This window comes from Clostridium nigeriense, from assembly GCF_050585245.1.
Classification (GTDB): domain Bacteria; phylum Bacillota; class Clostridia; order Clostridiales; family Clostridiaceae; genus Clostridium; species Clostridium nigeriense_A.
In genome coordinates this window covers 1-57,671 of the sequence record NZ_JBNOOF010000012.1, presented here as the reverse complement: position 1 = coordinate 57,671, position 57,671 = coordinate 1, and the positions used below count along the sequence as shown (strand labels likewise).

General features: G+C 25.9%; 47 protein-coding genes and 2 pseudogenes. 24 read left to right on the top strand and 25 right to left on the bottom strand.

What is annotated here, in order from left to right; translation table 11 throughout:
• Positions 1–154 precede the first annotated feature (154 nt).
• The 15 genes and pseudogenes from ACQPUY_RS15665 to dprA all read left to right on the top strand — a co-directional run bounded on the left by ACQPUY_RS15665 (position 155) and on the right by dprA (position 17,321).
• Positions 155–337, top strand: coding sequence for a hypothetical protein (locus ACQPUY_RS15665; protein WP_430842639.1), 183 nt, complete (start codon positions 155–157; stop codon positions 335–337).
• Between the two features lie 107 nt (positions 338–444).
• The gene (locus ACQPUY_RS15660; RefSeq protein WP_430842637.1) at positions 445–1,383 is read left to right on the top strand and encodes a lysozyme inhibitor LprI family protein; all 939 of its coding nucleotides are present in this window, start codon (positions 445–447) and stop codon (positions 1,381–1,383) included.
• A 69-nt stretch (positions 1,384–1,452) separates the two neighbouring features.
• The gene (locus ACQPUY_RS15655; RefSeq protein ID WP_430842635.1) at positions 1,453–2,319 is read left to right on the top strand and encodes a hypothetical protein; all 867 of its coding nucleotides are present in this window, start codon (positions 1,453–1,455) and stop codon (positions 2,317–2,319) included.
• A gap of 151 nt (positions 2,320–2,470) precedes the next feature.
• Complete coding sequence (locus ACQPUY_RS15650) at positions 2,471–3,226, top strand: toll/interleukin-1 receptor domain-containing protein (RefSeq protein ID WP_430842633.1); 756 nt, start codon at positions 2,471–2,473, stop codon at positions 3,224–3,226.
• 230 nt (positions 3,227–3,456) lie between these two features.
• A pseudogene (locus ACQPUY_RS15645) lies at positions 3,457–3,726 on the top strand (recombinase family protein); the annotation flags it as partial.
• A gap of 71 nt (positions 3,727–3,797) precedes the next feature.
• Positions 3,798–5,216: a hypothetical protein gene (locus ACQPUY_RS15640; protein WP_430842631.1), complete on the top strand. Its 1,419-nt coding sequence runs from the start codon at positions 3,798–3,800 to the stop codon at positions 5,214–5,216.
• A 332-nt stretch (positions 5,217–5,548) separates the two neighbouring features.
• Complete coding sequence (locus ACQPUY_RS15635) at positions 5,549–5,737, top strand: hypothetical protein (protein WP_430842629.1); 189 nt, start codon at positions 5,549–5,551, stop codon at positions 5,735–5,737.
• A 337-nt stretch (positions 5,738–6,074) separates the two neighbouring features.
• Entirely contained in the window at positions 6,075–7,163 is a 1,089-nt protein-coding gene (locus tag ACQPUY_RS15630) for a hypothetical protein (RefSeq protein WP_430842628.1), read from the top strand.
• Between the two features lie 666 nt (positions 7,164–7,829).
• Positions 7,830–9,476 carry a hypothetical protein gene (locus ACQPUY_RS15625; protein WP_430842626.1) on the top strand — a complete coding sequence of 549 codons (1,647 nt, stop codon included), beginning with the start codon at positions 7,830–7,832 and terminating at the stop codon, positions 9,474–9,476.
• A gap of 2 nt (positions 9,477–9,478) precedes the next feature.
• Positions 9,479–9,763 (top strand): hypothetical protein, encoded by a 285-nt coding sequence (locus ACQPUY_RS15620; RefSeq protein WP_430842624.1) that lies wholly within the window; start codon positions 9,479–9,481, stop codon positions 9,761–9,763.
• Positions 9,764–9,782: 19 nt separating this feature from the next.
• Positions 9,783–10,793, top strand: coding sequence for a hypothetical protein (locus tag ACQPUY_RS15615; protein ID WP_430842622.1), 1,011 nt, complete (start codon positions 9,783–9,785; stop codon positions 10,791–10,793).
• A 180-nt stretch (positions 10,794–10,973) separates the two neighbouring features.
• Complete coding sequence (locus ACQPUY_RS15610) at positions 10,974–13,466, top strand: SpaA isopeptide-forming pilin-related protein (protein WP_430842620.1); 2,493 nt, start codon at positions 10,974–10,976, stop codon at positions 13,464–13,466.
• A gap of 134 nt (positions 13,467–13,600) precedes the next feature.
• The gene (locus tag ACQPUY_RS15605) at positions 13,601–14,227 is read left to right on the top strand and encodes a hypothetical protein (RefSeq protein ID WP_430842619.1); all 627 of its coding nucleotides are present in this window, start codon (positions 13,601–13,603) and stop codon (positions 14,225–14,227) included.
• Positions 14,228–14,359: 132 nt separating this feature from the next.
• Positions 14,360–16,126 (top strand): phosphoribosyltransferase family protein, encoded by a 1,767-nt coding sequence (locus tag ACQPUY_RS15600; RefSeq protein ID WP_430842617.1) that lies wholly within the window; start codon positions 14,360–14,362, stop codon positions 16,124–16,126.
• 235 nt (positions 16,127–16,361) lie between these two features.
• Complete coding sequence (gene dprA / locus ACQPUY_RS15595; protein WP_430842615.1) at positions 16,362–17,321, top strand: DNA-processing protein DprA; 960 nt, start codon at positions 16,362–16,364, stop codon at positions 17,319–17,321.
• Positions 17,322–17,618: 297 nt separating this feature from the next.
• Here dprA and ACQPUY_RS15590 read toward each other — a convergent pair whose 3' ends face one another.
• Positions 17,619–18,461, bottom strand: a complete 843-nt coding sequence (locus ACQPUY_RS15590; RefSeq protein ID WP_430842613.1) for a tyrosine-type recombinase/integrase — start codon at positions 18,459–18,461, stop codon at positions 17,619–17,621.
• Between the two features lie 859 nt (positions 18,462–19,320).
• On the opposite strand from ACQPUY_RS15590, the gene ACQPUY_RS15585 reads away from it, so the two are divergent.
• Positions 19,321–19,923, top strand: a complete 603-nt coding sequence (locus ACQPUY_RS15585; protein ID WP_430842611.1) for a hypothetical protein — start codon at positions 19,321–19,323, stop codon at positions 19,921–19,923.
• A 171-nt stretch (positions 19,924–20,094) separates the two neighbouring features.
• Here ACQPUY_RS15585 and ACQPUY_RS15580 read toward each other — a convergent pair whose 3' ends face one another.
• From ACQPUY_RS15580 to ACQPUY_RS15550, 7 genes are all read right to left on the bottom strand, one after another.
• Positions 20,095–21,024 carry a DNA/RNA non-specific endonuclease gene (locus ACQPUY_RS15580; RefSeq protein WP_430842609.1) on the bottom strand — a complete coding sequence of 310 codons (930 nt, stop codon included), beginning with the start codon at positions 21,022–21,024 and terminating at the stop codon, positions 20,095–20,097.
• A gap of 46 nt (positions 21,025–21,070) precedes the next feature.
• The gene (locus ACQPUY_RS15575) at positions 21,071–21,805 is read right to left on the bottom strand and encodes a competence protein CoiA (RefSeq protein ID WP_430842607.1); all 735 of its coding nucleotides are present in this window, start codon (positions 21,803–21,805) and stop codon (positions 21,071–21,073) included.
• Positions 21,806–21,934: 129 nt separating this feature from the next.
• Entirely contained in the window at positions 21,935–22,912 is a 978-nt protein-coding gene (locus ACQPUY_RS15570) for an MmcB family DNA repair protein (RefSeq protein WP_430842605.1), read from the bottom strand.
• A 467-nt stretch (positions 22,913–23,379) separates the two neighbouring features.
• A complete protein-coding gene (locus tag ACQPUY_RS15565; RefSeq protein ID WP_430842603.1) occupies positions 23,380–23,553 on the bottom strand; it encodes a DpnD/PcfM family protein in 174 nt (57 codons plus the stop codon).
• 25 nt (positions 23,554–23,578) lie between these two features.
• Positions 23,579–24,010 (bottom strand): hypothetical protein, encoded by a 432-nt coding sequence (locus ACQPUY_RS15560; RefSeq protein WP_430842601.1) that lies wholly within the window; start codon positions 24,008–24,010, stop codon positions 23,579–23,581.
• 11 nt (positions 24,011–24,021) lie between these two features.
• Positions 24,022–24,453, bottom strand: a complete 432-nt coding sequence (locus ACQPUY_RS15555; protein WP_430842599.1) for a hypothetical protein — start codon at positions 24,451–24,453, stop codon at positions 24,022–24,024.
• 72 nt (positions 24,454–24,525) lie between these two features.
• A complete protein-coding gene (locus tag ACQPUY_RS15550) occupies positions 24,526–25,155 on the bottom strand; it encodes a JAB domain-containing protein (protein WP_430842597.1) in 630 nt (209 codons plus the stop codon).
• A 557-nt stretch (positions 25,156–25,712) separates the two neighbouring features.
• On the opposite strand from ACQPUY_RS15550, the gene ACQPUY_RS15545 reads away from it, so the two are divergent.
• Together ACQPUY_RS15545 and ACQPUY_RS15540 are read left to right on the top strand one after the other, a co-directional pair.
• Positions 25,713–26,105 carry a hypothetical protein gene (locus ACQPUY_RS15545; RefSeq protein ID WP_430842595.1) on the top strand — a complete coding sequence of 131 codons (393 nt, stop codon included), beginning with the start codon at positions 25,713–25,715 and terminating at the stop codon, positions 26,103–26,105.
• A 33-nt stretch (positions 26,106–26,138) separates the two neighbouring features.
• The gene (locus tag ACQPUY_RS15540; RefSeq protein WP_430842593.1) at positions 26,139–26,522 is read left to right on the top strand and encodes a hypothetical protein; all 384 of its coding nucleotides are present in this window, start codon (positions 26,139–26,141) and stop codon (positions 26,520–26,522) included.
• 218 nt (positions 26,523–26,740) lie between these two features.
• Here ACQPUY_RS15540 and ACQPUY_RS15535 read toward each other — a convergent pair whose 3' ends face one another.
• The 12 genes and pseudogenes from ACQPUY_RS15535 to ACQPUY_RS15480 all read right to left on the bottom strand — a co-directional run bounded on the left by ACQPUY_RS15535 (position 26,741) and on the right by ACQPUY_RS15480 (position 40,265).
• Positions 26,741–26,953: a hypothetical protein gene (locus ACQPUY_RS15535; RefSeq protein WP_430842591.1), complete on the bottom strand. Its 213-nt coding sequence runs from the start codon at positions 26,951–26,953 to the stop codon at positions 26,741–26,743.
• A 392-nt stretch (positions 26,954–27,345) separates the two neighbouring features.
• Positions 27,346–28,962: a type I restriction-modification system subunit M gene (locus tag ACQPUY_RS15530; RefSeq protein WP_430842589.1), complete on the bottom strand. Its 1,617-nt coding sequence runs from the start codon at positions 28,960–28,962 to the stop codon at positions 27,346–27,348.
• Positions 28,963–28,980: 18 nt separating this feature from the next.
• Complete coding sequence (locus ACQPUY_RS15525; protein ID WP_430842587.1) at positions 28,981–30,222, bottom strand: restriction endonuclease subunit S; 1,242 nt, start codon at positions 30,220–30,222, stop codon at positions 28,981–28,983.
• Positions 30,223–30,264: 42 nt separating this feature from the next.
• Entirely contained in the window at positions 30,265–33,321 is a 3,057-nt protein-coding gene (locus ACQPUY_RS15520; protein ID WP_430842585.1) for a type I restriction endonuclease subunit R, read from the bottom strand.
• Positions 33,322–33,912, bottom strand: coding sequence for a restriction endonuclease subunit S (locus tag ACQPUY_RS15515; RefSeq protein ID WP_430842583.1), 591 nt, complete (start codon positions 33,910–33,912; stop codon positions 33,322–33,324).
• 482 nt (positions 33,913–34,394) lie between these two features.
• Positions 34,395–35,318 (bottom strand): hypothetical protein, encoded by a 924-nt coding sequence (locus ACQPUY_RS15510; protein WP_430842581.1) that lies wholly within the window; start codon positions 35,316–35,318, stop codon positions 34,395–34,397.
• Between the two features lie 12 nt (positions 35,319–35,330).
• Positions 35,331–35,951: a hypothetical protein gene (locus ACQPUY_RS15505; RefSeq protein ID WP_430842579.1), complete on the bottom strand. Its 621-nt coding sequence runs from the start codon at positions 35,949–35,951 to the stop codon at positions 35,331–35,333.
• Positions 35,939–36,427 carry a hypothetical protein gene (locus ACQPUY_RS15500; RefSeq protein ID WP_430842577.1) on the bottom strand — a complete coding sequence of 163 codons (489 nt, stop codon included), beginning with the start codon at positions 36,425–36,427 and terminating at the stop codon, positions 35,939–35,941. Before ACQPUY_RS15500 ends, ACQPUY_RS15505 begins: the two co-directional genes overlap by 13 nt.
• Positions 36,428–36,561: 134 nt before the next feature.
• Positions 36,562–37,737: pseudogene (locus ACQPUY_RS15495) on the bottom strand (IS701 family transposase).
• A gap of 201 nt (positions 37,738–37,938) precedes the next feature.
• Complete coding sequence (locus tag ACQPUY_RS15490; RefSeq protein ID WP_430842575.1) at positions 37,939–39,186, bottom strand: Y-family DNA polymerase; 1,248 nt, start codon at positions 39,184–39,186, stop codon at positions 37,939–37,941.
• A 68-nt stretch (positions 39,187–39,254) separates the two neighbouring features.
• A complete protein-coding gene (locus ACQPUY_RS15485) occupies positions 39,255–39,473 on the bottom strand; it encodes a hypothetical protein (protein ID WP_430842573.1) in 219 nt (72 codons plus the stop codon).
• A 288-nt stretch (positions 39,474–39,761) separates the two neighbouring features.
• Positions 39,762–40,265, bottom strand: coding sequence for a hypothetical protein (locus ACQPUY_RS15480; protein ID WP_430842571.1), 504 nt, complete (start codon positions 40,263–40,265; stop codon positions 39,762–39,764).
• Positions 40,266–40,517: 252 nt separating this feature from the next.
• Between ACQPUY_RS15480 and srtB the strand changes: the two genes are divergently transcribed.
• The 4 genes from srtB to ACQPUY_RS15460 all read left to right on the top strand — a co-directional run bounded on the left by srtB (position 40,518) and on the right by ACQPUY_RS15460 (position 44,374).
• Positions 40,518–41,228 carry a class B sortase gene (srtB, locus tag ACQPUY_RS15475; protein ID WP_430842569.1) on the top strand — a complete coding sequence of 237 codons (711 nt, stop codon included), beginning with the start codon at positions 40,518–40,520 and terminating at the stop codon, positions 41,226–41,228.
• A 162-nt stretch (positions 41,229–41,390) separates the two neighbouring features.
• Positions 41,391–43,151, top strand: a complete 1,761-nt coding sequence (locus tag ACQPUY_RS15470) for a DUF262 domain-containing protein (protein ID WP_430842567.1) — start codon at positions 41,391–41,393, stop codon at positions 43,149–43,151.
• Positions 43,152–43,680: 529 nt separating this feature from the next.
• Positions 43,681–44,064 carry a hypothetical protein gene (locus ACQPUY_RS15465; RefSeq protein WP_430842565.1) on the top strand — a complete coding sequence of 128 codons (384 nt, stop codon included), beginning with the start codon at positions 43,681–43,683 and terminating at the stop codon, positions 44,062–44,064.
• 178 nt (positions 44,065–44,242) lie between these two features.
• Positions 44,243–44,374 carry a hypothetical protein gene (locus tag ACQPUY_RS15460; RefSeq protein ID WP_430842563.1) on the top strand — a complete coding sequence of 44 codons (132 nt, stop codon included), beginning with the start codon at positions 44,243–44,245 and terminating at the stop codon, positions 44,372–44,374.
• A 37-nt stretch (positions 44,375–44,411) separates the two neighbouring features.
• On the opposite strand, the gene ACQPUY_RS15455 is transcribed toward ACQPUY_RS15460, so the two are convergent.
• The 5 genes from ACQPUY_RS15455 to ACQPUY_RS15435 form a co-directional block, all read right to left on the bottom strand.
• Complete coding sequence (locus ACQPUY_RS15455; protein ID WP_430842561.1) at positions 44,412–46,139, bottom strand: hypothetical protein; 1,728 nt, start codon at positions 46,137–46,139, stop codon at positions 44,412–44,414.
• A 103-nt stretch (positions 46,140–46,242) separates the two neighbouring features.
• Positions 46,243–47,208 carry a Rad52/Rad22 family DNA repair protein gene (locus ACQPUY_RS15450; RefSeq protein ID WP_430842559.1) on the bottom strand — a complete coding sequence of 322 codons (966 nt, stop codon included), beginning with the start codon at positions 47,206–47,208 and terminating at the stop codon, positions 46,243–46,245.
• Between the two features lie 464 nt (positions 47,209–47,672).
• Positions 47,673–50,042: a dynamin family protein gene (locus ACQPUY_RS15445; protein ID WP_430842557.1), complete on the bottom strand. Its 2,370-nt coding sequence runs from the start codon at positions 50,040–50,042 to the stop codon at positions 47,673–47,675.
• Positions 50,042–52,171, bottom strand: a complete 2,130-nt coding sequence (locus ACQPUY_RS15440) for a dynamin family protein (protein WP_430842555.1) — start codon at positions 52,169–52,171, stop codon at positions 50,042–50,044. Before ACQPUY_RS15440 ends, ACQPUY_RS15445 begins: the two co-directional genes overlap by 1 nt.
• Positions 52,172–52,933: 762 nt before the next feature.
• The gene (locus ACQPUY_RS15435; RefSeq protein WP_430842553.1) at positions 52,934–54,409 is read right to left on the bottom strand and encodes a hypothetical protein; all 1,476 of its coding nucleotides are present in this window, start codon (positions 54,407–54,409) and stop codon (positions 52,934–52,936) included.
• 684 nt (positions 54,410–55,093) lie between these two features.
• On the opposite strand from ACQPUY_RS15435, the gene ACQPUY_RS15430 reads away from it, so the two are divergent.
• Complete coding sequence (locus tag ACQPUY_RS15430) at positions 55,094–56,194, top strand: hypothetical protein (RefSeq protein ID WP_430842551.1); 1,101 nt, start codon at positions 55,094–55,096, stop codon at positions 56,192–56,194.
• A 596-nt stretch (positions 56,195–56,790) separates the two neighbouring features.
• The gene (locus ACQPUY_RS15425) at positions 56,791–57,075 is read left to right on the top strand and encodes a hypothetical protein (RefSeq protein ID WP_430842549.1); all 285 of its coding nucleotides are present in this window, start codon (positions 56,791–56,793) and stop codon (positions 57,073–57,075) included.
• Positions 57,076–57,671: the final 596 nt, after the last annotated feature.

Here is a 57,671-nt window from a genome sequence, read left to right as displayed (position 1 = left end):
AAACATTCAAGAGGAAAAAGAACCATTGCTAGTTACACTTTGAGATGATGTAAGTGAAGAAATACCGTATGATTCCATAAAGAGTATACTAGAGAATTTCAGCAAGGTTCTAACAGAAAGTGCAACTAGAGAGCAACAGACGAAATTGCTTCATATGATAATATCAGAAATAACTATAAATGAAGCAAGAGAAATAAATTCAATAAAATTAAAAATAAATGATAGTTTGGTTGACTATATAAGTAAAGAAGAAGGAGTATCTATGAAGGGTACTCCTTCTTCTTTTATATTAAGAAATATTGGGGTAAATACTTTGAATTTAGATATTGCTATATAAGTTATTTTCAGTTAAAAAATAAACCTTTCAAGACAGAATTAGACAAAATTTTCAATTTTAAAATGGTAATATTAGATAGGGAATATAAATAATAATGGAGGATAATTATGAAAAAGAAATTAATAGCATTTATTATGGTGATATTAGCTTTAGGACTTGTAGGATGTGGAAATGGTATTGTAAAGAAGTCTATTGAGCAGGCGAAAGCATCTATAGAGATTAAGGAATATGATAAAGCATTGCTTTCATTAGAAATGGCATTAGATGAAGACAATGATAATGAAGAAGCCAATAAACTATATAGTATAGTTGATAAATATCAAAAAGCTAAAAAATTATTAGAGGAAAATAATGCTGATAAAGCTAAAAATTTATTAGATGAAATGGATAGTGAATATGTAAATTATAAAATTAAAGATGATATTGATTCATTAAAACAACAAGTTGAAGATAAGATTAAAGAAATTGAATTAGTAAATAGTAATTTGAATGATTTATTAAGCTTAATCGATGAAAAGAAATATGATGAAGCAAATGCTTTGTTTGAAGAAATAAATAAAAGCTCGTTAAATGAAGAGCAAACAACAAAATTAAATGCATTAAAAACAAGAATAGATACTGAATTAGCAGAAATTGAAGCTCAAAAAAAGGCAGAAGAAGAAGCTAATAAGAAAAAACAATACGAAGGTACTAAGGATAAATATATAGAAAAATTAAATGCACTAGACGCTGAATTAGCTTATGCGAAGGATTCGTATGAAAAAGGAACAACTGCTGATTTAGTATCAGGGGAAGGTACTGCTTTTAGTAGATGGGATGGTATGTTAAATGAAATTTATAATTTATTAAAAATTCAACTTTCAGCATCAGAAATGGAAGAGCTTACAAATAAACAAATTAGTTGGATAGAATATAGAGATAAAACAGCTGAGAATGAATCAGCTACTTTTGGTATGGGTTCTTTGGCTACAGTACAATATAATTCAACATTGGCTAGAGTTACAAAAGAAAGATGTTATGAGTTAGTTAATACTTATATGAAGTAACTTAATTGAAAATATATGATAATTTTATTTTATAAAAATTATTATGAATAATAGTGAGGTGATAAAATTATGAAAAATAAATTGATATCAATTATATTAGTATATGCATTAAGTTTGGGATTAATTGGATGTGGAAATAATTTAGTTGATAAATCAATTGAAAATGCAAAAGTATCTATGGAAAATAAAGAATATGATAAAGCTTTAATTTCTTTAGAGTTAGCATTAGATGAAGATCCAGAAAATGGTCAAGCTAATAAGTTATATAGAATATTAGAAAAATATATAGAATCAAAAGAGTTAGTAGATAATGATAAATTTCATGAAGCAGAAGAGATAATTAGTAAATTAGATAATTCGTTATTTACAGGACTTTCAATAGAAGAAGATATTAATAGTTTAAAAGAAAAAATAGATAAACATAATAAGGAAGAAGTTGCAATATCAGAAGAAAAGAAAAAGCAAGAAGAGGAATCAAGTAAAACACAAGAAGAAAATAAAGAAGAAGTTCAAATACAAGAATCTAATGTAGAACAGCAATCAGTGGCAGAAGAAAAGAAAGACATATGTTTTATATGTAAACAAGAAGATTATATTAGTAATTTGCAAGAGTTACATGGGTTTGGAGTAGTGCATAATTATTGTTATGAATCAGCTCCAATATGCTCTATATGTCATCAAACCAAACTTATAGGAAATGAGGATTTGGATAAGAACGGAATATGTGATTATAAATGTGATAAACTATGTACTAATTGTTGGACAAAACCTAAAAATAGTGAAGTTAGTGGATTATGTAATGAGTGTGAGTGGAATAAATATTATTCAAATAAAGCTACATGTGGAGGTTGTACAGGAAATATAGTAGATGGAAGTCTAGCAGGAACTATATGTCCTGATTGTGGAACTAAATTCAAAATAATTCCTGTGAATTAGAGATATATAAAACCTCACTTACTACCGATACGGAGAACCGTATCATAAGTAAATGAGGTTTTTACTAAAATTGTATAAATAAAAATTTCTCTGGTTATGTAGAATATAGTATAATTATTGTGGAAAATAATTCAGTATAAGGGGTATTATTATGAGTAAACCAATAGTATTTATTTCTCACGTAACGGAAGAGAAGGATATTGCATTAGAGTTAAAAGTGTTATTAGAAGAAAGCTTTTTAGGAATGATGGATATATTTGTTTCATCAGATGATACATCTATATCAGCGGGAACAAGATGGTTAGATAATATATCTAATTCTTTAGGAAATTGTGCAATAGAGTTAATATTATGTAGTCCAAAGTCGGTTAAAAGACCTTGGATAAATTTTGAAGCAGGTGCAGGGTGGGTTAGGAATATACCAGTAGTGCCTTTATGTCATTCTGGAATGGAGCCAACTAACTTACCAATACCATTAAATTTATTACAAGCTATAAAACTTTCTGAAGTATCAGGACTAAAACTTTTATTGCCTTTACTATCAAGTTCAATAGGTTCAAAAGAGCCTAAGGTTGACTTCAATGACTTTGTAAATAAGGTTAAAGATTTTGAAGAAAATTATACATTTTGGGATGATTGTAATAAATACTTTGAAAAGTTATTAAAAATTAATCCTAATATAGTTAATGCATTAAAGCAGGGGCAAAATATACAAATAGAGTTAATGGAAGGTCAAATAAATTACTTAGAACAACTTATAGAAGAGTTTTTTTATAAGCATGAATTAATTAAATTTGTAAGAACAGGTAATACTTCTATTACGCCGAGTGGTATGTATTTTACATGTTTAATAGAGCATACAAATAAATTAAGGAATATATTAAGAGACCCTAAATTTAAACTTTAGAACTCTTATAATGCAATTAGTCATTGGAAAGTGTTATTTAAAATAGTTGTAAATATATATTATTAATAGGAATAAAGCTAGATAAGATAGTAATCTATTTTATCTAGCTAATTTTATATTTAGAAGGGAGAAATTAATAATGAAAAGAGTTTATAAAGAAATTCAAATAATTCAATTAAATAATTTACCGGTAGGAACTGTTGAAAGTATAAGAGTAACAATAGTTACATTATGAGTTGATTAAGAGCGTTTTAGAAAACTTTAGTAAGGTACTAACTGAAAGCTCAACAAGAGAGCAACAGAAGAAGTTACTACACATGATAATATCTGAAATAACAGTAAATGAGCTAAGAGAAATTGATTCAATCAAGATTAATTTAGATGATAACTTAATAAACTATTTAAGTAATGAAGAAGGTGTATCATTAAAAGGTACATCTTCTTCTTTTATATTAAGGGATGCTAGAATAAATAAGTTGAATTTATATATTACCATATAAAGTATATAATATTGTTATAAAAAAATATATGTAATATAATAACAATAATAAGCATTTATGGAGGGGGATATATGATAGATAAATTTTTGTTACCTGATAGGTATGAAGGGTTAGAAAAGTGTATAGATAAAAGTGACATTCCTAAGCTAATAATACCAGTGCAATCAGGAATGGATAAGGTAGAAGAATTATATGAGGAAATGTTTAGTAGTGGGAGAGGTTCATTTTTAATATTGAAGGGAAGTTCAGGGTGTGGAAAAACTACTTTCTTAAAAACATTAAATATATTTCTAGAAAATATAGAAATAGAAACAATTACAAACGATATGGACTTGGTCTCTAGTATAAATAATTTAAGTTATAGTAGTAAAGATATGAGAATAGTAATTATTGAGGGTAGAGAATCTATTATTGATTATAGCAATATAGAAATTAATACTGCAATTCATACTATAAATAGGTTTATAAGGTCAGAAGAAGGAAGTAGAACATTAATTGTATGGCCTTGTAATAATGATGATATAGTGGAAATATTAGTTGATACATCAAAAACTATTGGTGGGACATCGTTATTAGGATTAGAAGATACATATTTCCAGTTTTCTGGACCGGAAAAAGATGAGTATGTAAAAATTGCTAAGCAAACAATAGAATTACTTAATAAGGGTAAGACTTTATTAGATTTTGGTATAGATGATAGTGAGGCTGAAAGATTAAAAGAAGAAGTATCAACTATAGGCGAGTATTTAAAGAAGGTAAATAAAATAATTATAAGAAACAAGAAATTTGTAAAGAATTTAACTAAGAAAGAACACTGTAAAATGTGGGTAGTCGTGTTAGCCGCAAATGAGCCATCTAAAGATGTAGAAGCTTTAACAAAAGGAGAATTTTTGGATGCTGATATTCAAAGATTAATGGTTTCAACAAATGCAAATATAGTTGAGGATTTAAAGAAATACCCTCAGCATATAGGATTGATAGCTAACTATTTAGATTGTAAGATAATATATGTTCCAATAGTTACAGCATTAGCTATAGTTAGAACATATGCGGATGACAACCTTATTGAAATAATGAAAAAGAGGAACATGTCAGTTAAGAAAGACTCTGATATTAAGGTAAGAATTCTTAATACAGAATTAGTAAGAATGATTAAACTAGATAGTAAATTAAAAGGAATAGGTGGAAAAACAGGCCCTAATAGCATAAAGGCATTTGAGAAGTTAACTGACATTGCATCAAGTAATGACAGAATATTAAATAAGACATTTGGTAAAGCTTTAATGGATATAGGAATAATAGATAATTTTAAATTGGAGCAAAATTTTGGAAAAGGCCTAACAAGAAGAACGGACTTAGTATGTACAATAGGAGCAGAAACTTTGCGATTAGAGTTTATGTGGAGAAAGAGAACTTCTAAGGCAGATATATCTAATTACACTCTTACTAAAATATATAACTATGGGAAAGCTTTAGGATTTTTAGAATAAAAAACCTCACTTATTACCGATACGGAGACCCGTACCATAAATAAGTGATGAAAGTATTCTTAAGCTAGTGATTTCAATGGCTAAGAGCATTTTTGTTAGTGAAAACACAGTATCATAAGTAAGATAAATTCATATAAGCCTATAGAATAAATAAAAGAATAACTAAACAAAATAGCAAAAAGTATTCAAGAGGAAAAAGAACCAGTGTTAGTTACACTTTTAGATGATGTAAGTGAAGAAGTAATGTATAAGTTCACAAAGAGCATACTAGAGAGTTGTGGAAAATATTAATATAAAGTGAAACTGGAGAGCAACAGACGAAATTGCTTCATATGATAATATCAGAAATAACTATAAATGAAGCAAGAGAAATAAATTCAATAAAATTAAAAATAAATGATAGTTTGGTTGACTATATAAGTAAGGAAGAAGGAGTATCTATAAAGGATTCTCCTTTTTCTTTTATGTTAATAAGTATTGGAATGAGTGTATTGAATTTAGAAATTGTTATAAAAGGTTAAAAATATTCGAATAATATATGATAAATTAAAGAAAATTGTAGAATGAAAGGAATGTGAATGATATAATATATTTACAGATAATTTTGGAAATTTAAGGGATTATAAAAATAAAAAATGGTAATTGAAGTTAATGATATCATACTAGTGTATACAAACTTTAATTACTTAGATATACGATTGTATATTTAATAAATAGTGATAATATATTAAATAACTCTTAGGTTCATAGTAATAAATAAGAGAGAATTTGATTTCTGAGTATTATGCTAAAAAATATACAAAAGTAGAAAGCAATATATTGTTTTTGGGACTAGCTAAATATTAGGAGGGGTATAAAATGTCAAAGAAATTACAAAAAAAGCAAAAAATAAAAGAAATTAAATTAAAACAAAAATTGAATAGAGAAAAAAATAAAGAAATTTTAAAAGAAAAACTAGAAGATTTTAATTTTAATAATATAACAAAGTTTAGTGGAATTAGAGCGTATGTTTTAATTAATTTAGAAGAGATAATTAACTCAATGAAAGAAGGGAAGAATGATGATAGTGAAATATTACTTATGGCAAGAAAGCTTATGAATTTTTCGGTTGAGCCTAGAAAGAAATATAATGAGTTTTTAAGAGAAAATAAAAATAAAATAACTGAAGAAAATAAAATCTTATTGAATTTACTAAAAAGAGAAGCAAAATATATGTTAAATACTACTGAAAGAGCTTTATTAAAGGTTCAAATGCAAGGAATAATATTAGAATTTGCAACTAAAAATAATAATTATGAAGCTATTGATTATGGAGCGATAAGGATTTGTTTTGAAACTGTTTATTTTGCAATTTTACAGGGGTTAGAAGAGAAAAGAATACAATTATTAAATATTTATGTTGGATATGGAGATGTATTAGCAGATATTGAAGTTGAGTATGAAGAAGACAGTTCTAAATATAATTTAAATGAACATATAATAATATTTCCTATTTGGAATTCACTAGATGATTTGTATAATGAATATACTAAATATAAAACAAAATATATTAATTTTAATGAAAGTAGTTTATATGAACTAGCTACTGCTTATGCAACGGAAAAACAATATAATGATAGAGAGAATGGAAAAGAATTAATATCTTATAATGGTATTACATTAAATTATGTAGGTGTCTTAGAAGTAGAACTAAAAAAGCTTATATCAAAAAAGACAGGTAAAAATAGTAGAAAAATAAGATTAGTAGATGCTATAAATTCTTTGGAAAAATTAAATTTAGATATTTTATCAAGAAGTGAGGTTATAGAAGAATTACATAATATAAGAGAAATTAGAAATAAAGTAGCTCATGGATTTACTATTAGTTATGAGGAATTAAAATATATTCAAGAAATTTTATTAGATAGAGAAATACTTAAATATATTTCTTGGGAACTAAATAATTAAATTAAAATTAAATAATCCTAAGTTAGTAAAGAATAAGGAGTATATATAAAGGCAACGGGTTTCGTTTCTAGGTGCAAAAGTTGCTAATTAAGTTAAAGTCTCAACTTGTGTAAATGGTGAAAATACAAGATAGGAAAAATAGAAATAAAAGATTTTTAATAATCATGGAGTAGATTTACTTCATAATTTTATACAAGAAACTTCTATGTGTAATTAGATTGCATATAGAAGTTTCTTGTATTTTGAGGAGAATTAATAATCAAGAAGATTTATAAAGAGAGCCAATTACTAAAAGTGAATAATATACTATCAGAAGTAATTGAAAGTATAAAAATAATAATACATATAAAATTAAAAATGTATAGATCTAAATATGAATTTAATTTCTGAATGCTCATAAAACAATTAAGATAGTGGTATTATATTGTATATGAGATCATCGTAAATAATGATAAAATTAAGATTAAATTGAATATATTCCAAAATAGCAATAGATTTTAAAAGTTTATATAAATATATAATTAGCTTTCAAGTACAATATAATCATTGGAATATAGTAGCTATAAAACCAGATAAAATCACATTTTATTATAATAAATTACATGATATAATTTCATTCATGGCTAATCATAAATGATTAGATTATAGCATTTAAGGGGGAAGATCGTGAGAGTTTTATTTGCTATAAATTACATAAACTCAAGTAAACAAATTAGTAAATTATATAAGAAGAATTTTAAAGAAAGCCTAGACTTTGATGTAACAAGTAATAAGAAAGACACTTTTAAATTGCTAAAGGAAAATCAATATGATGTTTTGATTATTAATAGTTCATTAGATGGTCAGGCTATTTTATTTTCTGAAATAGAGTACATATTTAATAATAAGTTAAGTGAAAAAATTATATTAATTATAGATAATGATAAAAAAGATACCGATTTTTCTCAAAGACTTTATAATTTAGGATTATATAATGGTATTTACGAAGGTGATTCTACTAATATAAATATATGTGAATTAATTAATAAAGATAGAAGTTCGTTAGAAGCTAAAAGCTATTATAATGCATCTGATGATGTTGATTTACTTGCTAAAGATGACATAGAACTTATTGAAAGAACGGAGCTATTAATCCTACTTGAGAAAATGAAAAACTTAAATTCTAATGAATTAGTTGAATTTTTAATAAAGTTAAAAGAGATTTATTCAGATGAACAAATTAAATATCTACTAGATAATACTAATCTGGATATTAGAAGTAAGTTAATAGATAAAGAAATATATAATGATTTATTAAATGTTAATTATGATGATATAAATGGCAATATTAATACTTCTGAATATGAATTTAATGAAGTAAATATAGATAGTTCTAATAATAATTTTATTATTGAAGATGATTTTAGTGATTTAGATCTCGATAATTTATTTACTTTACCTACTGAAAATGAAGTTAATAGTAAAGCAAGTAGTAATGCTGATTACTTAAATTTAGATTTACCTAATAATCATACTTCTATTAAAACTTCTAAAAATAATACTTCTAAAGAAGCACCAAATGAAAGAGAAAACTATAAAGATCAAGAACAGAATGTAATTGAAAAAATAGTTGAAGTTGAAAAAATAGTAGAAAAGGTTATAGAAATAGAGAAAGTAGTGGAAGTTGAAAAAGTTGTTGAGAAAATTATCGAGGTAGAAAAGAGTAAATTCAATAGAATTATTATTGGGGTTATGGGAGTAAAAAAAGGAATTGGAACAACTTATAACAGTATTTCATTAGCAAAATATTTATCTAAAAATTATAAAGTTGCAGTTGTTGAACTTAAAAAAGATTTTTTAGATATAGCTGATGCATATGAAATTAATGTAAATAACAATATGTTTACTTTAGAAAATATAGATTATTACTCAACTAATATAGATGAATTTTATAAAAGGATACTTAGCCTAGATTATCAATATATAATTATTGATTTTGGTTCCTATAATAATGAGATTATTAAAGATTTTTATAGAACTGATATTAAATTAATGCTATGTGGAACTCAGGTATGGGAAGATAAGTATTTATCTAAATTCCTTACAGAGCAAGATGTAGTTAAAAGAGTTAAGTATCTTTTTAATATGTCTAAATATAGAGAAGATATTATTAGTAATATGCCTGGATTAGATGTTTTGTTTATAGATTACTTTGAAGATATAAGCACAATAAAAGATGTTTATGAAAGCATATTAAATGACTATGAAGTATCTTATGTTGAATCAGTTAATAAAAAGAAAGGCTTTATTTCAAGTATTTTTAGGAGGAGCTAGCCTTGAAAAGAAATTTATATAGTAGTGTAATTCAACAACGTAATAATAAAGAGGAGCAAGAAAGAAAAGCTAATAAGGTAAGAAAACAATATACGCTTGATAATGATAAAGAAGTTATAGTTATTAATGAAAATAAATGGACAAGACTTCTTAAAATCATATCATATAAATTTGAGGGATTAGTTAGAATAGTATTTTGGCTAATTCTAATGGGGGTTATGTCTATTGGAGCCACTGTATTATTAAATCCATCCCTTAGAGAACAATTTTTTAATATTTTTAAATAGTAAAGAAAGGAGGAAAAATATGAAAAGGAAATGTTTTTTATCAGCAACACTAATTGCTATATTTACTACATTTAGTTCTATAGCCACTTATGCACACACAAATTATATTGAACAAAAATTTGATGTTAAAGCAGATGAGATTGATAAAGAAATTAAAGTTGAAAATGAAGGAAAAACATACCTATTAAAGCTACAAAATATAGTAAGTGAAAATGAAGTAGTTGCCTCAAAAAAAGATTATATTGAGGAAGTTAAAGAAGTTATAGTTGATACAAATAACGCTACAGATATACTTACTAAATACCCTGTTATAGAGTTTACAGATAATAGTGGTAATGTTTCAACTTTAAATGCTACTGAAATAATATCAGTTGAAGTTGCAGGTGAGGATGAATCTTATTGGGAAACCTTAGAGACAATATCTAAAACTTTAACATTAACAGCAGCACAAGTTAATGCAATGGGTGAAGATGTTACAAAGTTAGTTGAAAATAATAAAACTTATGAACTAACTAATGCTGAATTTACACCTATCGAATTTGAAAATAATGAACCAACATTATATAGTGCTAAAGTTGAGTACACAACAGTAATTCCTCATCATGAGAAAATAGTAAATAGCTATAAGGCTAAGATTAAATATGTTGGTGAAATAGAGAAAAAAAACGTTATAGGATATGAAACTATAGCAAATTATTCAGTAGAAGAAATTCAAAATTCAAATCTACCAGCTATTTTAGGAACAACAGCAGGTATTGGTGTTTTTGTAGTAATTGGTTGGATATTTATAAATAATGTTACTCTATTTAGTGGAAATAAAAAGTTAAGAAGTTATAGAAAGAATAAAAATATAATTGAAATTGATATAACAAAAGAATATGACTTATATGAAAATCTTAATCTATTAATTAAGAAAAGATTAGCTAAAAGATTAGATAATACATTATTAGTTATTAAGGCTAATGGCAAAGAAATACATAGAACTGTTTTAAATTCAGTTAATGAAGATATGAAAATAATAATAAATTAATATAGATAACAATAAGAGATACATAACAGAAAGTAGGATATATAAATGAATAAATTTGAAATAATTATTCTAAGTACTATATGCACAGTATTGCTAATAGATGATAAGAATGCCGATGTAAATAGTATAAGTAGCAATATGTGTAGATATGGATAAATACTTCGGCTAGAAAGGATTAATATGTCATTTAAAAATAGAATAAAAAATAGATTTAAATTTATAAGTTTATTTCTAGTAGCGATTATTGTTACAACAAATTTAATACCAGCTACAACTATAGAAGCTTCTACATCTCATATAGTTGAAGTTGGTGGATTATCAGCACAAGAGTGGAACTCAATGTCAGAGTCAGAAATTGATACTTACTTTAATATGGAGCTTTATGCAAATGGAGTAACAGGATCAGGCGTAAATGTAGGAGGATGGACAAATGGAGCATCTTCTATCATGATACCTCCAATTAGAATAGATGGACAAATAGGATACTGTATGCAACCATTATTAGCATTTCCTATTAATGTGTATTATGGAGATCCATCAATATCAACTAATATAAAAGTAAGAAGTGTTGCATATCATGGATATCCTAATAACGGTAGTAAATTAAAAGAAAAGCATAATTTATCAAATATTCAAGCTGAGCAATATACTCAATTTGCAGTATGGAAGATTCTTGGGTATGTTGGTCCTGGATTAGCTATAGCTGAAAGAACACATCCTTACGTTGATGAGTTAGTTTCTTTAGCTAATAAAGGTGATATTGGTCCATACTCTTCAATGGAATTTAGATTAAGTAAAAGTACATTAGAAGCAATAAGATATGATGGATATCAAGAAACTGAAGCTATAGGAACAAGTGGAACTCCTGGTACTTTTACATTTCCATCTACAAATGAAGTATGGTCAGTAGATTTAAATGGAGATAAGAAAAATACTTTTAATATAGGAGAATCTTTTAAAATAAGGTCTACAAGTAATTTTAATGGTATTAAAAGCTTATCTATTAAAGCAAGTTTAGGTAACCCAAATGCTCTTGTTTATAGTGGTAATGGTACTTATCAAGACATATTAAAATTCTCATGGGGAAATCCAGTTGAGAAACTTGCAACAGTTAATGTGAAATTTACTGCTTTAGGAAATATAAATCTTCATAAAACTAATGATAAGGGATTAAATCTTGAAGGTGTTAAATTTGGTTTATATTCAGATAAAGAAGCTACAAATCTAATTAAAGAAAGTACTACTAATTCAGATGGTAATATCATATTTTCTGATTTAAATGAAGGTACTTACTATGTAAAAGAATTAGCTACTTTAGAAGGACATATTTTATCAAATGATGTAAAGGAAGTTAAAGTAGTAGCAGGTGAAACTAATAAATTTGAATGGATTAATGATACTATTAAATCTAAAGTTAAGTTCTTTAAATATGATGAAGATACAAATAAACCAATGGCAAATGTAGAGTTTAAAATTGAAGCTATAACTGGACTTGATAAGGGCAAAGTATGGTCAGTTATAACAGATGAAACAGGATTTTTTGAAGAAGAATTAGCTTATGGTGAATATCAAATTACTGAAGTTAAAACTCTTGAAGGATATATTCTAAATACTGAACCAATTAAATTTGAAGTTAAGGAATCTGGTCAAGTTATTGAACTTTCAATGTCTAATAAAAGAATTAAGTCAGAGGTGAAATTACTTAAACTAGATAGTGAAGCTGGATTACCAATGCCTAATGTTAAATTTAATATAAAGGCATTAAGTGGCTTAGAGCAAGGACAAACTTGGGAAGTATTTTCAGATGAATTAGGTTATATATCAATAGAATTACCTTATGGAGATTATGAAATAACAGAAGTTGAAACTCTAGAAGGATATGTATTAAATTCAACTCCAATAGAATTTAGTATTACTGAAAATGGTCAAGTTATTGAATTATCTATGGAAAATGACAGAGTTAAAGGAAATGCTGAACTATTAAAAATTGATTCAGAAACTAAAGAGCCTTTAGCAAATGTAGTATTTGAACTTGAATGCTTAGAAGGATTCAATCAAGGATCTAAAGTTGAATTAATTTCGGATTCAACTGGAATAATCAGAATGTCTAATTTACAATATGGTAAATATAGATTAACAGAGATTAAAACAGTTGAAGGATATGTATTAGATAATACTCCTATTGAATTTGAGATAAGAAATCATGGAGAAACAGTCAACTTAGTTATGGAAAATAGAAAAATAAAAGGTAAACTTGAGATAATTAAGATTGATGCTAACTCTAGCAAAAGACTTCAAGGAGCAGAGTTTGGAATATATGATAAAGATAAAAATTTAATTGAAGTAATAACTACAGATGAAAATGGAAGTGCAACTTCATCTGAATTAACTTATGGCCAATATTATTATAGAGAATTAAAGTCGCCAGAAGGATATGTAGTTGATGGAAACTTCTATGAATTTAAAATTGAAGAAGATAACATTGTGCAAGCAGTTAAATTTAAAAACTATCCTGTAATTACTTATAATAAAACTATTAAACCTAATAAGTGGAATAAAACTTATAATTCAACTATACCTAATACTGGTGATAGTATGAATGTAGGATTATCATTATTAGTACTTTTAGTTAGTGGTTGTGTAATCATAACTACACTAAGAAAAAGAAAATAGCTTAAAATAAGAACACTTAGATATTGATCTAGGTGTTTTTATATATTTTCAACTAAAAAAGATAGTAGTTGAAATTGAATTAATTTACATAATATGGTAATATATAATAAAATACTTTTAAGGGAGAGATAGTTATGACGGGTTATTCCATTAAAGAAGCAGCATTTGAACTAAATATATCAGATAAAGCTCTTTATAAAAGAATATCTAATGAAAAATTTAATACTGATTTTTTAACTAAAATAGATGGAAAAACTATTATAACTGAAGATGGCTTAAAACATTTAAAAAGTGTTATTAAGAATAGAAAAACACCAAAGAATGAAGCTGAAAGTGAAGTAGCTTTAACTATAGATACTTGTGAAAAAGAAGTATATAAACTAGATAAAAACTTAGATGAAACAAGAATAAAGGTATATACTCAAAATGAAATAGATATTATACTCATGCTTAAAGATCAGATTAAATTTTTAAAAGAACAACTTGAAAAACAAAATACTAATTTTCAAGAGCAATTAAATTTACAAACTCAAAGTTATCAAGAGAACTTAAAAATTTTACTTGAAACTATAAAATCTAAAGAAGCTATTATATTAAATATGCAAGATATAATTAAATATGAACAAGAAAATACAAAGAAACTTATTGAATATGATGAAAGATCAAGAGAAGTAGATGAAAAACTATCTCAAATCAGAAGGGAATTAGTTAATAGAAAAACTAAAAAAAATAAAGGCTTATTTTACTTTTTAAGAAAATAACTAGACTATCGATAAAATACTATTAGTCTTTAATATTATATAAATATATAATATAATCTAAATATATACTATAAAATTTTACAAGAAAAAAATTATTTAACAATATATGATTTATTCTAAAGAGGTAACGATATGAATTTATGGAAAGAAAAGGGTATATATTTTATAGATGAGTATTATCCTTATTGGATTACTGACTCTAATAATCAAAAAATTAAAAATACTTATTTTGAAAAAGGTAAAGGTAAATATATTTTAAGTTTAAAAAACAATAAAAAAGATGGTATTGAATATTATACAAATAAATTAATATCTATTTTATTATATAAAATAAAAAATATAAATGAATTTGATGTTATAACTTATGTTCCATCAAGTAAAAAAGATAAAAATAATTTAGGACTTGAAAAAGTATTAAAAAATATTTGCGATAATTATAATCATTTAGAATTTAAAAGGTGCTTGAATAGAATAGAAAGTATAGAAAAGCTAGCGACAGGTGGTAATAGAAATAAAGAAATACATGTTAAAACAATCGATATAAATGATTCAAAAGAAATTAAAGATAAAAATATAATAATAATTGATGATGTTACTTCGACAGGTAACTCAATGATAGCTTGCAAACAAAAATTAAAAGATGCAGGAGCAAATAAAGTGGCTTGTTTATCTTTAAGTAAAACATATAATAATTTAGAGGAAGCATGTAATGATAATAAATCTTTGAAAGCATTAAATGAACTTGATAATACTATACAAAACTACATTAATAACCTAAATATAGATAAAAGAAATGGTAATTATGAGAAAATAATCAATTCTATTATAGAAAAATTTCTTTTTTTTAGAGAATCTTTTAAGATATATGATAAAAATATAAAAGATAAATACGAAATAATGATAAGAAAAAGAGAGCTTTATCTATATTTAATTAATCAAATTAATATTTTAGAAAATCTTGAATATACGTTGGTAGAATATCTAGATATATCTAAAACTCTATTAGTTAAGATAATAATTTATAATTCTCTTATAGAAGAAAATAATAATTTAGATTTATTATCAAATTATTTTGAAGAAGTAAGATTATTTCGAAAAAATTATGGATATGAATGTGATTTGGAAAATCTCCTAGGTAATTACAGAGGTCTAATTAATATTTATTTAAGAGAATATGAAACTGATGGATATAGTTTAAATTTAAATTTAAATAGTACCAAACTAAATTATATTGCAAAAGCATTATATGAAAGTAATACTGAACTTTCATTAAGAAATGCACTTAATCTAATAGATAAAGCAATTGAATTAGATAAAACCGAAATGGAGTTATATTTAAATAGAGCTATAATATATATAAAACTAAATAAATTCGAAAAAGTTATAAATGATATCAAATCTGCTTTAAATTTAGAAAAAAAAGTTTATTCTAATATAATACCATTTAAGTCAAATAAAAGTAACATATTAGAATGGTTAAAAGAATTAAATAAAATAAGTAATTCATCAGATATAAGTTATTTATTAGCAATGTATATGTATAAAATATATTCACCTGAAGAAGGGCTTATTACATTGAAAAATCAGACATTAACTAAAAATGAAATGAAAATATTAGAATTAATAGCTATTGCTAATGAAAAAAGTAAAGGTGAATATAGCACTATTACTAAAATTGATATATTTAAACAAAGAAAAATTAAAAATTTAGATAGCTATAAACATTTAAATAAAAATAACAAACAATATATTTATTATTTCCCTGAAACTATAGTGGATATATTAAATGAACAAGAAAATGAAGTTTTAAGAAGTTTTGATGATTATTATTCAGAAGATATTGGTCCAGATTGGTTAGGTGGTTGTGAAAGTGAAGCAGAATTCTGGGAACATACATAAAATAGAAATATAAATTTAAAATTAAAATAGTAATATATCAATATGAGGATTTTCGATTCAGAGAATATAGTAATATCGAAAAAGTTAAATTGATTAATATTAAAATTATTTTTTAAAACATTAGTATTTTCAACATATAACTAGTTCTAAACTATGGTTTGAAAGTATAGTTATAAATTTTATTATTAATTAATATAAAAACTTATAAAAATTTATTTTATAAGGAGAAAAAAATTTGAATACTAGACTTATAATTACTTTACTCAATATACCAAGAGTAGGTAAAAAAACTACTAATAAATTATTAAAGTTTGAATTACCAAAACAATTAAATATTTTACAAATCAAGGAATTATTTATTAGAGCAAAACATTTAAATAAAGAAATTAATATTCCTAGTAATGAATCAATTGAAGAAGGAATTAAAAAAGCAGAAAAAATAATTGAAAAATCTAATAAATTAAATATAGGATATATTACTATACTAGATAAAGAATTTCCACAAAAATTAAAATTTATAAAGAATCCACCTCCTATTATATATTATAAAGGTAATAAAGAATGTATATTCAATGATAAAAGTATAGCTATAATAGGATCAAGAAAAGCAAATGAACACAGCTTAAAAGTATCATATAGATTAGCAGAAATATTTACAAGTGATGAATTTATCATAATAAGTGGTCTTGCTAAAGGATGCGATGAATTTGCACATAAAGGATGTATAAATTCTAAAGGAAAAACAATAGCAGTTTTACCTTGTGGACTAGATACAATATATCCTAAAAGTAATGAATTTTTAGCAGATGAAATATTAAAATATGATGGATGCTTAATAAGTGAATATCAAGTTGATACAGAAGTACAAAAAAATAATTTAATTGAGAGAGACAGAATTCAAAGTGCATTAAGCCAATGTGTATTAATAGTAGAAGCATCCATCGATAGTGGAACAATGCATACAGCTAATTACGCAATTGAACAAAATAAAATATTAGCTTGTTATCAAAATCCGAATATTTTAAATATAAATATGGGTGGAAATGAGAAATTAATTAAAGAAAATAAAGCAATAATAATAAGTAATAAAAATGAAATAAATGATTTGAAATATAAAATAAATGCAAACATAAATATTAAAGTAGATAATAATATAAATACTTCAAATGATATATTACAATTAAGTTTTCTATAAAAAATCTCCCTTTCAAATCAAAAGAAAGGGAGATTAATATTATGCGACTAATCTTACAGGGAGAACTAAATATTGATAATGTTCATTATTTAATAAACTTGGAGTTACAGATGAATTTAAATGATAATTTAAACTCTTTAATATATCTAAAATAAATTTCGTATTAAAAGCTATTTTAACATTACCACTTACAACAGTACCTTTAATTTCTCCATTATATCAAAATATATAATAGGTAATTTTATAATAATATAATTAAATTGTAAATTGCTAGACTACCTAAGATGGGCAGTTAATTTAACCTTTCCATACTCCTGTGAAATCGATAGATTCACTAACTTCATCTATAGCCTTCTGACTAACCTTTATATACCTTTGAGTAGTAGAAATATTACTATGATTGAATAACTCTTTTAATAATTCAATATTACCATTTGTTTGATTATATACTGTAACACCAAATAATTTTCTAAAGCTATGACTTGATATATTACTCAAACCAAGGTAATTTACTATTATATCTAATTGCTTCTGAATAGCTCGTACTGTTACTTTAATTAAATAATCATTACTCTTTATGTTGTTTTCCATGGCATACTCATATATCAGCTCTTTTAAATTCTTGTTTATTGTTCTATATTGCAATTTCCCTGTTTTCTTTTCTATAATTTCTAATTTATCATTTTTAAATGTAATTGGCTTCAACTTCATTACATCAGCTATTCTCAACCCTAGGTTTGCCTGAAGAATAAAAGTCATACCTAGCTGTTTATTTGGCCTAAATACATGAGGTACTCCATATTCATCTGTATATGTAAATCCTGTTTTACATAAATTTATTATTTTCTCGTACTCTTCTCTTTCTAGTGGTCTTGAAGCTCTTCTAGGTTTAGAATTTCTGCTTTTAGTTGAAGTTTCTTTTTCTACAATATTATATGAATTCTTCTCTTCATCACTAATTAACTTTTTTATCATTTCTACTGCACTTGAAGTTTTTAATTTTCCTTCACTTACTAAAGTTAATATAGTTTGTCCTTTTTTTATATGCTTTTCATTTATGTAAACTAAAAGTAAATCTAATGCTGAATCAACATCAATTATTTTACTTTCAACTGACTCTACTAATTCTAATATTTCCATCTAAAATAAATCTCCAATTTCTAATTAATTAAAACAATAAGTTTTTTATAAATTTTACTCTATAATATATTTTATCATAAAAGTTCGTAAAAATTAATATAAAAGTTCGTATTTATGAAAATATATAAAATTTAATATTTTTATATTTGACTTTTAAAATATTGATATATCTAGCTTTAGAGATTATTTAAAATAAAAAGTTCGTAAACTAGCAATTTTACGAACTTTTTATTTTTATATAAAATTTGATACTTTTAATTAAAAAATATAGTGAAAATAGAAAAATCAATTTTTAAAGTATTTTTAATTTCAAGTTTTCTTGCAAACCTACAAATACACTTTAAAAATATTTTCAAATTCTAAATTTTAATAGAATTGAATTTTATTAAAATTTCGTATAGTGGTTATATATGGTTTTGCATGAATCAATATCCTATTGTTTCTTAGATTATATTCTATATATAATTATATTGTAATTTAATATTTTATTTAACAGGTAATCACGCCATATATATGGTGCTGATGGTATTTAACAGATTGAAGTAGATAATCCTTATGAGGTTCAGTAATTGAACTTTATAGGGATTTTTTTATTTCTAAGAAATATATAAGAAAGCGAGGTATTTACTAAAGAGTAATTTATTTAACAAAAAACAAAAATATAACAGAGAGAATTAGATAACAGGAGTAGAGTAGAGTGAGTTTAAAAATTTTATGTAATTATATTGATTATTGCAGGAAGAATAAAATTAATCCAACCTTTGAAGGATTAAATCTTTGGCATAGATCAAATAAATAACTAATTTATAAACAAAGATATAACAATAATAAAAAATTAATAGAAAAGAGGAATTTAATAATGGGAGCAACTAATTTTGTAGAAGAAGTAACTACTACTGGAACAGTAAGAAATGCTTTTGATAGTCTTATTTCAGAATATGAAAGAGAGTACGGTCAGAGAAGATATAATGGAACTATCTCAACCTGTAGCTTAGGAAGTTGTAAATTATCATTTGATAAATATTCAGAAGGTAATTATAAGAAAGCTCAAAAGTATATTATAGACAACCATCATGGAAGCAAATGGATAGCTGATTATATTGATCTTGGAGTAGTGGGGTATAAGGTGATTACAGTTAAGAAAGAGTTTCTTAAAAATAAACCTGACTATAAATTAAGATTTGTAGTATCAAAGTATACATACTTTGAAAAGATTAAAACTAACTTTAATTATTTAACTAAAAAAGAAGCAGATGAGAAGGCCCTTTCCTTAACATTAGATAGTGGAGTAGAGCATATAGTCTCTAAAGAATATGTTTTAGTTAACAATAGTAAAAGTGATTGCTCAAGATTTTATGTAGATAACAAAATATATAAAAATAAACCTAATCTGAAACCTATGAAAAATAGAAAAATACTTCCTATAAAAAAGTATCTTTTCTTTGGATGGGCTTCATGTTAATAGAAGAAGATGGACAACCATCTTCTTTTTTAATAAATTCCAGACATTTATCTTGTTATAACTCTAATCACGCATAGAGTAGAATAAATTTAAAATAAGCAGTAATATCACATCTAATTAATGTGTGAATACTACTGTTTATTAACTAGTTATTTAAGTTTTAATTTTAAATTAGTGACATTTATCACACGGATCACTTTTACCACTCTCTTCTAATGAACCTTCTAAAATAGTCTTACTTCTAGATAATGTAGGACAATTCTTTGTAGTATGATAGCTCTTCCCATTAGGTGTCCAATACACTTTGCTACTATTAACTGTACTACCTGAATTATTATTTATTGTATCATTTTCATTAGATGAACTATTAAATGATGTATCTTCATTTAAATCAGCATTATATTCATCTGGATTTATATTATCAAATTCATCTTTAATAACATTGCCATTAATAGTGTAAGTATAACTATAATGACTTGGTATTTGTGTTGTAGTATCTGGATATGTTATTATTGCAACAAAGTCAGTGCATCCACCAGCATCTCTTATAACCTTTTCCATATACGCTTGATCACCGTGTCTATTAAGTGTACTGTTTTGCGGAGTTATATTATATGCATTACTTACCCCACCAAGTGAATCAGCTATAACATGTCCTTCATCTAAATCTTTACTTTCAGTTCCAGGAACCTTAGCTTCATCATTATAATATCTACCGTTAGATTTAACAGGCTCTGTAGAATCATCTTGTAATATAATTTGTTTAGCTACTACTTTAACTAATTGACTATATTCATTAGTAAATGCCCAGTACTCCCTATCTCCAAAACCTATATCAACTACAACATTGGCTTCTCTATGTCCAGATAAATCTCCACCATCTACCTCTATAAGTCTATATCCAGCAAATATATCTTCTGTTGTATTATCTTTCTCTTCTTCTACTAACTCTTGATTAGAAGGTTCTTCAATCTCTTTATTTTCTTCCGTTTCAACTATATTTATATCAGAGTTAGTCTCCTTCTTTTGCTCTGGCTCACATGCAACTAAATTAAAAGCAATTAATACCACGGATAATATTGCTAAAATTTCCTTTTTCATAAATATATCCTCCTAGTTAATAATCTGAATTTTATATACTAATAAATTATAATTGTCTAGCTTTTATCTTCTCCATTAATTCTGTAAAATTACTTGGATAATACGAAGTAAAAAATTTTTTAAAGTTTGTATCTTCAGCATTATTACTATTAATAGCCCATATTACTCTTTCAAAATAACACTGCTCAATATCTTTTTCTTCATTATTTACCTCAGTAACCTGAAATATTAATATTACATCCTTATCATAAGAATCATAATTAATAAAAGTTTTACTTGCATACTTCCATAAATATTTTCCTCCATTATCACTTTTATTACTCCAATCCCCAATAGATTCAATTTTTTCATTATATTCTTCTATCATATTAAATATCCAAACTACTTTTTTTCCCAATGAATTATAAAACCATGTTCTTTCATCAAATTCCTTGCTAGTAATTGGACTGTTTTGAAATTCTATTACATATCCATAGCATAACACATCTGCTCTACGCTCTGTTTTTTCAAATTTTCGCCGTATACTATTATCTATTTTTAAAGGAACTTCTCTATTCTTAATTGGAAACTTTTTTTGCCAATATCTATGCCATTCAGACATATTTTCATGATAATCATTACACTCGCATTTATTTTTATGTGCAAAATGATTTATTCTAACATTACCTTTTTTTATAATTAATTCTCCTTTACAAGAGCGACAATAGTATTTATTATTGGCGTTTTTTACCGCAAAATCAATATCTATTAGATTTTCATTTATATCTAATGCTGAAAACATACTTTTATTTCTCCTAATTAACTATATAAATAAAATAAAAATTAATTAAATTTATAAATATATTATTTATTAAATAAAAATTTACATTTAGGATAATTTTCTCTTCTGTAAATTAACATATTTATTTAATTATAACAATCTTAAACTCAAAGTAGTTAAACTCTCATTTAAATTTAAAGGATTTAATCTTTCTGATTCTCTTTGTATTATCATTTTATCATTTTTATAAATTAAAATTCCTATATTTTTAGGGACTACTATTTCAGCAACCCCTAATAAATCTGACGGAATGGCTAACCATAAATAATTTACAAACTCAGCATATTCAGCATACTTCATATCATTAACTAAATCACTCTTTGAAACTTTAATTTCAATTCCATGTAAGTTCAAATTAAAATGTTCTTTAACTCTTAAATTTTCTGCTACTAACACATCTATTCTTCTTGATTTGGTAGTAGTTCCAGTATACACAGGAAATTCAGTTAAAGTTTTATATTTATCTTGTTCATATGCTCCTTTAAAAGCTTTTCTACTACATTCTTCACCTAACCATCTTGGTTTAGATAGCGCAGCTACAATCTTAGATGCTGCAATAGTTTCTTTAATTTTTATTATACTTTCCTCAGCCTTTTCACTTAAAGTTACTATCTTTTTATCATTTACTTTGTTTTTTTGAAGATCTCCTCTAACAGTTTTATATGCATTACGTAAATCTTCCCTACTTATTTCCTTCTGAATTGCTTTCTCAGTAAGTTCTGCCCCTAGATTCTTATCTCTTTTAGAAATCTTATCTAGTAACACTAAAGAATCTACACCTATTTTAGCCTTTTCTAATGGAGCTACTTCTATACCTTTATCCTTTTGAACTAAAACATAATTTTCATAAACTTTTCCTGCCTTTTTTCTATTCCATATTACACTCTCATGTATTTTATTTTTAATGCTAAAACTCTTAACCCAAGCAGTAAAACTATTAAGATTTAATTCTCTATAAAGTTGTTTTTCTTCTATTTCTTTCATAAGTAAATAAAATTTAGTCCAATTATTTTTATCAGCATTCAAGATAGTAATCAATTCATTCTCATACTCTTTCATTTGCTTCATTAATATCACATCCAATATTGTTTTTCTCATATTTACTCTAAGCAAGATTAGAGTAGTATATTATAATAATAGATTATATAATCTTTAATATCAAGTAGATGATAATATTTTCAATGATATAATTTTACTCTATAGGCACATAACAGAAATAAGATAATAAGCTAAATATATTTTTACTTTTATAATAAAAAACTGCCCCTTTGGGGACAGTTTCAATTTATTTATTAGATGCTTCTAATTCAATTATTAGTTTATTTACCTTATCTATTGTTAATTTATACTTTTGAACACTTATTTCATAATTTAAAATATCCATAAGTTAAATTTAACTAAGATAGCGTAATAAATAAGATATTTTTTACTATTCATAATACTCCTTTCTTATAATAAGAAAGGAACCCCATAAGGGATTCCTCCCTTATGGGCTATGATAATTTAAATATTTATCTATATATATTTATTATTATCTATTCTTCACCTTCATATTTAATAAAATGACCACTAAAGTCATCAGCTGTAAGAACTATTTCAGAGTTTCTATACATCTCTTCAATTATTACTTCTGCTGATTCTTTATCTTCTGCTTCTATTGTAACTAATCTCTCTAAAGTTTCTTCAATTAAAAAATTATATTTTTTCATATTTTATTCTCCTGTTCTTTCTATTTTAAAACCATTCAGTCCAGTAAGTTTCAGTATTTCCATCTCCATAAGCTTGTTTAAATTTCTCTAGTGTCATATCATATTCTAGGCATTTATCACTACAATAGTAAGCAAATCCACCTTCTATAACATAACCCTCAATCATAATCTTTAAACAAGATGTACATACTCTAACTTCTAGTCCAAATTCCTCTAACTCTTCTTTAATAGATAATGAAAAATTGTATCTTTCATCTCTATCAATTTTACCTAGAGCATTATTTAACGTCTGAATAAAACTAATATAGTCTTTTAATTCAATTTCAACTTTAGTTTTATTAGTTGAAAGCATATTGAATTTAATCCATTCAATAATAGCTTGTACATTTTCATTATTAATATTAAGGTATTTATTAAGTTTTTCTATTAATATTTGTTCTCTAACTGTTTCTATCATTTATCTTTCTCCTAAGCTGTTAATCTTAATTTACTAGAATCTATTAGGTTAATATCTAAATTTATAGCTATTGAAAATTCTTCATTAACTATCCAACCATAACTATTTAAATATATTTGTACAGATAATTCTTGTTTATCAGTTGGATTATAGATATTTTTTTCAACTAAGATATTACTTAAAAGGTATTTAAGCTCCCTAATAAAATAATCTTCATATTTCATCTTTTCTGCATTATAAACTAAAGTATCAGCTAGTTCTATATAAGAATCTATATGTTCTATATAGCTGTTGTAATTTTTATTAGCTACAATTTCACTAGCAGTATATATGCATTCAGTTGCTTCTATACAGGCATAAAATAGATTGATTTCCGTTTCTGAAAATCTATTTTCCTCTATTTCATCAATAATAAATGACTTAATTATATTTGATTTTTTCACTGTTAAATTCCTCTTTCTGTTACATTTTTGATTACTGTTATCTAATATTATCGTTAAATTAATGTTTTTAAATTAAACTAATCCTTTTTCCTTTAGACTTGTATACTTGCCATTTGAACCAATTATTATATGGTCCACTACCGTTACCCCTAATATCCTTCCACACTCCTTTAGACGAGTTGTTAGGGATATATCTTCCTTACTCGGTGTTGGATCTCCTGAAGGGTGATTATGACAAATAATTATAGTTGCAGAATTACACTTTAATGCTTCCTTGAATAGAATTCTTGGATCAACTATTGAAGTATTAATTCCACCTTTAAACAAGTTTAATTTCTTAACTATTAAATTTTTTGTGTTTAAACAATATAATCTAAGTACTTCTTGCTCCAAATACTCCATATCAGCTGCAACTTCAACAATATCCTTAGGTGAGCTAATGCTATCTACTGAAGTTAAGCTTGTCTTTCTTACTGATAATTCGAATAATGCTTTTACCTTACTAAGTGTTATATCCGTAATACCTAGTAATTGCTTTATTTCCTTATCTGAATGTTGTACTAGAGCATATAACGAATAAATATCATTATCCTTAATTTTTTTAGCAATTTTTTCACCTAAAATAAGTGATATTAACTCTAATTCACTTAAAGTTTCTGCACTGTACTTAGTTAATGTCTCTCTTAAAATTTCATTCTTCATTTGTTAATTACCTCTTTCTTATTATCTTTTTGTACTATTATCTTTTTCTTAAAAATAAAAAAACCTCATAAAGCTATAAAAAGCCTTACAAGGTTATCTATCTCATTTGTTAATTACCACCATAGCCATATATATGACTTGGTTATTTGTTAAATATATTAAATTATACTTCTATATTTTATTTTATTATTTTTTTATCTTCAATGATAAATTTATTCCATAAAAGTCAATTTAAAGTCTCTGCTATAATTATTAGAAAAATGAAAAATTAGAAAATACCGTAATATTTAAATAACAACACTTTCATAAAGTTATATCATAATTCAGATACCTCTAAAATAGTATCTGATTAAATTAAATAAATAATAATTGCTAAAGAAACAGTTTCTATTCCTACAAATGAAACCAATCTAATATCATCAATAATTATAAATTATAGTATTAATAAATAAAAATATACTAGCAAGATATCTAAAAAAGTAATAAAATTACATTCAATTGACCAAGACGTATATTGCTGTTAAAATTAAAATTAAAATGCAAAAGAGGTGATTAGATTGACAGAATTAGAGTTAACATTTAAGGAGTTTATGAACTCTACTGATGCTTTTTTAGAAAGCACACTTAATAATATTAATAAAGCCATAGAAGAAACTGATACTGAAAATTTATATGCAGTTTGCAGTGTACTAGTAGATCAAAATGAAACACTAGATAATAGTATTAATACATTTAAAGAATTGATAAGTATGGTCAGGGAATGTAAATCAACAATTAATAGTTTAGATTTATTTTTATACCAAATAGATTTAGAGGTAACTATATCAGCATTAAAAAACTTTGTTGTTGCAATAGTAAAAGAAGATTTTTCAGAAGATATAGATACGATGAAAAATAGATTGAATACTGCATACAATAATTATTTAAAAGCAAAGAAAAAATTATTTTAGATAAAATAATTGAATACGAAAGGTTAAAAAGTAATGGGATATCAAGAATTATGCAAAAAGTACTTTAGGTCAGTGGATGAGACCATTAATAATGCGGTTTTAGGAATAAAAGTACAGCTTTCTGAAGGAAATAACGAAGAATTTTTTAATTTATGTTCTGCTATAAAGGATACAGAAGAAGATTTAAATAATATGGCTAAAGAAATAGGAAAGTTATCTAAAAGGCTTATGGACGTAGGCGAGTTTGACTATGTGATAGCTTATCAAGAAATTCAATACAAATTAGAAGATTTAATCTTTGAATTAGTTTTTTTTGCAGAAACATCGTTAAAATATAACGATACTGAAGTAGATATAACTGATTTAAATGAAAAATTCAATCTATATGTAGAGATAAAAGAAAAGTATAATTTATAATTAGATTATTAAGCATTCATAAGCTAAAAAGTTTTATGGATGCTTTTATTACAAAATTATTGAAAATCTATTTGGCTTAGATTCAATCTATAGAGACGGTTTTGACAGTTTAATGTTTTACCCAATTACCATTCCAGATACGTTGGCATGAAAAATAAAGACTACTTATTATGATAGTAATATCCTTTCTTCATATATATTGATAATTTTCTTTATTATTATTTAAAGATAAAATTTTTTATAGGAATGGATTTCTCATCTACTATAAAATTACCATCCCTAAAAGCAGTTATAATTATCAAAGAGCTTTGATCGAGCAAGTTTCTATTTTTATCTTCAAGTAATTGATTAATTTGCTCCATAATTTCTTTAGTTGTAATATTTTCAAGTTCTTTTTGCATTTCATAACGTAACTCTTGATTTTTTTCCATTATCTCTAACAAGCATATTTGAAAGCATTCTTATACAAGTTACTAATGTTATAGCACTATTTCTCATAGTATTGATAATCGCCTGATTTTCCACGTAACTTTAAAATACATGACAACACCTCCATAATAGAGTATTGACACCCCTTTTAATTTATATCCTATAATGTTTTTATACTAAACCTAATTTAAGTTGAAACAACTATTTTTTTAATAGTTCTTAACTATATTAAATTTATAAATATTTAAATGCTGATTTACAATTAAACCATATCCTCTCTCCTAAGTTACAGATTAATTGCATTATACTCAAAAACACCCTATAAAGTAAGATTTTTTTAATTGTCTACTCTATAGGGTATATTTTAAATCCTAATTAGCTCATTTCTAACACATTATTTACCTAATAAGCTCATAAATTTGCTCAATTCATCTTGGGCCTCATCTGTTGTACCATTCAATTCATTTAAAAGTGCAAATAAGCTCTTATATGAATTTTCGATTTCTTCTTTGACGTCTGTTAACTCTTGGGCCACTTGTGAAAGTGGAATAACTTCTTCTTCTTCAAAAGTATCAACATAACGCGGAATGTTCAAATTATAATCATTTTCTTTGATTTCATCTAAAGATGCTACATGAGAATATTTTTCAATGTCTTCACGGTTACGGTAAGTATCGATAATTTTATTGATATTCTCAACTGTTAGTTTATTTTGATTCTTGCCTTTTTCGAACTCATTTGAAGCATCAATAAATAAAACATCTTTATTCGCGCGTGCTTCACGACCTTTGAATACCAACACACATGTTGGAATACTTGTTCCATAGAACAGGTTAGCTGGTAATCCAATAACTGTATCTAACAGATTATTGTCAATTATGTTCTTACGGATTTTCCCTTCAGATGCACCACGGAATAGTACCCCATGTGGTAGTACAATAGCCATTGTTCCTGCTTTATCTAAATGGTAAAGTCCATGAAGAACAAAAGCATAATCTGCTTTTGATGCTGGTGCTACACCATAACCCTTGAAGCGTGTATCTTTTTCACGGTCAATATCTTTTGTGTTCCAATTTTGAGAATATGGAGGGTTTCCTACCACCGCATCAAACTTTAATGGAATTTGTGTACCATCTTTTTCAGCGAATGGCCAGTCAGCATCAAGTGTATCAGCACGTTTCAATTCCATGTTGCGATAATTTACGCCATGCATCATCAAGTTCATGCGAGCTAAGTTATAAGTCGTTGTATTCAACTCTTGACCATAAAATTCAACGCTTCCTTCTTCATCTCCGTATGGTAATTCTTTTTGAACCGTTAAAAGAAGCGAACCTGATCCCATTGTAGGGTCATATACACGAAATTGATTATCAGTCCTGTGAGCATCAACCGTAACAATTTTTGCTAAAACCTGACTTACTTCATGAGGCGTATAGAATTCCCCACCTTTTTTCCCAGCATTAGCAGCAAACTGACCAATTAAATACTCGTAAACATCACCTAAAATATCACGTCCTGAATCATCTTTGAAATTGAATTCGTTAATCATTACAACAATATCATTCAAAGCCTTTGCACGTTCATTTGTGCTTGAACCTAGGCGTGTGTCCCCAAGGTTAACATCTGAGAATACGTTAGCAAAGTCTTCTGCTGCGATTGCGTTACGTTTTGCATTAGTATTGAATGAATCAAACATATCTTGGAAATCACTAGCTTTGATTTTGTGATTCTCAATTTTTGATACGATTTTGTTCCATGTATAAGCTGGCTCAATCGCATATCCAATCCCTTTACTGATTTCTTCAAGATAATCTTCTTTTTCATTGTCATCTGTCACTTCATAAAAGTCTTCCAGACCATTCATTTTTAAATATTCGTCTTGATTTTCTGATAAGTAGCGATAGAACATAAATGGTAAAATATAGTTTTTATACTCGCTTGCATCCATTGTTCCACGCAATTTGTTAGCCATTTCCCATAACTTTGAGGTAATATCTTTTGCATTGTTCATTTATTTAATCTCCTTTTCTTATATAAACATTTGTTTAAGCATTGATTTCTTTAAATCTTTAAGTAAATCTAACTCACGCTGATGAAGGGTAATAAGGTCGTCAAGATTTCTAAAGAAAGTACCAACTTTACGTTGTTCATTAAGTTCTGGTACTGGAACGTTCATCTCCATTACTTTGTTCTTAGATATGTTATATCGTGAAATACCCTGTGCCAAGAACATAAATTTCTTTCGAATTTCTGGTGAACGTAACATAAATGCTAGATAATATACGTCAAATTCTACTGTTGGTCTGTAACCAAAACAGAAGCTGTTTAGGTACACATTCTCAGTGTTTTCAAGCCACACAGACGCCATTCCAACTTCTTCAGGCGTTTCAGATGAAGTTGTAAAGAATACATCACCATATTTAACTTGATTTTGTTTATTATCAATTTCAATACTTTCCACACCTTTTGGATCAGAAATCACATTACCAAAGACATTAATGTAAGTGACGAATTTAGCATCACCATGGCCAAAATCTTCTTTTGTTTTACCTGATAATCCGGTGAAAGTATCCCCCATTTTACCCAACTCACGCTGTTCCCAAGCATCAGTAAACCCTGCAAATCGAATTTCAGGAACACTTTCACCATCTTTTGGAAACATTTTTTGAAGCATACTCTTTTTAGTAACCTTCAACAATTCTAACTTAAGCTGATGAAGGGTGATAAGGTTGTCGAGGTTACGGAAATACGCCCCAATGACTTGCTGTTCTGCCATAGTTTTAGGCATCATCAAATCCATATTTGCCATCTGCTTACCTGATACCTCGACAAAGGTTGAACCTGCACCAATGGTTTCGCCATATCTTTTCAGTTCTTCAGTTCGTGAGAAAATGAAGTAGGAATCAAGCTCGTCATTGTGTGGAACAATGGACTGAAAGCCTTGATTTGTACAGCCTTTATTGGCTAAAATAGCAGTTTTTCCAATGCCAGCACGAGATGTAAACAACACCGTTCCAGCCGGAAGAACCTTTGCAGAACTATTGTTAAATCCCTGCTCAGTAATCTTCCTTTGACTTGATTTTACATAAATTTGGTCTGCAATTTCAGCAGGAGTATACCAATCAATATCGCCGTCCCAATATTCAGAAATGCTTGTGTTTGGTGTCCCACCACCTATAATTTCAGCGACCTCTCCCAACTTACGCGGTTCCCAAGCATCTGTAAATCCTGCTAATCTAATATGAGGTGATTTTGTTATTTTATCTCCCATTTTGGTTCCCCTCCTTGTAGCCTACATAATTTTATCACTTGACTATTCTCCCTTCTTAATTTCATCAGCCATTTTGTAAAACGCCTTACGAAATTCAATACGATATCGTACCCATGTTAATTTTGCAAATTCTTCAACTGCAAGTTGTTTATAATCAACTTTTGCATCATTCATAATTGCAGTTAATTCACCTTGTTTATCCATATCCTCTTGACCTAAGCGATGTTTTTTAATTAAGTTTTCAAGTTCCTTAGGTTTAGTGCTATTATCAAGTCCCCAAGTACGTATAAAATTAGTTATAAGTTGAATATTACTTTCTATTTGCACTTTATCCATTGCTCGATTCATTTTTTCAACATCTCGAGGAGCTGGATAACTATCAAACTTAAATTCTTTTGAGAAAATCTTAGATACAAAGCTTCGTATCTTTGATTTTTCTTTTTCATTGTCTGACTTAGCAATTTCAATATGGATTTCATCACGTGTTTTTTCAGCTTTATCCATATCGTTCACATGCACTTCATCAGCCATACGAGCGATTAACTCAATCAGATAATCATAGTTGATTGTAACATCGTGGATATGAATCATAGATAGATTAACTTGTGAGATATCTATGTCTTCTCGCTTAGCTCGGCGTTCTTTCAACTCGCCAGCAATTACAGTTGTAAGAATAACTTCTTGTTCTTCTGTAATACCTAGTCGTTCATAAAACTCTTCAGGTTCGTCATATGCAGATATAGGATTTTTATCATCATCTTCCGTATATTGTTTTAGCTGACTAAGCAAGCGATTATATTCTTTTAAATTTTCAAAAACCTCATCTTGTGCTTTTTCACTCGGTGGCAATTGTACAAAATCATCTGTGAGCATTGATAGTTTCTTAATAACTTCTTGCATTTCACCTTGTACCTTACTGAATGGTTTAGAAATAATACCCGCTTCTTCATTACCTTCCTTCAGATCTCCTAGTGAGAGCTGTTCGTCTGCAGATGCACGATTTGAATAAATGGCAAAAGCCTTATTCATTTCATACTCATTTTGCTCTGGCCAACGATAATTAACAACATTCCCCCAAGGTTTATCAATAAGGTTATGCATTCGGTTAGTTCGTGAGTATGCCTGAATTAAATTTCCTCCCTTAAGCGTTCGATCAATGTAGAGCGTATTCATCTCAGGAGCGTCGAAGCCTGTTAAAAGTTGGTCAACAACGATAACTAAATCTAAATACTTACCATCATCAGATGTCTTATTTAAACGTCGTGCTAAGTCTTCTGTGTAGGCTTTAACAGTAGTCATATCAAAAGCTGTCCCAAACATCTCATTATAGGCCTTAATGGCTCTATGCAAGTTCTCGTTCGTTTTAAGTTGATTAATACCGTTAGAAGTATCTGCTGAGAAACTCACTGCAACTTTTAATCGTTGATCTGCTGGTCGCTTCGCATTTTCTTCTGAAAACTTATCAAAGTATTCCATTGCTCTTGGTGTACTTGCTTTGTTACCACCAACATGGACAGTAAACAAGGCATTATACTTGCCGTTATTTGAACGTTTTTTCCAGTTTTCGAAAATGTCCTTAACTACTAAATCAACATGTTCTAGACTATTGTCATAAACACTACCACGAATATTATCGTCTATATCATCTTCCGTTGGATCTTCCGGGGCCTCAATGGTTTCCTTAAATTCCACATTAAATCCTAGGACATTTTTATCGGCTATAGCTTCTTTGATCGTATAGGCATGTAATATTTCTCCAAATATTTCTCGTGTTTCAGGGAATTTAGGTGTCCCAGTATAGCCAACCCAAGCTGAATTAGGAATGGCTTTTCGGATTGATTCAAGCATTCCTTCATTTTCAGTACCATCACCAGTTGAACGGTGTGCTTCATCCACGATAAAAAGAATATTTTCATTAAGTGGCTTAAAGCTTTCTCTCGTTACATAACGTGACATCTTTTGAATACTTGTAACGATAATGTTCTTATCGCTCTTTTTAGTTAATTTGAGATGAAGATCTGATATATTTGCTGTGTCACTTACTACACCTGTTTTCCCTTCAAATCCCGCAACAGGATCATAAGCTTTATAGGCATCAGCAGTTTGGTTTGTAAGTGCAATACGGTCAACCAAGAAGACAACTTTATCTACATTAGATAGACGGCTAGCAAGCCAAGCTGTCTTAAAACTTGTGATTGTCTTTCCTGAACCTGTGGTGTGCCAAATATATCCTAGTTTACCATCATCATATTTGAAGTCAAATTTTCTAACTTTATCTAGCACACGCTTTGTTGCATAAACTTGATATGGACGCATGACTTTAATACTTTCTTTATTTTTAGTTCCATCAAGTATCATGTAGCGAGTTGCCATATCATGAGCCATTGGAATTGATAATACTTTATCTGCAAACGTCTTCCATGAACGAACAGGTCGAGCATCATCTTCATTTTGCCAGTTAAATGCAAAAGCACGATTAAAACTTTTGAGTGGAGTATTTGCCATATAACGAATATCAAATGGAGTCATAGCAATTAATATCTGTAAGGTTGAAAATATACCGCTGTATTGTTTTTCAGCAATGTATTGCTCCATTTGGTTCAAGGATTCTGTTGTGCTATGGAGTGCTTTCTTTAATTCAATTTGAATAATTGGTAAACCATTAATCAGTAACGTCACATCAAATCTACGATTAGACTTCCCATCAATAACTTTTGGTCGTTCAATTTGATTTACCACTTGATAAACAGTGTTTCCACCTCCTACTTGTGCTTGATCAAATACTGTCAAAAATACATGGTTACCATTATCAAGATCAACTTCAATTTCAGAAACACCATTAACACCGTACAAAAATTGCCCTGCTTTGTAAGGCGAGTCGATACTAGTGATAATTTTCTTCACCTGATTAAATTCAGTGACAGACAAAGGTCCCTCTAAACGAGCACGATTATTTTGCTCTAAGATTGTTTTGAAATTCTCCCATAGCTGATCGGTTGTTTTGATATCCTTTTTGTATTCCCATTGTTTGACTCCACCAATTTTAGTTAAATAATCAATAACTTCCAATTCAAATGCTAATTCAGATTGATTTTTCATTTAATCATCCTCCTTTAATGTTTCTTCTATAACTGAGTTCGTAAATTGTTCAATTAAGTCGGAATATTTGTTCAACTTACTTTGTAGTTTCATTGTTTCAATATAAATTTTTCCTATCTTCTTCTGTTCCTCAAGCGGAACTACAGGAATAGTAATTTCACCAAGAGCACGAAGTGGAATTTTAAGAATTGGTCCCGTCCCTTGTAACTCCCTTTCCTTTTGGCGTTTCACATCTTTATACACGTTAAACATGAAAAGAAAGTACCTCTTATCAAGTTGTTTATTATCAATTTCTACCTTTGTAAAATTGAGAGATAATACTTTTCCAACATTATTTTTACCGACCATTGTTGCTAGCTGTAATGAGTTATTTATAACAACATCACCTTCATTTAATGATAAATTATTTATAGATAAAGATTTCATCTGATTTTCAACAAATACTTCTACGTGCTTATAATCAGCTTCGAAAGACTGCTGATCATAATAATTCACAGCTTCAATTCCAAACTGTTTTTGTGCTCTTGTCTGATTTATACCAGGAACGAATGTTACAAATTCTTTTATTACTCTTCTCTTCAAGTTAATCACCTCCTAAGCTCTAATTGAATTTTTTGAAATATTTCTATATTTCATATTAAACCATTTCCATCACCTATTGTCAAATGTTTTTCCAAATATTTTTTGAAATATTTTTTTATTTCGTAATATAATTTTATTATACGCTATTCTTCTATATTTATTCTTACTACACTCCTCCATCTGTTTATTTACGCCACATCATAACCACTAGCTTAAGCGAAAACATTATCTAGTCTTTTCTTCAGTACCCTATTAAGTTAAAAACTCATTATTCTCAAAGACTCAGGAAGTCTAAAAATAAAAAAATCCCCTAAAACAGTAGTCTTAGGGAACATATAAACACATTCTACATTTTATTAAAATTCTGTAATCCTTTGATATCAGGCTATTTCTTCACTATCTTTACAACTACCTCAATATGTGGTGTATTAGGTAGTATTAATTATTCATTTAAACAATTGCTATACCAAACATATAATAAACACTATTTATTATTTATTTTTTATTTTTTCTAGCATACTTATTCTTGTTTCAACTTTTTTCGATAAATCTGTTGCAACCATTTTTAAGAACTCAATATTTTTTTCCGAGTTCCATTTATCATTATCTATGTCAGCTTTATAGGCTTGTACTAACATCGGAAGAATTTCAATATATATTAATAGATACAACTTAGATATTACTTCATCCACATCAAGTTCCTCATACTCACCTTGATACTTTTCTAAAGCCGTACTTACAGTCCCATTGTTGGTTAGTACTAACTCTATATTTTCATGATTTCTATATTCTAAATCAAGCTTTATTTGGTTTAAATTTTTGCTTTCTAATAAAAATGATAATGTACTTATTATATTTATGACTGATTCTCCAGTTGCAGAAACCTTATTTAATAAATCTTCTGTATCACCTTTAAATCCTTTTATTGTATCAAGAGATATATTTCCTAAAGTCTCATTTTCAGTCTCAATAATATTTTCACTCGTGTATACTTTACTAATCAACCATACAAAGAAATCACTTTCTATATCAAAACTATTTTTAGAGATTTCGTTTCTACCTGAATACTTTAACATTTTTCTTAATAATTTCATTCCGTCTGAATTTCTGCTAATTATGTAACCTATCCCTACACCATTAGAATACACAACTATAAACCCATTTTTAGGTATTGTTCTATCCTCTATCGGTTGATTTCCTGATGATATTTGATTATATGAATATTTTATTAGATTATACTGAATCTCTCTATTGTTAAGTCTAATTTTAAGATTAGCATCAAATTTCTTATTAATTTTCCAGTCAGCATATGCTATAGATTCTCCTACTTCATCATCTTCCGGAATTTGCAATAATCTTTCAATAACATTGTCTAAAATGTAATTCTCACTATCTGACCATCTCGTAGTAACCATTTTACCTCCATATTAATTTAAATTAAATTTATTACATGTAAAATTATAGCCAAACTTTTTTTCTAGGATAGGCTGGATAATTGTTGAGTACTCTTGATTTGAGGAATAATTCTTTATCAATCCGATCTTAAATTTAACACTTGTACTTTCTATAGTATCTCCTCTTAAATTGATAATTTTATCAATTTTAATTTTACAAACATTATTCTCTATCACAATTAAATCATCACAATCATCTATTTGAATATCTACCCAATTAGGCATTGTTATTAAAACATTATTTTTGCACAGCTTCTTTACTTTTCCTGAAACATTAATTTTACCATTAATATAAGCAACTTCATTTCTAAATTGAATAGCTGGATTACTTTCAATACTTTCTTGCTGCCCACTACAGTAAAATAAACATTCAATCTTAGCTTCATTTTCTTTAATTTTACATACTAGTCCAGCATATAACCCCTCCAGAAAACCTAAATACGTAGCTAGTCCAAATTCAAATGCATAATCATCAGGTATAAAAGTAATACTTTCAAACACATTCCATTTATCTACTAAAAATACTGCAATTATAGGAGCAAGCACACATTTTACAATTATAAAGAATAAAGATGCCTCCATTAACTTAGACACCTCTCAATCTTTTTAATAAGAATTTCTGATTCTTCTTCAAAACATTTTTCATTTATTCCAATTATCCCATTAACTTGTAATGAAATATTAACTGCTTCTTTCTTATCATTTCTACCTCTTAGCTCAATACTTCTAATATCAATAGCTGATTCTTCTGATAAAAAATTAATTTTTTCTAATAATAACCCAAAATACGCTCTCTCTAATATTAGGTTACTTAAAATTGAATCAATTTCATTTTTTAACGTTACATCATCTTCCATAAACTCTATAGACGTAATTTTATATGAGTTTGTATAAAAATACGCCTCAATAATAGATGTCATAATCTTTGAGGTAATAATTATCTGCCTATAGCCTTTGGTACAATTTTCTTTTACAATACTATAATAATCATCATGCTCTGGAGAATATTTTACTTTTACAATTTTATTATCTAACTTATTTATAAATAATTTTGCATAATCGTTCCTCAAAATAACTCTCCTCCTGATTAATATAATACTATATATTATATATTATTTTTGTATTTTTTTCCACAACTTTATTATATTCTATAATAGTGCATTTTCACTTGAATAATTTTACAGTTGAATAACCAAACAGATTCTTAAGCTATTTTTAATAACTCAAAAATAGTTTCTATAGGCGTACCGCTTGCGGCAGCTATAACTTTAGATTTTTCTAAATCTTTCTTTGCTGATTTATATCCAGTATTAAAGTGATATGAATTATTAGAATATAATTTGCAATAAGTATAATTTATTATCATTATTGCAAGATATCTATTGATACTTTTTTCACTTCTTACTTGATATCCATCTAACCCTAAGTAAGTTTTACAATCTCTAAAGAACGGCTCAATCGCCCAGCGATCAGTATATTGAGTTAATATATCTAAATGAGTTAATGATTTATCTAAGGAAATAAAAGTTTTTAATGCTCCATCCTTTTGAAAAGATTCTTTAGGATAACTTAAAATAATAGAAATATTTCTTCTATCTTTTAAATCTCCAGTATAATTATAAATATAGTATTGTTTATCTTTAACGGTGACAAGGTCAAAGTCATCTATATTTAATGATGTCGCAAACTTATGTAGTTTTATCCCTAATCTTTCATGACCTTTTGGATAAATAACTCTATTAGTTTTTAGAGCTCCTATATAGCTGTAGCCAGCTTTTTCGGAACTATTGAAGACAGCTTTACAACTATACCAACTATCACACAAAACATAACCTTTATTCTCAGGTTTAGGAAGTGATTCAATTAAATTTTTAGTTAATTCTATTTTGCTCATAGATTCTTTATCGTAGATATCTATAGAATATGGAAGAACTAATCCGTCACAAGAAAGTAATGAAACTAAAATTTGATGACCATATACATTCTTACCTTTTAGATGAGAATTATGAAAAGAACATTTTTCAATAGTATTTTTAGCCTTTGACGAGGGCTTAGTTTTTTCTGAAATTGTATCATCAACAATAAAATATATTGGTTTTTTAGTTTCTCTAGATTTATTCCAAATTAATTCTACAACTAATGCTTTTAATGATTTAATCAAAAGCTTTTCATCCCAAGTGCTATTTGATAAAAATCTAGTAATACTTGTTCAATTCCTTTGCGAAGCAAGCTCCGCTATATCGGATATTTTACCCCTGTAACCTTTTGATATCATAGCATTCATAATGCTTTCCAGGTGATTTAGTTGTGGCTTAGTTAGATATAAATCAAAATTAAATTGTTTAAAAAATTTGTGTATTTCTAGTTCATTTGATATAATTGTTTTCTAAAACATTTATGTATAACTCCTTGTTGTCGTTTTGTGTGTGACTCTATTATAGCAAGGATTTATCATAAATGTTTTTTTATTTTATTAAGCTGTAAAATTATTCAAGTATTTTTGCACTATTATAGTTAAATTTATTTATACTTCTTTACTAATTCCAAAAGAGCTTGATTAGTTTTGAAACAGAGGTAAATTTTATAATATACTGCTTATCTTTGGACTGTATTCTTCTGTAGTTCCACCTTCCATATATTTAATATCTCCATTTAAAAAAGTAGATCTCATAATAACACTCTTACCATATTTTTTTCTTATCTCATCTATAGCATTATCCAATTTTCTATTTTTCTCATTATTACTTTCGTCAAACAATGATATTTGGTAGCTTTCATTTGAGGATAGTTTTGATAATCTTATACCTACTTGTCTTATATATTCTCCACTCCACATTTCGTAAAAAGTATTTTCAATATATTTATATATTTCATTAGTAGAATCAGTTGGATTTCTTAATTTTTTTTGATGATTGTATTCAATGAAATGCTTTGTTTTAAGCGAAACTGTAACTGTACTACATGTAGTTTTATTCTCACGTAATCTCATACATACCTTTTCAGTAAGTGCTAATAATACCTTTAATAAATAATTACTATCATTAATATCTTTTTTTAGAGTAGTTGAGTTTCCTAATCCTTTTACCTCAACATTAGAACTATCTACAATATCTGAATTATCTATTCCATTTGCATACTTATATATTTTTAATCCATGAGATTTGAGCTCTTTCTTTAGTAATGTAACATCATAATTTGCTAAATCTTCAATAGTATATATATTCATAGCATTTAACTTGCTACCTGTAGCTTTTCCAACAGAAAACAACTCATTAACTGGTCTTTTCCATAGCTTATGTTTAATTTCATCAGGAAACAAAGTATGAATACTATTCTTCGGTTTAAAATCACCTGCCTGTTTTGCCAATAACTTATTATTTGAAATTCCTATATTAACATTAAAGCCTAGTTCATTTTTTATTCTTTCCTTTATTTCAATAGCTTTTTTCATATACTCATCTTTAAAATGACTTACATCTATAAACGCTTCGTCAATACTAAATACTTGAATTTGTGGTGTGTACTCATATAATAATTCTATTAATACCTTATTACACTTTACATACACATTGAAATCAGGTGGGTATATTTCTAAATCTGGACATTTCTTTAGTGCAGAATATATTGTCTCACCAGTTTTAATCCCTTTTTCTTTTGCTGGTATACTTGCAGCTAAAACTACTCCACATCTACTATCCCTATCTCCCCCTATAATTGATGGTATCTTTGTAATATCTCTATTAATCTTACCATTTTTAAGCATATCTATAGCTGTAAAAGATAAGTAAGCACTATTTACATCTATATGAAATATTATTCTTTTCCCCACTCTAGTCACTCCCTATAAACTAATTAATTATAATTATAGAGAACATTTGTTCTTATGTAAACATATATTTAAACTACTTCTTTTGTTTCTTGTACGATTTCAACTTTTTCTATATTTCTTGTTAGAAACTTTATTTTTCTAGTCTTCAATTCAATGGTAAGTGTTTGTGTTTTCAATACTTCCTCAAGTTCCTTCTCATTAGATAATTTATCAAAATTCTCAACATGTCTTTTATCAAATCTTGATGTATTTCCTCCTATTGTACAAATCACTATATAATCAAACATAATTTCATCCTCCTTTTATATCTTAATCATTGCCAAATATATTACAACTAATTCCATTTATTTCAATTTTATATCTATTTTGTAATAAAATAAAAGCATAGGTTACTCCCCTATGCTTTAAATTAATTTTATGTTTTAGAAATATAATAATTTTGGGACTATATATGAGTTTAATAGTTAAAATCTAAAACTAAATTAATCATTCTTAGATACTATGTATATTTTAATGATTAATATAAGATTTAATTAGAATACTATTTATTCCATTATCTAAATAATACCTTTTTACTAATTAGATAATAAATTAAGTTGAATTTCCCCTCTTGTATATTCTTTATTGAAACTAACTTTAAAACCAAACTTTTTATAATAATGTATTAATCTATCCCAGTGATCTTTATCTACAATTGATATATCACCATATATATTGCTAAATTTCATTTCTTTTGCTACTTTAATAAAATATTTCATTAAAATAGAACCATTCCCTATATTATTATCTTCTGTCTGAATATCTCCTATTTTAATATCTCTTTTATCATAATTTTCTTTAACACCCGTTATTCTTGGTTTTGATACTATATACTTTGGACTATTTAACATAATATAAACTGAATTATCTGAAACTAGCTTTGTTACTATCACTAAACTCTCTATATTCATTTCTACACCCAATATTTCTTCATTAATTTTCAAACTTTCTTTTAACTTATTTAGATATTCTCTAAAAGAACTATCTTTTCTTATCCTTCTCTTTATCAGTATTCTATACATTATCCTCTTTATTATCATGATTACAATCCTCTCATTTATTAAATGCACTAATTTATTTCTCTATATAAAATAATAGTTCATATTTGTTTATAATTTTCTATATTTTATATGGTTTATTGTATTACATCATATTATTTCTAAATAAAAATATTCTTATATTTTTTTATTAAATATTCTATATTATTAACCTTTTATTTTATTTCAATAATAAAGAATATATTATAAGTTCATACTATATAAAGGAATAATTGTAGAGGTGTAATTTAAAATATGAATAACCAATTTAAAGAAGTGTCAAGAAAACTAATACTTATAGTTTCTATAACAGTCTTTATAATATCTTTAATAAACTTTTATAAAGGAGTAAAAGAATACTATAATAATGATAAATTATATAGAGGTATTAGTAATTTAAATCCCTTTGAAAATAATGATTTAAATATAGCTTATGATGAATTAAAAGAACTTAATTCTGATTATACTGCATGGCTATATATACCTAATACAAACATCAGCTATCCTATAGTTAAAGGTACTGATAATTCATTCTATCTGAATCATAACTTCCTAAAAGAAGAAAGTAAGGCAGGATCAATTTTCATTGACTCTAATGTAAATGAGTTTGAAGATAAAAATACCATTATATATGGCCATTATATGAAAGATGGAAGTATGTTTGCTGACCTACATAAAATATATTCTAATCCAAGTAGTACTAATAAAATTTATATCGCTACTAAAAATAAAATACTAAAATATGAAATATTTTCAATATTTAAAGATTCAGCTAATATAAGTAATTATCAAACTTTTTGGAGTGCTGATGAAGATTATATAAATTATCTAAATAATTTAGCTAGTAAGTCTAACAATAACTATAATACTTCATTAAATAAAAATTCTAGTATAATTACTCTTTCTACCTGCGACTTTAATTATTCCAATGGAAGATTATTAATTGTAGCCGTATTATTTGAATAATATAATTATCATAATTGTTAATGTATCCCTTAGACGATTTACTAATTAAATTACTTGTAAAATATTATCTATCAAGCAACTTGTTTTCTTATAAACAATTTCCCATCTATTTCAATCTAGTGTAAAATAATATATATAAACTTACTAAAAGGTGGTATAAAGATGGAAAATGGTCAAAAGACTCTTAATGATTTATTTGATGGAAAAAAGATTTTTAGAATACCTGAATATCAGAGAGCTTATGCATGGGGCGAGAAACAACTTTCTGATTTCTTAGATGATTTTAAAAATCAAAAACTTAATAAGGATTACTTCTTTGGAACAATTCTATTTCAAGAAATAGGTAAACGAGGTCCTTATGATATTATTGAAATTGTAGACGGTCAACAAAGAATAACTACTCTAATAATATTTATTAATGTATTATTGTCCTTGTATAATGAATGTGAAAATGAAACTAAAGAAATATATCTAGAAACATATATAAAATATAAACAAGCATATAAGCTAGAAGTTTTATTGGATGATAATGAATTCTTCACAACATATATACTTGAAAACAATAGTGTTCCTGCTAATATAATATCAACACCTGCGCAAAAAAAATTATATGCTGCAAAAAAATATTTTACAGACAGATTAAGTTTTGAATTTAATCAAAATCAGTTAAAAGAATTATTAGAAAAGATTGAGAAAACTAAAGTTTTGACTTATTCTGTTCAAGATAAGGCTGAAGCAACATTAATTTTTGAAACTACAAATGATAGAGGTAAGCAACTAACTAATTTGGAAAAAACTAAAAGCTTTCTCATGTATAAAACATATATCTCTTCTGATGAACCTGAATTATTACTTTCAAATATACAGACTAGATTTAGTGAAATCTATAAAATATATTCAAATATTGATAATTTAATTGATGAAAATTCCATTCTTCAATATAATTTTATAGCTTATGAAGAATGGAAGATTACTCAACAAAGGAAAGAATACCAAATATACATGGATATGATGAAAAATAAAGTAAATTACCTTATTTCTAATGATAATAAAGATGTGACCTTATCTTATATAGATAATTATACTAAAAATTTAAGAGAAACATTTTCAATAATGGAATGCATATTAAAAAGTGATTTTGAAGAAATTAAAGATATTCAAATTTTAGGAAATATAGCAAATTTTTATCCATTATTAATTAAAGCATTTAAATTCGATTCAACTGAAGATAAACGTGATTTTAGAAAGGTTTGTAGATTAATAGAGATATTTAGCTTTAGAGTCTATAACATTTTACGTGGAATGTCAAACAAGGGACAATCTAGATTTTATAAATTAGCTAAAGATTTTAATGGTGACTATAATAATTTATTTTCTGAATTAAAATCATCCATTAAAGACTTTAGCTCAGATAAAGACTTTATTGATTATATATCGGATACTGATTTTTTTACTTACTATTCTTCTGATATAAAAAATTATTTCTTTTGGAAATACGAAAATTATCTAAGAGATATTGAGCAACCTGTCGCTGCTCCAATTCCATATTCAGTATTTAAATCTCAAAATAAAAGATATAAATTCTCTATAGAACATATATTACCTCAAAAACCTACAGCAGATACCTTAAAGGTTATTACAGAACAATTAGTGTATGCTAATATAGATGAAAATTTTATTGACACATATTTACATTCAATAGGAAATCTCACAATTGATCCTATCTCAGCTAATGCAAGTAAAGGAAATTCAGATATTAATGTTAAGAATAATAAATATTTCAAAAAAGCTCCTTTTAAAACTCAAAATGAGCTTGAACAATTTCTTGATAATGGTAAATGGACTCATAATTCTATAAACGCTAGAAAAGAAAAACTAATTACATTTGCTAAAAAAATGTGGATGAATTACGATAATCTATAACAAAAAATTATTAACTTAGATAAAAGTTGTAAGCTCTAAATATAGCTTATAACTTTTATTTTTACTCTTCTTATTGCATTAATCTTTTATTTACATTTGAAACGTAATAAGATAATACATAAAAGTTATATACTTATCTTTTACATAGCTATCTTTAACAATTACGGTTTGCATCATATTATTTATACCTATAGTTATTAAGTATAATAGATGATTAACAACGTTTTAAGCTATGAAATTCCTTAAACTTTTTACACTACATTATATATTTAAAATCATAATTAAATCTATTTTAAAACTATTATGAGTTAAAGTGTTCCTAAATTTATAAATTTTATATTATATCTAATCAGTTATTTAGCTTAAAGTTCAAATAATATATTATATAAACTTTTAATATACTCTTTAAATTATGTTCTCTTATTTATCTTTTAAAAGTGGACTTTTTTATGTTTATAATTTTTATTAATAAAACTATTATTAGTAGTTTATACTATCAACAAATACTTTTAGAAGGATACTTAAAAATATGATTAATAAATTTAAAAGTCTAACAAGAAATCTACTACTTATAGTTACTATATTAGTTTTTATAATATCTCTAATAAACTTCTATAAAGCAGTAAAAGAATACTATAATAATGATAGATTATATAAGAGTATTAATAATCTTAATCCTTTTGAAAATAATGATTTAAATATAGCTTATGATGAATTAAAAGAACTTAACTCTGATTATATTGCATGGCTATATATACCTAATACAAACATCAGCTATCCTATAGTTAAAGGTACTTATAACTCATTCTATCTGAATCATAATTTTCTAAAGGAAGAGAGTAAGGCAGGTTCAATTTTCATTGACTCGAATGTAAATGAATTTGAAGATAGAAATACCATTGAAAGATGGTAGTATGTTTGCTGACTTACATAAAATATACTCTAACCCAAGTACTACTAATAAAATTTATATTGCTACTAAAGGTGAAATACTTTAATATGAAGTATTCTCAATCTTTAAAGATTCAGCTGATATAAATAATTATCAAACGTTTTGGAGTACTGATGAAGATTATTTAACTTATATAAATATGCTTAAAAATAAATCATTAACTAATTATGATTTAACTCTAAATAAATCTAATAGAATATTAATTTTATCAACTTGTGATTTTAGTAATACTAATGGTAGGTTACTATTGGTTTCTGTACTTATACAATAAAATAGGAATAGCATCAGCTACTCCTATTTTTAATTTATTATATAATATTGATAGTATTAATATCTTCAACTCTAAACACTATCATTTGAGTATTAATTATTGGTAGATTCAATATTGATTCACTATCATCAACTACTGTTGGATATTGTTTATTCAGAAGTATATTAAACATATTAGCTAGTTCTAATCCTACTTTTATTCTTTCTGAATTTGATAGGAGTGAGTACTCTTTATCTTTATATGTAATAAAGAAATCTTCTTTTATCTCTCCAGTATCCTTATTAATTTTATGTAGATGTATTTTTGTATCAATAAGTATGGGCTCAAAAATCCCACCTATAAAATTAACGTAGTATGAATTATAATCAACTAAAACTGCTTTTTCTTTAGTCAAATCATTTATAGATATCTTTATACTTTCAATATCTTTTTCAACCTTTTCAAGCATATCTTTGTACTTCTTTAGATTAGAATTATTTATATCTAATTCACTTTTTATAGATAAAGCTGCTTGTCTTTTTGAAATTAAACCATCTAATTGTATTATAGATTCTTCTAAAGCCCTTTCTTGAGCTTCTAAAAACTTTCTTTCAGCTTTTCTATTAATTTCTTCTAAATTATTAATATCTGCTTTAATAGAATTTATTTCTTCACTTATAGCTCTAAGACGTTCCTGCTTATCTTTATCAAACTCAGCCTTTCTATCTAAATCCATACTTTTAATTATACCTATTGATTTACTATATTCATTAGATATTAATTTAATATTTTGTATCTGATTTTCTATTGAATTAATTTGAGTAAGTTTAAATTCCTCCGGTATAGATTGTCTACATGAATTGCATTTACAACCTAATTCCTTAGCTTCATTAAGATTTTGCAACAATATTTTATATTGTCCTCTCATTGTAGCTAATTCTAATTCCATCTCACTTATTGAATCAGAATTATCAGATTTAAACTGTTCTAAAGAAACTTCTCTATATTTATTATTCAGTATTTGAAGTTTTAATTCTAATTCCTTAGATGAAACCCCTACATACTTTTTACTTCTTTCAACTCTTATTTTATCTTCTAGCTTTTCAATTAATTCTAACTCATCATCAGATATAAATACTTGAATATCTATGTCTTTATTGTTACGTTCAATATCCTTTTTTAGTTGAATATAAGTATTTCCTTCTCCAATCTTTATATTAAGATTATCATTATCCTCTTTAATCTTTTTACTTAATTCCTTAATACCATTATTTATATCTCCTTGATATTTAGATATAATAGGCATATTATCCCATGCATTGTATCTTTCTAATATCTTTAAAGGATCTATTTTAGGTAACATGCTTATAAGTCTAGCTCTAGCCTTAGCTGGTGTTAGATTTAAGAAATACTTAGGATTAAAGATTGATAAAAACAACTCCTTTTGTGGAATAATCTCATCTAATGCTTTTTGAGTAATTTTCTTATCATTAAGCTTAATACTTATGGTTTTCTTTTTACTCCTATTAATCTTATATAATATATCTTCAATTGAAATTTCAACTTCAACTTCCATTTCAGTTGAATTATTGTTTAATAATAGTGTATCTACTTTATCATTTCCAATTAAGTTACAACCATAAAGGCACCAACAGATTCCTTCTGCAATTGTTGTTTTTCCAGAACCATTTGGTCCTACTATAGTTGTTTTATTTCCCGAAAAATTATATTCTACTTTGTCTTTATATCCTTTGAATCCTACCATTGTTATCTTTTCAATTTTCATATTAAAATCCTCTTTCTATTATCTTTTTGTTCTCTATTATTTTTGATAAAAAATATAAGGCAGTTTTCACTACCTTATATCTTTACTGTTAAATACATAATGTCTAACCTAATTTAGCTACTAAATCATTAGCTTGCTCCATACTAAGTTCTTCAAGAGCTTTTACACTATAATACGTTAGTATTGAGTTTATTTCTTTCCCAGTAGCTTGTATCCTCCCCTTAATAAAGTTTAGGAATGCTCCTGGTACTTTAGGTTTTACATTTTCTGATTGAAAATAATGTATATTGTTAGTTGCTTTATCTTTTACTATTTCATCTGAATTAGCTTTTCCATTAAATTTACCTGTACTACCTAAGTAGTCAACCTTACTTTCAACATTAAATCTATTAGAGTTATATTGAATAGCTTGGTTTTTAACTTGCTTTAGGTTATTATTTTCATTACTCCAATTATTAGTTGAATTATTATATCCACTAATTGAGCCATCGAAATTACTATTAGCATTATTTGTTTGAATAGCTTGTCCAGAATTCATAATGTTTTTAGAATACTTATTTGCAATATCTACTCCATATATTTTAGTAAGTTGCTTTTTATAAAAAGTTGCTAAAGTTGTATCAAATTCCTCTTTTGCTATAACCTTAGTTTTACCTTTTATCTCACAACGTACCCAAATAGGATCAAATGAGTAAAGGTATCTACCAATACCGAATTTTACTGCCGTTCTTTTAAGTGCATTAGATAATCCACCCTTAACAGATTCAATATCAGTACTTTCAGCACCATCCCATTTTTTAATGAATCTATCACCAATCCTTACAGTAATAGCACATAATTGTGCATTATTACCCCAGGATTGATATTCATCTTCCCATCCATCTAAGCCAAATACTGCATCTAATCTATCCATAATAGCTCTACTTGTTACATATGGTAATGCTAATGCCTTAATCTCACCATTACGTTCAAAAGAACTACCTATTCTCCATTCAATCTCTTCAAAAGTGAATGGCTTTTTTAATTCAGCTTCTAACTCTCTTACATTAATTACTTCAATATCTTTCATATTATCTACCTCATCTTCTGTTATATTTTTGTTTACTATTATCTTTTTTACTGTTTTCTAACTCTTAGAAATAAAAAAATCCCTATAAAACTCTATAAAGAGTCCTATAAGGATTATCTACTCAATTTGTTAAATACCACCGAACTCATATATATAAGCCGGTTATGTGTTAAATAAAATATTAAATTACAAAATTATTCTATCATTAAATTTTTTAATCTTCATTATGAAATTATTGGATATATATTTTTCTTATAATTACTAAATAAATAGATTTCTCATACAATTTATATGAACTTATATTTTCTATATTAGATCACTCTATCCTAATTCTACCAAAAATTAGTTTTATCTTTTAATTTTAATACTCAATTAAGATGTTATATATACTATTAATTCATATGTCTTATGATTTTTTTAATGTTGCATATGATCTAATTGTACCTTTTTTCCATTAAAATTCATTATTTAATTTTCTTTATCTTTTTTGCTATAAATCTAAATATAAGAAATATACATGGAATAATATTCAAAACAATCAATACTATAATATCATCCATTTGAGGTATTCCACTCAATAAACAACATATAGTCCAAAATACTATCCAAATATATGAAACTAATGATAGTAATTTAAAAATAAAATTTACTATTTTATTTTTAGATTTCTGATGAATTGATCCCTCAATATTGTTGTTAATATCTCTTAAATTCTCTTGTGAATGTACTCTAGTACATTTATCATTGCTTATAGCAGCTTCTAATTCCGCTTCATTTTTCGAACCTAAAACTTTTATATTTCTACACTCTTCCAAATCATCTATTAACTTATTAACTTTTTTAATACTCATAATAATTTCATTAACTTCATTTCTTTTTTCATTTATAATATTGTTAATAATTTCAATATCATTATCTAACTGATTTCTTATATTTTCATTTATAACTTTAATCAAATCTATATTAAGTTTTTCTGCTATAACTCTAGCTGTCGCCATAACAGTTTCTTCACCTGCATTCATACATTGACTTTTAAAGTTACTAACTCCATAAATTCTAAATTTTCTATGATAAATAGTTCTCTTATTAAACCATCCAACTTCTTTTTTAACAGTTTTACTTTCATAACTTACATATGGAGTAAAATTCTTTGATACTTCAATTATTCCAATACTATTAGCTGCAATATTTAAACTAATTTTATCATTATAATTTATATTATTTTCCTCATAAATACTCTGTAAAATACTATTAATCTTATCAACATATTTTTGAGCTTCATCTAATATAAACTTTTTACCTTCCTTAATAATTAAATCTACGTTGTTATATATAGCAGTTACTAATTTATTATAATTGCATGATGCTTCATATTCTAAATTTTCTTTATACCCACCTGGAATTGTTTCTCTTATATCATAAACATTATCATCATATTGATACCATTCAGTATCATAATATGACCTGATTCTCATTGACGCCATTTCATCTCGTACTAATTCAGATAGTACCTCTTCAATCTTACTTTCGTCAACATCCTCACTCTCATAATCCTCAATTTTACTTATAACCTCAACAGAATCGTTTAACATTTTAAATTTTTTTAATTTATCATCATCAATTAATACATTAATTTCACTTTTACTTTCTTCTTTTAATACATTGATAACATGTTGAAATTCATTGTTTATCCTTTCATAAATAGTATTATTAGTTTTCGCTTTTATAAAAGATGATCTATCAATAATATCCTGAATAACACTAAATAAATTCTTAAAACCAGATTTCAACTCCATCTCATAAATTATTTCATCAATTTCTGGAAGAATCAAGATACTCTTACCATTATTTTCATATCTTTTTAGTTTAACATTTTGAGTAATGTACTCACTATTTTCATTAACTAGTCTTTCTGCTTTAGATATCTTTTTAGCAATGTTTTTAGCAAATTTTATATTACTGTTATTAAGTAAATTATAAATAATACAATTCTTGTCATGTTCATAAGCCTTTTTAATACTATTAGCAACTAATACTTGCTTAGAGCTACATTCAACTATATTAGCTTTTGTAATTCCTATCTGATATAAAACTCTTTTTATATCTTCTTTTGTATCTTCTATAGTTTTACCCTTATCATAATCAAAAATATCAATTTTGGTTAATATAAACAAAATATCCTCAACTAAGTCTGGCCTATATAATTTTATTCTATTTAAAATATCAGTATTTTCACTTGCCTTATAATATTGAATATCGAAAAGATAAATTATTTGATTACTATTTTTCAAAATATTATCAAACATAGTAATAATATTTTCATTATTATCATCCTTAGCCTCATTAATTCCAGGTAAATCTACGATTTTAATATTTACATTTTTGGGTATAATAATGTTTTTCATTTCATATCCTAAAACATATTTCTCTAAATTATCAATTACAAGCTGACCATTTCTAAGTTTTCGTATATCATTATATAGTTTGTAATAATGAGCATTATTACCTATCTTTACTCTCTGTCCATTATTTAAAACTCTATAAATATTTTTATCATTATAATTTAGATTAATTTCTATAGGAAAGAAAGTACATGCTTCACTTTCGTTTGGCAATAACTCTTCTCCTAATAATGCATTGATAAATGTTGATTTTCCAGCTTTCATTGGTGCTATAATTGTAATATTAAAATTATTACTCTCTAGATTTTCTTTACTTTTTTTTAAAAGCTCAGAATTTTTCTGTATAAATTCATTTACTTCATTATCTAACTTATATTCTTTACTTATTTTATCTAGTCTTTCATATTTACTTATTAAATTTTCAATATTCATTATTTGCTACCTATTAATTGAGCTTTTAACGATTCTATTTCTTCATTTAATTTTTGTAACTCATTAATACTAGCTTGTCTTTTATCCTTTTCTTCTTCAAACTTACTTATTAATCCATCAAGATATATATTAATCTGCTCTTGAAAATTACTTAAAACCATATTTATAGTATCTCTAATAACATCAGCTTCCTTTAATAAATATTCTTCAAATCCATTTTCAAGCTTAACACTTTCTTCTATATAGAATGATTTCAAATTTGATTTTATCTCAGTTGTATCTAGCTTATACGTTGTTAGTCTTCTAATTGGCTCTGATGACTTATGACTCCCTATACCAATTAAGAATCCAGCGACTCCTCCAACTAAAGCTCCTATAGGCCCACCTAAACTCATACCAACTCCAGCTCCAGTTGCTGCAAACGTAGCTCCTCTTTTTGCTTGAGATGCGAACTCTTCATTACTCATTAATTCATTTTCCGTATTATATTTTTCTATATCACCTTGATAGTTTGCTCCTTCTACTCCAAAGTTAACCATTGTTGCAGTTTCAATATTTATATCCAAATTCTTTCTAATTATAACATCAACTCTCTTTGATAATTCATTAACAGCCTTATATAAATCTATATTTAGCTTTCCTCTATAATTAGTGTATTGCCTAATAAATTCATCTTGTTTTCTTAGAACAAAACTTTCCATAGCTTGTCTGCATGATATATTAATATTATTAGAAATATTATCTAAGTACATTTTATCTGTAGATTCATATAAATCTTGATATGTACTTAAAGTTCTGTCAATAACATCTCTTGCCTCACTAGATAATGAGTTTACGTTTTGTTTTAAATCATCATTAAGACTTGCTACATTTCTTTCTATTTCATTAAATACAACTCTAGAATCATCTAAAATCTTATTTATTTCATTCTTTGTAATTATAACTTCTTGTTGTAATTCTTGGATTCCCTTATCTAAAATAACTATATTAGATTTTATATCATCACTAGCAAAATCTAATTTATTAGCAATTAATTCATTTGCACCTTCTATCATTTTTGATGATGACTTAATAAATGTATCTATTATAACTTGATTTTCAAACTCTAATATATTTGAGTCTTTTAATAAACTTTCACCTAATTCTTCTAGTGTTGGTGGTACAAATACCATTCTGCCATTAAGATTTTCTTTCTTTGAATATTTTATAGTATACTTTTCTTCACATGATTGTATTTGCTTTTCTGATAATGAATTATTAATAATTCCTCTACCATATAGAGCCATAAGTGCAGATATTCCTATTACATTAGGATTAGTTATAATATTACCCGTATTATAACTAATGAATTGTTTTATATCCTTTATTATTTCTTTTACTTCTCTATCTTTATCACTTCTAGAGTCAAGTTTATTTAAAACAAAGAATATCTTATCATTATCCTTTGCTATATCTTCTCTTCCCTCAAATATATCTTTTAATAACTTTGCATTTGTTTCTGATTTATACGAAGAATAATCTAAAACAAATATTATAGCATCTGCATTTCTCAATTGATAATATGTAGTTTCTTTAAGTTCTCTAGTGTCAAAGTCTCCATTATTAGCTTCGTTTGGGCCAGGAGTATCAATTAAAGTAAAGTTTTCAACAAGTCCGTCATATACACTATTATTTAAAGCTTCTATTCTATGCTCCAGAAAATATTTTCTAATTTTTTGAACTTTACCTTGCTCTCTTGTTGTTCTTATATCTCTTAAAAATACCTCTTGTAAGCTTTCATTATTACTAGCTGTTATTACTTCTTTTTTTCCATTTTTATATATTTTAATTACTTCTCTCAAATTATTTTTAGAATGCTTTATCTCAGTCATAGAAACTGTACATGCTGCTGATTCATTAGGTAGAATATCTTCTCCTAAAATTGAATTGAATAGTGTTGATTTACCTGCTTTCATAGCTGCAATTACAGCTACACTATACTTCTTATTAGTTAATTTTTCATTAATAGCATTCAAGGATTCTTTTACTAAATTATATGTATCTTTATCGAAAAATTTATTTTCTTCAATTATTCTTATTATCCTAGTATTTAATTCTAATAAAACTCTCATTTTTTCTGCATTTTGCATTAGTTTCTCTCCTTTATGATATTTTATTATATTTTTTATTATATAATATTATTCTTTATATATTTGTCGAATTTTGATATTAAATACTATTTTTTTGGAATTTATCAAATTTATAAAATCGTATTAATTATGAAAAAAACATACTTAAACGTTTATAGATCGTTAATACTATCAACAAAATTGTCTATATTTCATGTAACATTATCAGACTAATATTAATTATCTGTTGTATATTACTATACTCTATTACTGTATGGATAATTGCCTCTTTAGAGGGAGTCCTTTTTTGATCTCTAATCTTATTTTTATCAGTTATTATCTAAATTTATTTATTATTTATAACTATTACAATTTTAGGTACCTTTTTATGTTATATAACCTATCTGTTTGTATTTACTATATTATTTCAATTATATTTAACTTTTTTGTACCATCTAATTACAATACTTATTAAAGTACTTTATGCCTTTCGCTTAGTATCTATAATTATAATATTTCATATAAATATATACCACTAAATAACATTTCACTCTATATAAAACATAGTACTTAAACCATTCTTACGAATTTTTTTCTATCTCGTCGATTATCCATTTCGATCTCATCTACTTTCAATGTCCATCTAAATTTAAATATAATTTTATATGTTTCCCTTAATTCATTTTTCATTTTAATAATCTAAAACAGTGAAGAATTTAATATTTTATATTAATATAATAATAAAATAGAAAGATACACTCTTTTAAAAAGTGTATCTTTCTATTATTTTTCTAATAATTTATAATTACCTTCTTTTAATACATTACTATGACTTGTATTATTAATTTCTAATTTACTTAATTCTCTTGGTGATAGTGGAATATATTCAATTGAAAATTGATATATTTTCTTATCATATAAGTAATCTTTAATTATTAGATTCTTCTCTTTTAATTCTTTTAAAGCAGCTAATATTCTATCTCTTTGTCTATCTTTTCTCTTAGTATTCCAATATATTGCCGTAGAAAACATTCCTAAAGCTATTATATCATTGTATCCTTGATTATTAATAGCAGATCTATATCTTCTCTTTTGGAACCATATAGCTAATTGTTGTGAATCTGAACTTAAACTATTAAAAGTTGCTTCATCGTATTCAAAAGTACTTTTCTTTAATACTACAGCCTGTAATATAGGTCCTAAATATACTGTTGCTTTTTTTGTTCCTCCATCTTCATATATCATACAACCTAGTAAATTACCATGAATTGAGTTACCTTCAATATCATATGATAAATTCATACTCCCAAGCTTTGCTATTGAATTTTCTACTAATTCATAATATTGAAGTGTATTAGGCATTCCCAAGTCAGTAACTATTTGATATATAGTTTTATCAATAGGTTCACCTAGTACCATTTTCTCTAAGTGAGTGTAATAATATCTTATTATGTTAACATCTACGGAATTTAAATATTTAACTGATTTTAATAAAGCAATTTGAGTCATCATATCTAAAAACTTATCTGCCCTTGCACCTCTTTTTATCTCTAGATATGTCATTTTTTCAAGTTGCATTAAAATTTTATCTTGATCTTCCTCTCCTATCATTATTAATTTATCTATTGTTGATGGATTAATTATATCTGGAGATTCCTCTAATGATTTTTTTTGTTCATCAGATAAAAAATCTATTCTAGATGTTGTATCTATAGGTATATCTGACAATATGCTTGGTATTAAGGTTACTGTTTTATTTTTTATTTCTTCTTCTTTACATTTAGTTACAAAAAATAATAATATATCATTTTTAAAGGCCGCAGTTATAGATCTTTTGCTAAGTGAACTAATATATTGAAATTCAGTAAGTAATGCATGTTCATTACTTTTCCATTCTTCTAAATACTTAGTTTTTGATAAAATATATTCATCAATATTCTTAGCTCCATAAAATGCTTCAAACTTTTCAATTGACATCTCTTTTGATGAAACTTTTTGATAGTGCAATTTTGCAGAATCTATTTCTTTTTTAATACTACTGTTTTTATCCGTTAGTATTTTCTTTACCCATCTAATTTTAGTCATTCTTATATTATTATATTTTAAATTTTTTATAACTAAATCCTTATCCATTGAATAGTATAATTGATTAAGCTGAATTGCTAGACCACTATAAAAATCATTAAAGTCTTTATTTATTAACTGTTCATATTTAATTTTAAACTTACTTATTACTTCTTCTTCTAATTTCTTAATCATATTACACCTACTATCTTTGTTATCTATTTATATAATAATTGATTATATAAAATAAATCTATTATTTAAACTTATTTCAATTAATATATTAAATAAATATCTAAATTCAGTTCAATAATCTACGTATATATCTGGAAAAAGTTCTATTTCTTACGTATATGTCTGGAAAAAGTTCTGTTTCTTACATATATTTATGGAAAATTTACTGTTTATTTTATATGATTTATTTTTTAGTTCTGTTTTTTACATATATTCATGGAAAATTTACTGTTTTTAATAATTTTTTTAGTTTTTTTTAAAAAATTTTTTTATTATTTTTCTTATATTTTCACTCAATAGTTCAATAATCTACGTATATATCTGGAATTATTGCTTTAAAATATAATTTTTTAGGGCTAAAGTTCTAGAAGTTACGTATATATCTGGAATTATTGCTTTAAAATTTTATGATTTTTCAAATCTGAAATTACTAAAATCTCGGAAACCCTTGTATTTACTGGATTTTACCTAAAGTTCACTTTTTTACATATATATCTGGAAAAGTGCTCTCAAACCCTTATGCTTTGGTTTCAAAAGTTCAATTTTCTACATATATATCTGGAAAAATGACCTTTTTTGCATATTTATTAACTTTTTAATACAATTATATTATCTAATTTTATACTAAAAAGGAGGTGAATTTGTAATGGCAACTAAACTTAGTAATGAACATATAGATAAGATTATTTTAGAATCTAAAAACTATTATATTATTGATGTATATGTGGCCCTAGCTCATATTTCTAGTGAAGTTAAAGGTAAATATCTTATCCAAACATATACTAATAATAAGGCTGATTTAGTTAATCAAGTAAAAAAGTACGTTAAAGTATCTTATAAAACTATTTCTAATAATATTGATGAACTTATTGAGTTAAATATTCTTTCATATGATATTGAACTTTCATCATGGACTTTAGTTAATATGGAGAATATGACAAAATCAAAATATAATACTATATCAATAGATCAATCTGTTGAATATAAAGGTTATACAAGCATTAGAGAGTTTTTTCTATCCTCATCATTTCATAAAATGAAAGCTATAGAGAAAAGATGCTTAGTTTATTTAGCTCAACTTTGCGATAGTAAAGCAGCAAAATCTTATAATAAATTTGTAATGAATTTATTTAAACCAAATTCTAAGTGGATGACTATATTAAAAACTAAATGTAAGTATTATGCAAAATATACTATTCAATCAATGCTATCTAAATATGAAGATTTATTTATTGATACTTCAGATGAGCTAAGATCTAATGATATAGCTCCATCTAAAATAAGTAATTTTAAATTTTCATTCTCTTGTAACGTGATAGAGAAAGTTGAAAATGATAACTCTCAATACGAACTATTAGCTCTATATAACTATAAAGAGCTTGAATTGGTTAAATCAAAGATTAACTTTGCAGGTATTACGTTAACTAAAGTTAATATACTTCATATTGTTAGAGCAATATCTACAATTAAGGAATGGTTTTTAAAAGAAAGAGTTGTTCAAATCATTATTAATAAATATATTGCTATTCAAATTCACCGTAGCAGAGAGAATATCAAATCTCTTCCAGCCTATCTTGTTGCTGTTGTTAAATCTGTAATCGAAGAATTTAATGCCTTTAAACAACATAGAGCTAATCTAAGGGTGAGCGATATAGCCTTTGAATATTTAAATAATGATATTAGTAAAAATGATTTATCTTATTCTGATATCGATGAAGACATTCAAAATATACTTCTAACAATTTAACTTATGATATCGATTTTTTTAATTTATATTGTAGGTTTATTTGTGTATACTCAAAAAAAATTACTTATACATAAATTAGAGAAAGCCAGGTAAAATTTTATATTTTATCTGGCTTTTTTAATATAAAAATATGTCAAATATTTATATTTTAGTATTTGAACTCACTTTTTATTTATTATTATGGTAAAGTTATAAAAATAATATTTAAAGTTATAAAATTTGTGAATAAAGTTATATAATTATTTTGTAATTTTATAAAATATAAAAATGATCTTATTCATTGGTATTACTAGATTCTTAGCCTATTAATCTATACGATAAATAGTAAGTATAATATAGTAATAGAAAGTATACTTAGTAATTGTAAGATAAAATATTAACTATAACTTGGGAATATCCTATTATACATAGAAATTAAATAAATCTTTTGAAGACCATTCATCTAAACTAACTTCTTTACTTAAAGAATCAATAAGTAGCAATCCATCCTGATTACATGGAACTAAGTAATATTTATTAAGGAAGTTTTGAAAGTTTCGTAGAATAATTAAAGATTGTAGAAAACTAAATATTTAGGCTTTATTGTAAAAGATAGGATGTACTCTGAAAATATTTTCAGAGTACATAGAGTATTCTCGGTAACTTATAAGGATGAAAACTGTAAATTTGAATATGGCTCATTAGAGAGAATACTATCAAGAAATAACTTAATTATAGCTATGAATAAAGTTATTTCAAATAAGGATAGCCATGGAGTCGATGGAATGACAGTCTATAAACTTAGACAATTTCTTAAAGATAATTGGTTATCAATAAAAGAAAGTATTCTAAATGATGAGTATAAGCCAATGCTAGTCAGAAGAATTGAAATACCGAACTAGATTATTAGGAATACTAACAGTTTTGCATAAATTTATTCAACAAGCAGCTTCTCAAGAGTTGAAATATATTTATGACGAGAAATTTTAGGGAAATAGTTTAGGCTTCTGTCCTCAGAGATAGACGAAAGATGCCATATAAAAGATAGAAACTTACATTAATGAAGATTATTATATATGGTTTATAGATAGACCTAGAGAAATTCTTTGATAAAGTTAATCCGACATATTATGTATAAATTATCAAAAGATATGTAAGAAAAGAGAGTTCTAAGAATGATAAGAAAATACCTTAAATCTGGAATAATTAATATTTATAAGCTAAAAAGGAACACCATAAGGTGGTCCTTTGAGCCAACTTATATCTAATATAATGTTAGATGAATTAGATAAAGAACTAGAGAAAAGGAGTCAAAAATTATTTCTCTACGCTGATTGTATTTTATACATTAGAAGGTAACCAAATAATCATTAAAAAGTCAGCCATCAGTATATGGTAAAAATGTAAATTAGGCAACTCAATTTTTTGATTCTGTTAGCCACTTTTTGGTTTCTTTCATTCTATAAGAATCTCCATTCATGTCTACCATATATGATTT

Coding starts and splice junctions, on each gene's coding strand:
- ACQPUY_RS15635 (WP_430842629.1), top strand. CDS start 5,549: ATGATAATATCAGAAATAACTATAAATGAAGCAAGAGAAATAAATTCA.
- ACQPUY_RS15585 (WP_430842611.1), top strand. CDS start 19,321: ATGGGAGCAACTAATTTTGTAGAAGAAGTAACTACTACTGGAACAGTA.
- ACQPUY_RS15485 (WP_430842573.1), bottom strand. CDS start 39,473: ATGTTTGATTATATAGTGATTTGTACAATAGGAGGAAATACATCAAGA.
- ACQPUY_RS15525 (WP_430842587.1), bottom strand. CDS start 30,222: ATGGGAGATAAAATAACAAAATCACCTCATATTAGATTAGCAGGATTT.
- ACQPUY_RS15455 (WP_430842561.1), bottom strand. CDS start 46,139: ATGAAAATTGAAAAGATAACAATGGTAGGATTCAAAGGATATAAAGAC.
- ACQPUY_RS15560 (WP_430842601.1), bottom strand. CDS start 24,010: ATGATAGAAACAGTTAGAGAACAAATATTAATAGAAAAACTTAATAAA.
- ACQPUY_RS15445 (WP_430842557.1), bottom strand. CDS start 50,042: ATGAATATTGAAAATTTAATAAGTAAATATGAAAGACTAGATAAAATA.
- ACQPUY_RS15665 (WP_430842639.1), top strand. CDS start 155: ATGATAATATCAGAAATAACTATAAATGAAGCAAGAGAAATAAATTCA.
- ACQPUY_RS15650 (WP_430842633.1), top strand. CDS start 2,471: ATGAGTAAACCAATAGTATTTATTTCTCACGTAACGGAAGAGAAGGAT.
- ACQPUY_RS15425 (WP_430842549.1), top strand. CDS start 56,791: ATGTACTCTGAAAATATTTTCAGAGTACATAGAGTATTCTCGGTAACT.
- ACQPUY_RS15535 (WP_430842591.1), bottom strand. CDS start 26,953: ATGGAAAAAAATCAAGAGTTACGTTATGAAATGCAAAAAGAACTTGAA.
- ACQPUY_RS15550 (WP_430842597.1), bottom strand. CDS start 25,155: ATGAAGAATGAAATTTTAAGAGAGACATTAACTAAGTACAGTGCAGAA.
- ACQPUY_RS15600 (WP_430842617.1), top strand. CDS start 14,360: ATGAATTTATGGAAAGAAAAGGGTATATATTTTATAGATGAGTATTAT.
- ACQPUY_RS15630 (WP_430842628.1), top strand. CDS start 6,075: ATGTCAAAGAAATTACAAAAAAAGCAAAAAATAAAAGAAATTAAATTA.
- ACQPUY_RS15470 (WP_430842567.1), top strand. CDS start 41,391: ATGGAAAATGGTCAAAAGACTCTTAATGATTTATTTGATGGAAAAAAG.
- ACQPUY_RS15565 (WP_430842603.1), bottom strand. CDS start 23,553: ATGAAAAAATATAATTTTTTAATTGAAGAAACTTTAGAGAGATTAGTT.
- ACQPUY_RS15465 (WP_430842565.1), top strand. CDS start 43,681: ATGATTAATAAATTTAAAAGTCTAACAAGAAATCTACTACTTATAGTT.
- ACQPUY_RS15590 (WP_430842613.1), bottom strand. CDS start 18,461: ATGGAAATATTAGAATTAGTAGAGTCAGTTGAAAGTAAAATAATTGAT.
- ACQPUY_RS15570 (WP_430842605.1), bottom strand. CDS start 22,912: ATGAAGCAAATGAAAGAGTATGAGAATGAATTGATTACTATCTTGAAT.
- ACQPUY_RS15440 (WP_430842555.1), bottom strand. CDS start 52,171: ATGCAAAATGCAGAAAAAATGAGAGTTTTATTAGAATTAAATACTAGG.
- ACQPUY_RS15540 (WP_430842593.1), top strand. CDS start 26,139: ATGGGATATCAAGAATTATGCAAAAAGTACTTTAGGTCAGTGGATGAG.
- ACQPUY_RS15450 (WP_430842559.1), bottom strand. CDS start 47,208: ATGAAAGATATTGAAGTAATTAATGTAAGAGAGTTAGAAGCTGAATTA.
- ACQPUY_RS15605 (WP_430842619.1), top strand. CDS start 13,601: ATGACGGGTTATTCCATTAAAGAAGCAGCATTTGAACTAAATATATCA.
- ACQPUY_RS15530 (WP_430842589.1), bottom strand. CDS start 28,962: ATGAACAATGCAAAAGATATTACCTCAAAGTTATGGGAAATGGCTAAC.
- ACQPUY_RS15435 (WP_430842553.1), bottom strand. CDS start 54,409: ATGATTAAGAAATTAGAAGAAGAAGTAATAAGTAAGTTTAAAATTAAA.
- ACQPUY_RS15615 (WP_430842622.1), top strand. CDS start 9,783: ATGAAAAGGAAATGTTTTTTATCAGCAACACTAATTGCTATATTTACT.
- ACQPUY_RS15580 (WP_430842609.1), bottom strand. CDS start 21,024: ATGAAAAAGGAAATTTTAGCAATATTATCCGTGGTATTAATTGCTTTT.
- ACQPUY_RS15610 (WP_430842620.1), top strand. CDS start 10,974: ATGTCATTTAAAAATAGAATAAAAAATAGATTTAAATTTATAAGTTTA.
- ACQPUY_RS15520 (WP_430842585.1), bottom strand. CDS start 33,321: ATGAAAAATCAATCTGAATTAGCATTTGAATTGGAAGTTATTGATTAT.
- ACQPUY_RS15575 (WP_430842607.1), bottom strand. CDS start 21,805: ATGTTTTCAGCATTAGATATAAATGAAAATCTAATAGATATTGATTTT.
- ACQPUY_RS15640 (WP_430842631.1), top strand. CDS start 3,798: ATGATAGATAAATTTTTGTTACCTGATAGGTATGAAGGGTTAGAAAAG.
- ACQPUY_RS15655 (WP_430842635.1), top strand. CDS start 1,453: ATGAAAAATAAATTGATATCAATTATATTAGTATATGCATTAAGTTTG.
- ACQPUY_RS15480 (WP_430842571.1), bottom strand. CDS start 40,265: ATGATAATAAAGAGGATAATGTATAGAATACTGATAAAGAGAAGGATA.
- ACQPUY_RS15510 (WP_430842581.1), bottom strand. CDS start 35,318: ATGGTTACTACGAGATGGTCAGATAGTGAGAATTACATTTTAGACAAT.
- ACQPUY_RS15660 (WP_430842637.1), top strand. CDS start 445: ATGAAAAAGAAATTAATAGCATTTATTATGGTGATATTAGCTTTAGGA.
- ACQPUY_RS15460 (WP_430842563.1), top strand. CDS start 44,243: ATGCTTAAAAATAAATCATTAACTAATTATGATTTAACTCTAAATAAA.
- srtB (WP_430842569.1), top strand. CDS start 40,518: ATGAATAACCAATTTAAAGAAGTGTCAAGAAAACTAATACTTATAGTT.
- ACQPUY_RS15430 (WP_430842551.1), top strand. CDS start 55,094: ATGGCAACTAAACTTAGTAATGAACATATAGATAAGATTATTTTAGAA.